Source organism: Planomonospora corallina (assembly GCF_042650625.1).
GTDB classification, from domain to species: Bacteria; Actinomycetota; Actinomycetes; order Streptosporangiales; family Streptosporangiaceae; genus Planomonospora_B; species Planomonospora_B corallina.
In genome coordinates this window covers 634,960-688,986 of record NZ_JBHSBM010000017.1, presented here as the reverse complement: position 1 = coordinate 688,986, position 54,027 = coordinate 634,960, and the positions used below count along the sequence as shown (strand labels likewise).

General features: G+C 73.8%; 49 protein-coding genes, 1 pseudogene and 1 riboswitch. Of the genes and pseudogenes, 11 read left to right on the top strand and 39 right to left on the bottom strand.

Annotated elements, in window-relative coordinates; all coding sequences use genetic code 11:
• Window positions 1-80: 80 nt before the first annotated feature.
• From ACFOWE_RS16310 to ACFOWE_RS16300, 3 genes are all read right to left on the bottom strand, one after another.
• Entirely contained in the window at window positions 81-1,403 is a 1,323-nt protein-coding gene (locus ACFOWE_RS16310; RefSeq protein WP_377288512.1) for a dicarboxylate/amino acid:cation symporter, read from the bottom strand.
• A gap of 75 nt (window positions 1,404-1,478) precedes the next feature.
• Complete coding sequence (locus ACFOWE_RS16305) at window positions 1,479-1,595, bottom strand: putative leader peptide (protein WP_377289161.1); 117 nt, start codon at window positions 1,593-1,595, stop codon at window positions 1,479-1,481.
• 203 nt (window positions 1,596-1,798) lie between these two features.
• Window positions 1,799-2,839: an LLM class F420-dependent oxidoreductase gene (locus ACFOWE_RS16300; protein ID WP_377288510.1), complete on the bottom strand. Its 1,041-nt coding sequence runs from the start codon at window positions 2,837-2,839 to the stop codon at window positions 1,799-1,801.
• Window positions 2,840-3,115: 276 nt separating this feature from the next.
• Here ACFOWE_RS16300 and ACFOWE_RS16295 point away from each other — a divergent pair, with 276 nt between their 5' ends.
• Window positions 3,116-4,009, top strand: a complete 894-nt coding sequence (locus tag ACFOWE_RS16295; RefSeq protein WP_377288508.1) for an endonuclease/exonuclease/phosphatase family protein — start codon at window positions 3,116-3,118, stop codon at window positions 4,007-4,009.
• A 29-nt stretch (window positions 4,010-4,038) separates the two neighbouring features.
• Here ACFOWE_RS16295 and ACFOWE_RS16290 read toward each other — a convergent pair whose 3' ends face one another.
• From ACFOWE_RS16290 to ACFOWE_RS16275, 4 genes are all read right to left on the bottom strand, one after another.
• Window positions 4,039-4,653: a nucleotidyltransferase family protein gene (locus ACFOWE_RS16290; protein ID WP_377288506.1), complete on the bottom strand. Its 615-nt coding sequence runs from the start codon at window positions 4,651-4,653 to the stop codon at window positions 4,039-4,041.
• On the bottom strand, window positions 4,650-5,750 hold the full coding sequence (locus ACFOWE_RS16285; RefSeq protein ID WP_377288504.1) for an XdhC family protein: 1,101 nt from the start codon (window positions 5,748-5,750) through the stop codon (window positions 4,650-4,652). Before ACFOWE_RS16285 ends, ACFOWE_RS16290 begins: the two co-directional genes overlap by 4 nt.
• Window positions 5,743-6,804, bottom strand: a complete 1,062-nt coding sequence (locus ACFOWE_RS16280) for a vWA domain-containing protein (protein ID WP_377288502.1) — start codon at window positions 6,802-6,804, stop codon at window positions 5,743-5,745. Before ACFOWE_RS16280 ends, ACFOWE_RS16285 begins: the two co-directional genes overlap by 8 nt.
• A 124-nt stretch (window positions 6,805-6,928) precedes the next feature.
• Window positions 6,929-7,816, bottom strand: coding sequence for an AAA family ATPase (locus ACFOWE_RS16275; protein WP_377288500.1), 888 nt, complete (start codon window positions 7,814-7,816; stop codon window positions 6,929-6,931).
• Window positions 7,817-7,935: 119 nt separating this feature from the next.
• On the opposite strand from ACFOWE_RS16275, the gene ACFOWE_RS16270 reads away from it, so the two are divergent.
• Together ACFOWE_RS16270 and ACFOWE_RS16265 are read left to right on the top strand one after the other, a co-directional pair.
• Complete coding sequence (locus tag ACFOWE_RS16270; RefSeq protein ID WP_377288498.1) at window positions 7,936-9,276, top strand: TrkH family potassium uptake protein; 1,341 nt, start codon at window positions 7,936-7,938, stop codon at window positions 9,274-9,276.
• Window positions 9,269-9,946, top strand: a complete 678-nt coding sequence (locus ACFOWE_RS16265; protein WP_377288496.1) for a potassium channel family protein — start codon at window positions 9,269-9,271, stop codon at window positions 9,944-9,946. Before ACFOWE_RS16270 ends, ACFOWE_RS16265 begins: the two co-directional genes overlap by 8 nt.
• 147 nt (window positions 9,947-10,093) lie before the next feature.
• On the opposite strand, the gene ACFOWE_RS16260 is transcribed toward ACFOWE_RS16265, so the two are convergent.
• From ACFOWE_RS16260 to ACFOWE_RS16195, 14 genes are all read right to left on the bottom strand, one after another.
• Window positions 10,094-10,552 carry a PH domain-containing protein gene (locus ACFOWE_RS16260; RefSeq protein WP_377288495.1) on the bottom strand — a complete coding sequence of 153 codons (459 nt, stop codon included), beginning with the start codon at window positions 10,550-10,552 and terminating at the stop codon, window positions 10,094-10,096.
• 197 nt (window positions 10,553-10,749) lie between these two features.
• Complete coding sequence (ribH, locus tag ACFOWE_RS16255) at window positions 10,750-11,220, bottom strand: 6,7-dimethyl-8-ribityllumazine synthase (RefSeq protein ID WP_377288494.1); 471 nt, start codon at window positions 11,218-11,220, stop codon at window positions 10,750-10,752.
• A gap of 33 nt (window positions 11,221-11,253) precedes the next feature.
• Window positions 11,254-12,468, bottom strand: coding sequence for a bifunctional 3,4-dihydroxy-2-butanone-4-phosphate synthase/GTP cyclohydrolase II (locus ACFOWE_RS16250; protein ID WP_377289159.1), 1,215 nt, complete (start codon window positions 12,466-12,468; stop codon window positions 11,254-11,256).
• A gap of 2 nt (window positions 12,469-12,470) precedes the next feature.
• Window positions 12,471-13,133: a nicotinamide mononucleotide transporter family protein gene (locus ACFOWE_RS16245; RefSeq protein WP_377288492.1), complete on the bottom strand. Its 663-nt coding sequence runs from the start codon at window positions 13,131-13,133 to the stop codon at window positions 12,471-12,473.
• Window positions 13,130-13,738 (bottom strand): riboflavin synthase, encoded by a 609-nt coding sequence (locus ACFOWE_RS16240; RefSeq protein WP_377288490.1) that lies wholly within the window; start codon window positions 13,736-13,738, stop codon window positions 13,130-13,132. Before ACFOWE_RS16240 ends, ACFOWE_RS16245 begins: the two co-directional genes overlap by 4 nt.
• 104 nt (window positions 13,739-13,842) lie before the next feature.
• A riboswitch (FMN riboswitch) is annotated at window positions 13,843-13,973 on the bottom strand.
• A 187-nt stretch (window positions 13,974-14,160) separates the two neighbouring features.
• Window positions 14,161-14,967 (bottom strand): oxygenase MpaB family protein, encoded by an 807-nt coding sequence (locus ACFOWE_RS16235; protein ID WP_377288488.1) that lies wholly within the window; start codon window positions 14,965-14,967, stop codon window positions 14,161-14,163.
• Window positions 14,968-15,107: 140 nt separating this feature from the next.
• Window positions 15,108-15,764, bottom strand: a complete 657-nt coding sequence (gene rpe / locus ACFOWE_RS16230) for a ribulose-phosphate 3-epimerase (protein ID WP_377288486.1) — start codon at window positions 15,762-15,764, stop codon at window positions 15,108-15,110.
• 224 nt (window positions 15,765-15,988) lie between these two features.
• Window positions 15,989-17,575, bottom strand: a complete 1,587-nt coding sequence (locus ACFOWE_RS16225) for an RsmB/NOP family class I SAM-dependent RNA methyltransferase (RefSeq protein ID WP_377288485.1) — start codon at window positions 17,573-17,575, stop codon at window positions 15,989-15,991.
• Between the two features lie 5 nt (window positions 17,576-17,580).
• Entirely contained in the window at window positions 17,581-18,510 is a 930-nt protein-coding gene (fmt, locus tag ACFOWE_RS16220) for a methionyl-tRNA formyltransferase (protein WP_377288483.1), read from the bottom strand.
• A 5-nt stretch (window positions 18,511-18,515) separates the two neighbouring features.
• Window positions 18,516-19,064 carry a peptide deformylase gene (gene def, locus ACFOWE_RS16215; protein WP_377288481.1) on the bottom strand — a complete coding sequence of 183 codons (549 nt, stop codon included), beginning with the start codon at window positions 19,062-19,064 and terminating at the stop codon, window positions 18,516-18,518.
• 212 nt (window positions 19,065-19,276) lie between these two features.
• The gene (locus ACFOWE_RS16210) at window positions 19,277-20,686 is read right to left on the bottom strand and encodes a hypothetical protein (RefSeq protein WP_377288480.1); all 1,410 of its coding nucleotides are present in this window, start codon (window positions 20,684-20,686) and stop codon (window positions 19,277-19,279) included.
• Between the two features lie 40 nt (window positions 20,687-20,726).
• Window positions 20,727-22,430 carry a hypothetical protein gene (locus ACFOWE_RS16205; protein WP_377288478.1) on the bottom strand — a complete coding sequence of 568 codons (1,704 nt, stop codon included), beginning with the start codon at window positions 22,428-22,430 and terminating at the stop codon, window positions 20,727-20,729.
• A 49-nt stretch (window positions 22,431-22,479) separates the two neighbouring features.
• On the bottom strand, window positions 22,480-24,810 hold the full coding sequence (locus ACFOWE_RS16200) for a primosomal protein N' (protein ID WP_377288476.1): 2,331 nt from the start codon (window positions 24,808-24,810) through the stop codon (window positions 22,480-22,482).
• Window positions 24,811-25,028: 218 nt separating this feature from the next.
• Window positions 25,029-26,471 (bottom strand): amidohydrolase, encoded by a 1,443-nt coding sequence (locus ACFOWE_RS16195; protein WP_377288475.1) that lies wholly within the window; start codon window positions 26,469-26,471, stop codon window positions 25,029-25,031.
• A 98-nt stretch (window positions 26,472-26,569) separates the two neighbouring features.
• Here ACFOWE_RS16195 and ACFOWE_RS16190 point away from each other — a divergent pair, with 98 nt between their 5' ends.
• Window positions 26,570-27,919, top strand: coding sequence for a M14 family zinc carboxypeptidase (locus ACFOWE_RS16190; protein ID WP_377288474.1), 1,350 nt, complete (start codon window positions 26,570-26,572; stop codon window positions 27,917-27,919).
• 88 nt (window positions 27,920-28,007) lie between these two features.
• Here ACFOWE_RS16190 and metK read toward each other — a convergent pair whose 3' ends face one another.
• From metK to pyrR, 14 genes are all read right to left on the bottom strand, one after another.
• Complete coding sequence (gene metK, locus ACFOWE_RS16185) at window positions 28,008-29,195, bottom strand: methionine adenosyltransferase (RefSeq protein WP_377288473.1); 1,188 nt, start codon at window positions 29,193-29,195, stop codon at window positions 28,008-28,010.
• Window positions 29,196-29,444: 249 nt separating this feature from the next.
• Entirely contained in the window at window positions 29,445-29,813 is a 369-nt protein-coding gene (locus ACFOWE_RS16180) for a hypothetical protein (protein WP_377288471.1), read from the bottom strand.
• A gap of 77 nt (window positions 29,814-29,890) precedes the next feature.
• Window positions 29,891-31,123, bottom strand: a complete 1,233-nt coding sequence (gene coaBC / locus ACFOWE_RS16175; RefSeq protein WP_377288469.1) for a bifunctional phosphopantothenoylcysteine decarboxylase/phosphopantothenate--cysteine ligase CoaBC — start codon at window positions 31,121-31,123, stop codon at window positions 29,891-29,893.
• Between the two features lie 8 nt (window positions 31,124-31,131).
• A complete protein-coding gene (gene rpoZ, locus ACFOWE_RS16170; RefSeq protein ID WP_377288467.1) occupies window positions 31,132-31,395 on the bottom strand; it encodes a DNA-directed RNA polymerase subunit omega in 264 nt (87 codons plus the stop codon).
• A 19-nt stretch (window positions 31,396-31,414) separates the two neighbouring features.
• On the bottom strand, window positions 31,415-31,987 hold the full coding sequence (gmk, locus tag ACFOWE_RS16165) for a guanylate kinase (RefSeq protein WP_377289156.1): 573 nt from the start codon (window positions 31,985-31,987) through the stop codon (window positions 31,415-31,417).
• A 216-nt stretch (window positions 31,988-32,203) separates the two neighbouring features.
• Entirely contained in the window at window positions 32,204-32,527 is a 324-nt protein-coding gene (gene mihF, locus ACFOWE_RS16160) for an integration host factor, actinobacterial type (protein ID WP_377288466.1), read from the bottom strand.
• 187 nt (window positions 32,528-32,714) lie between these two features.
• On the bottom strand, window positions 32,715-33,437 hold the full coding sequence (gene pyrF, locus ACFOWE_RS16155; protein WP_377288464.1) for an orotidine-5'-phosphate decarboxylase: 723 nt from the start codon (window positions 33,435-33,437) through the stop codon (window positions 32,715-32,717).
• The gene (locus ACFOWE_RS16150; protein WP_377288462.1) at window positions 33,434-34,408 is read right to left on the bottom strand and encodes a dihydroorotate dehydrogenase; all 975 of its coding nucleotides are present in this window, start codon (window positions 34,406-34,408) and stop codon (window positions 33,434-33,436) included. The genes pyrF and ACFOWE_RS16150 overlap by 4 nt, the downstream gene beginning before the upstream one ends.
• On the bottom strand, window positions 34,398-35,273 hold the full coding sequence (locus ACFOWE_RS16145) for a dihydroorotate dehydrogenase electron transfer subunit (RefSeq protein ID WP_377288460.1): 876 nt from the start codon (window positions 35,271-35,273) through the stop codon (window positions 34,398-34,400). The genes ACFOWE_RS16150 and ACFOWE_RS16145 overlap by 11 nt, the downstream gene beginning before the upstream one ends.
• A gap of 15 nt (window positions 35,274-35,288) precedes the next feature.
• A complete protein-coding gene (gene carB / locus ACFOWE_RS16140) occupies window positions 35,289-38,597 on the bottom strand; it encodes a carbamoyl-phosphate synthase large subunit (RefSeq protein ID WP_377288458.1) in 3,309 nt (1,102 codons plus the stop codon).
• A complete protein-coding gene (carA, locus tag ACFOWE_RS16135) occupies window positions 38,590-39,786 on the bottom strand; it encodes a glutamine-hydrolyzing carbamoyl-phosphate synthase small subunit (RefSeq protein WP_377289154.1) in 1,197 nt (398 codons plus the stop codon). The genes carB and carA overlap by 8 nt, the downstream gene beginning before the upstream one ends.
• A gap of 132 nt (window positions 39,787-39,918) precedes the next feature.
• The gene (locus tag ACFOWE_RS16130) at window positions 39,919-41,211 is read right to left on the bottom strand and encodes a dihydroorotase (RefSeq protein WP_377288456.1); all 1,293 of its coding nucleotides are present in this window, start codon (window positions 41,209-41,211) and stop codon (window positions 39,919-39,921) included.
• On the bottom strand, window positions 41,208-42,140 hold the full coding sequence (locus tag ACFOWE_RS16125) for an aspartate carbamoyltransferase catalytic subunit (protein WP_377288455.1): 933 nt from the start codon (window positions 42,138-42,140) through the stop codon (window positions 41,208-41,210). Before ACFOWE_RS16125 ends, ACFOWE_RS16130 begins: the two co-directional genes overlap by 4 nt.
• Complete coding sequence (pyrR, locus tag ACFOWE_RS16120; RefSeq protein ID WP_377288453.1) at window positions 42,137-42,724, bottom strand: bifunctional pyr operon transcriptional regulator/uracil phosphoribosyltransferase PyrR; 588 nt, start codon at window positions 42,722-42,724, stop codon at window positions 42,137-42,139. The genes ACFOWE_RS16125 and pyrR overlap by 4 nt, the downstream gene beginning before the upstream one ends.
• Window positions 42,725-42,981: 257 nt before the next feature.
• On the opposite strand from pyrR, the gene ACFOWE_RS16115 reads away from it, so the two are divergent.
• The 7 genes and pseudogenes from ACFOWE_RS16115 (at window position 42,982) to ACFOWE_RS16085 (ending at window position 50,230) form a co-directional block, all read left to right on the top strand.
• A complete protein-coding gene (locus ACFOWE_RS16115) occupies window positions 42,982-43,887 on the top strand; it encodes a F0F1 ATP synthase subunit gamma (protein ID WP_377288451.1) in 906 nt (301 codons plus the stop codon).
• 289 nt (window positions 43,888-44,176) lie between these two features.
• A complete protein-coding gene (locus ACFOWE_RS16110; RefSeq protein ID WP_377288449.1) occupies window positions 44,177-45,520 on the top strand; it encodes an amino acid permease in 1,344 nt (447 codons plus the stop codon).
• A 31-nt stretch (window positions 45,521-45,551) separates the two neighbouring features.
• Window positions 45,552-46,799: an arginine deiminase gene (locus ACFOWE_RS16105; RefSeq protein WP_377288448.1), complete on the top strand. Its 1,248-nt coding sequence runs from the start codon at window positions 45,552-45,554 to the stop codon at window positions 46,797-46,799.
• Window positions 46,800-46,876: 77 nt separating this feature from the next.
• Window positions 46,877-47,788, top strand: a pseudogene (gene argF, locus ACFOWE_RS16100) (ornithine carbamoyltransferase); the annotation flags it as partial.
• A gap of 159 nt (window positions 47,789-47,947) precedes the next feature.
• Window positions 47,948-48,103: a hypothetical protein gene (locus ACFOWE_RS16095; RefSeq protein ID WP_377288446.1), complete on the top strand. Its 156-nt coding sequence runs from the start codon at window positions 47,948-47,950 to the stop codon at window positions 48,101-48,103.
• A 303-nt stretch (window positions 48,104-48,406) separates the two neighbouring features.
• Window positions 48,407-48,901, top strand: a complete 495-nt coding sequence (gene bldD / locus ACFOWE_RS16090; protein WP_068894204.1) for a transcriptional regulator BldD — start codon at window positions 48,407-48,409, stop codon at window positions 48,899-48,901.
• 267 nt (window positions 48,902-49,168) lie between these two features.
• Window positions 49,169-50,230 carry a PP2C family protein-serine/threonine phosphatase gene (locus ACFOWE_RS16085; RefSeq protein WP_377288444.1) on the top strand — a complete coding sequence of 354 codons (1,062 nt, stop codon included), beginning with the start codon at window positions 49,169-49,171 and terminating at the stop codon, window positions 50,228-50,230.
• Window positions 50,231-50,517: 287 nt separating this feature from the next.
• Here the strand turns inward: ACFOWE_RS16085 and ACFOWE_RS16080 are convergent, their stop codons facing one another.
• The 4 genes from ACFOWE_RS16080 to ACFOWE_RS16065 all read right to left on the bottom strand — a co-directional run bounded on the left by ACFOWE_RS16080 (window position 50,518) and on the right by ACFOWE_RS16065 (window position 53,803).
• The gene (locus ACFOWE_RS16080; RefSeq protein WP_377288442.1) at window positions 50,518-51,201 is read right to left on the bottom strand and encodes a pentapeptide repeat-containing protein; all 684 of its coding nucleotides are present in this window, start codon (window positions 51,199-51,201) and stop codon (window positions 50,518-50,520) included.
• Window positions 51,202-51,458: 257 nt separating this feature from the next.
• The gene (locus ACFOWE_RS16075) at window positions 51,459-52,430 is read right to left on the bottom strand and encodes a MerR family transcriptional regulator (protein WP_377288440.1); all 972 of its coding nucleotides are present in this window, start codon (window positions 52,428-52,430) and stop codon (window positions 51,459-51,461) included.
• 466 nt (window positions 52,431-52,896) lie between these two features.
• Window positions 52,897-53,250 (bottom strand): arsenate reductase family protein, encoded by a 354-nt coding sequence (locus ACFOWE_RS16070; protein ID WP_377288438.1) that lies wholly within the window; start codon window positions 53,248-53,250, stop codon window positions 52,897-52,899.
• Between the two features lie 76 nt (window positions 53,251-53,326).
• On the bottom strand, window positions 53,327-53,803 hold the full coding sequence (locus ACFOWE_RS16065) for a YbaK/EbsC family protein (RefSeq protein ID WP_377288436.1): 477 nt from the start codon (window positions 53,801-53,803) through the stop codon (window positions 53,327-53,329).
• Window positions 53,804-54,027: the final 224 nt, after the last annotated feature.

Genomic DNA, 54,027 nt, shown 5'->3' with positions numbered 1-54,027 from the left:
ACCTACTACGCCGAGGTCGGATGGAGTATGGACAGGCTGAGGAACCGGATCCGGGCCGTGGGCCGTGCCGCGGCGGAGCGTCAGACCAGCGCGGGCTCGGGAGCCGCACCGGCGGTCCCGTCCCGCGGGCCCGCCGGGGAGGCGGGGGCGGGAGCGGCGTCGAGGTCCTGCGGCGGGGCGTTCAGCACGCCCTCGTCCAGCCGCCCCTCCGAGCGCGCCACCAGGACCGGGACGACCATCTGCCCCGCGACGTTGGTGGCGGTGCGGATCATGTCCAGGATCGGGTCGATGGCCAGCAGCAGGCCGACGCCCTCCAGCGGGAGGCCGAGCGTGCTCAGGGTCAGGGTGAGCATCACGATCGCGCCGGTCAGGCCCGCGGTGGCGGCGGAGCCGACCACGGAGACGAAGGCGATCAGCAGGTAGTCGCCGAGGCCGAGCTGGACGCCGAAGACCTGGGCCACGAAGATCGCCGCGAGCGCCGGGTAGACCGCGGCGCAGCCGTCCATCTTCGTGGTGGCGCCGAACGGCACCGCGAAGGAGGCGTAGTCGCGGTCGACGCCGAGGCGCTCGACGGTGACGCGCTGGGTCAGCGGCATGGTGCCGACCGAGGAGCGGGAGACGAAGGCCAGCTCGATGGCGGGCCAGGCGTTGCGGTAGAAGGTGAGCGGGCTCACCCGGCCGGCGAGGGAGAGCAGCAGGGGGTAGATCACCAGCAGGACCGCGAGGCAGCCGATGTAGACCCCCGCGCTGAGCTTGGCCAGCGGGGCCAGCAGGTCCCAGCCGTAGGTGGCCACGGCCTTGCCGATCAGGCCCGCGGTGCCGATCGGGGCCAGCCGGATGACCCACCACAGGGCCTTCTGGACCAGTTCCAGGACGGAACGGCTGAACGCGAGGAACGGCTCGGCCTTCTCGCCGGCCGCCATCGCGGCGGCGCCGAGCACGACCCCCAGGAAGACGATCTGCAGGACCTTGACCTCGGCGAACGCGGTCACGATGTTGGTGGGGACGATGCCGGTCAGGAAGTCGGTCCAGGTGCCGGCGCCCTCCAGGTCCACGGCCTTGGCGCCCTCCAGGGCGATGGTGACGCCCCGGCCCGGGTCGATCAGCAGGCCGAGGCCGATCGCGGCGGCCACCGCGGCCAGCGAGGTCGCCATGAACCAGCCGAGCGTCTTGCCCGCGAGCCGGGCGGCGCCGTTGACGTTGCGCAGGTTGGCCACGCTGACCACGACGGCGGTGAAGACCAGCGGCGGGACGGCGAGCTTGAGGAGCTGGACGAAGGTCGAGCCGACCTGGGTCAGCGTGGTGGTGAGCCAGGCGGCCTCGGTGGACCGGGCGACCAGGCCGAGCGCGACGCCGGCGGCCAGGCCCAGCAGCAGCTGCAGGGAGAAGGAGAATCTCTTCACGAACGTGACTTTCGAGAAAGGGCATGCCGGAGCGGACACGGCACGCGGGGCAGGGAAAAGGACTCGAAGGCGCGTTCAGCGACAGAGGGCGCCGTTGAGACGGCACAGGTCGACGTGCAGTCGCTCGACCAGCCGTACGGGCACCACGGAGAACCTCACGGGGAATGGGAACACCCCCGTCGCCGGGGACATTCCGGACCCGGCGGTGAACCGGGTCACACGGACGCGGTAAGGCCCGCCCCGGCCCCGCGAGGGGGACGGCGGGCGGGCCCTCCCGCGGCCCGGACGGCCCGCCCCGGACGACCCGCCCCGGAGGGACGGGGGCGGGCCGGAGACGCGTACGGCCAGGAGAGGCGTACGGCCAGGAGAGGCGTACGGCCAGGAGAGGCGTACGGTCAGGAGGCCAGCTCGCGGACCTTCTCGATGAGCCGGATGCGCTCCTCGTGCGTGCGGGCGAGCGGGGTGACGTTGATGGTCGTCACGCCGGACTCCCGCATCGCCTGGATCCGGTCGCGGACGAAGCCCTCCGAGCCGATCAGCGACATCGACTCCAGCAGCTCCTGCGGGACGAGCGCGGCGGCCTCGTCCTTCTTGCCCGACAGGTAGAGCTCCTGGATCTGCTCGGCCTCCTCCTCGTAGCCGTAGCGGCGGGCCAGGTCGTTGTAGAAGTTCTTGCCCTTGGCGCCCATGCCGCCGATGTAGAGGGCGGCCATGGGGCGGCCGAGCTCCAGCCAGCCCGAGACGTCGTCGCCGATGGCCAGGCTCGCCTGGGCGATGACGTCCAGCTCGCCGAGCTCGGGGGCGCGCTTGGCCCTGCCCGCGGCCAGGGACGCGCCCCAGACGTCGGCGGCCTTCTCCGGCATGTAGAAGATCGGCTCCCAGCCCTCGGCGATCTCCGCGGCGAGCTCGACGTTCTTGGGGCCGATGGCGGCGATCACGACGGGGATGCGCTCGCGGACCGGGTGGTTGATGAGCTTCAGCGGCTTGCCGAGGCCGGTGCCCTGGTCGGCGGGGAGCGGGACCGTGTAGTGCTTGCCCTCGTAGGTGACGCGCTCGCGCTTCCAGACCTGCCGGCAGATCTCGATGACCTCGCGGGTGCGGCCGAGCGGCGCGGTGTACGGCACGCCGTGGAAGCCCTCGATGACCTGCGGGCCGGAGGCGCCGAGGCCGAGGGTGAAGCGGCCGTCGGAGACGTAGTCCATGCCGGCGGCGGTCATCGCCAGCAGGGTCGGGGTCCGGGAGTAGACCGGCAGGATGCCCGAGGCGATCTGCAGCCGCTCGGTCTTGGCCGCGATGTAGCCCATCTGGCTGACCGCGTCGAAGCTGTAGGCCTCGGCGACGAAGACGATGTCGAGACCGGCCTTCTCGTAGTCGGCCAGTTCGGCCACCGTCTCCTTGAAGCCCCCCGAGTAGTTCAGGGCCATACCGATGCGCATCGTGTGGTCGTCCTTCCGTACGCGCCGACGAAACCGAATGTTGTTCCGTTGTGTCCGCAACAAAGGCTATCGACTCCGGCCCCGCTCACCAACCGTTCCCGCGCGGGAACCCGGAGTCCTCCGCGGGGGACCGCGCGGGTCCCGCTCCCCGTACGCCTCCCGGACGGCCCCGGACACCCCGGGTTCCGGCGGTTGGAACCCCCGCGCGCGGGACGAGTACCCTACGCGTTCCGGGGCATGGGGACGCCGGCCGGGCGACGGACGACGAGGAGCGGTGTGCTGGGACGGGTGATCGTCGCGGTGGCGGTGCTGCTGGCCCTCGTGCTCGGCGGGCACCGGCTGCTGCCGGAGCTCGGCGGGTTCACGCCCGTGCTGGAGAGCCTGCTGCCCTGGCTGGGGGCCGCCGTCCCCGTGCTGCTGCTCGGCGCCCTGCTGGCCCGGTCCCGGGCCGCGGCGGTCTCGGTGCTGGCGCCGGCCGCGGTGTGGGGGGCCATGTTCGGCCCCGCCCTGCTCCGCACCCCTCCGGGCGGCCCGAGCGACCTGTCGGTCGCCACCCTCAACGTGGGCGTGACCAACGACGCCTCCGGGCTGGCCGTGCGGGACGTCGCCCGGGGCCGCGACCTGTTCGCCGCCCAGGAGCTGACCCCGGGCGGGCCGGCCGCCAGGGAGCTCGGCGCCCTCTTCCCGCACAGGGTGCAGATCAGCACGGTCGGGTTGTGGAGCCGCTTCCCCATCGTCGAGCACGGCAAGGCCGACATCGGCCTGGACTGGGTGCGGGCGCTGCGGGCCGTGGTGGAGACCCCCGGCGGGCGGGTCACCGTCTACGTCGTGCACCTCGCCTCCGCCCGGCCCGGCGAGACCGCCCAGCGCGACCGGACCCTCGTCCACGCCCGGAGGCTCGTCGACGCCGACGACAGCGAGCGCCTGCTGCTCCTCGGCGACCTCAACACCGCCACCACCGACCGCAAGCGCGACCACCTGGTGCCGCCGCTCACCGACGCCCAGCAGGAGGCGGGGAGCGGGTTCGGCTTCACCTGGCCGGCGTCGTTCCCCGTCACCCGGCCCGACCACATCCTCTACCGGGGCCTGACCGCGACCGAGGCGGGCGTCGAACCCGCCGTCGGCAGCGACCACCGCGCCGCCGTCGCGTCGCTGCGCCTGCTGCGCTGACCGCGGCGCCGGCGGTCGCGGCCCGGGGCCTACGGCGACCGCCCCGACAGCCGCGCCAGGTCGGCGGGGGTGTCGATGTCGGCCGGGTCGCCCAGGCCGTCGCAGGGCACCTCGGTGACCAGCCCGGGATGGGCCCGCAGGAACGGCCGGGCGCCGACGTCGCCCACCGCGAGCCGCGCGACCTCGGCGAAGTGCTCCCGGCCGATCAGCACCGGGTTGCGCCGCGCGCCGCCGTAGGTGGCCACCGCGACCCGCGCGCCCTCCCGCCCCGCCCGCACCAGCCGCCCGACCGCCTCCGGCCCCACGAACGGCTGGTCCACCAGCGCCACCACCACCTGGCCGGCCTCCGGCGGGAGCGCGTCCAGACCGGCCCGGAGCGAGGAGCCCATCCCGGAGCTCCAGCCGGGATTGTGCACGGTCACCGCCCCGCGCACCTGGACGGCCGCGGCGCCGAGCACCACCACCACCGGGTGGCAGCCGCCGTCGCGCAGTGCCCGGACCCCCCGGTCCACCAGCCGCTCCCCGCCGAACTCCAGCACCGCCTTCGGCCCGCCGAGGCGCGTGCCCGCCCCCGCCGCCAGCAGCAGCCCCGCGCATCCCCGGTCCGCCGCCGGACCCCGCCGCCGCGTGCCCGGCCCGCTCACGGGCCCTCGCCGTGGATGCGGCCCGTCCCACCGGTGAGCGGCCGCCCGGAGCCGCCCCAGCGCAGCTGGACCAGCTCGGCGGCGATGGAGACCGCGGTCTCCTCCGGGGTCCGGGCGCCCAGGTCCAGGCCGATCGGCGAGCGCAGCCGCGCCAGTTCCTCCTGCGTCAGCCCCGCCCGGCGCAGCCGCTCCATCCGGTCGGCGTGCGTGCGGCGCGAGCCCATCGCGCCGACGTAGCCCGCCCGGGTGCGCAGCGCCACCTCCAGCAGCGGCACGTCGAACTTGGGGTCGTGGGTGAGCACGCAGATGACGGTCCGCTCGTCCACGGCGGCCGAGGTCAGGTAGTCGTGCGGCCACCTGACCACCACCTCGTCGGCCCCGGGGAAGCGCCTGGCGGTGGCGAAGACCGGCCGGGCGTCGCAGACCACCACGTGGTAGCCGAGGAACTTGCCGATCCGCGCCACCGCGGCGGCGAAGTCGATCGCGCCGAAGACCAGCATGCGGGGCGGCGGGGCGAAGGAGTGCACGAAGACGGCCAGCTCGTCCAGGCGCCGCTCGCCGTGCGCGCCGTACCTGCGGACGCCGGTGAGCCCTTGCGCGAGCATGCCCCGCACGTCGTCGTCGACCGCCTCGTCGAGCCGGGCGGGGCCGAGCGAGCCCGACGAGCGGTCGGCCCAGACGACCCGGCGGGCCCCGGCGCGCCCCGGCCCGGACAGCACGGTCGCCACCGCCACCGGCTCGTGCCCGCGCACGGAGGCGGCGACCTCCCCCAGCTCGGGGAAGGTCTCCCTCGAGACCCGCTCGACGAACACGTCCAGGACGCCGCCGCAGGTCAGGCCGACGGCGAAGGCGTCGTCGTCGCTCACGCCGTACCGCTGCAGGACCGGCGCGCCGGAGGCGACCACCTCGCCCGCCAGCTCGTAGACGGCCCCCTCCACGCAGCCGCCCGAGACGCTGCCCTCGACCTGGCCGTCGAGCACGGCCATCGACGCGCCCGGCGCGCGGGGCGCGCTGCGGAAGGTCTCCACCACCGTGGCCAGGCCGAAGGCCCGGCCGGACTCCCACCACGGCAGGATCTGCGACAGCACGTCACGCACGGGCGCCTCCCAGCAGCCGGGCCAGCTCCTCGTAGGCGGCCAGGCTGTGCCCGGCCACGAAGTCGTCGATGTACGGCCAGGCCGCGCGCATCCCGGCGGTGAGCGGCCGGTAGCCCGCCCGGCCCTTGTGCGGGTTGACCCAGATCACCCGGTGCGCGGTCCGGGAGAGCCTGGCCATCTGCGCGGCCAGCAGTGAGGCGTCGCCGCGCTCCCAGCCGTCGGAGGCGATCACCACGGTCGCGCCCCGGGCGTCGCCGCCGCGCAGCAGCTCCCGCAGCTCCTCACCGAGCCGGGTCCCGCCGCGCCAGTCGGGGACGGCACGCGAGACGGCCGCCATCGCCGCCTCCGGGTCGCGGTGGCGCAGCTCGGCGGTGAGCCGGGTGAGCCGGGTGCCGACGCTGAACGCCTCGGTGGCGTGCGGCGAGGAGGCGACCAGCGCGTGGGCCAGGCGGAGCAGCGTGTCGGCGTAGGGGCTCATGGAGCCGCTGACGTCCACCAGCAGCACGACCCGGCGGGGCCTGGTGCGGCGGGCGCGGCGGTGCAGCCGGGCGGTCTCCCCTCCCCTGCGCAGCGCCTCGCGGACCGTCCGCCGGACGTCGAGCCGGCCCCGCCGGGCCGGGCGCAGGCGCCGCGACGCGCGCCGCTCGCGCCCGGCCCGGAGCAGGGCGAGCAGCCGGTGCGCCTCGGCCAGCTCGGCCGCGCTCATCCGCGCCACGTCGCGGGTGCGCAGCACCTCCGCCGCGCTCGCCCCGGCCGCCTGCGGCGGCTCCTCGCCCGCCGCGCCGCCGGAGCCGGCCAGCGGGGCCGCGTACCGGGTGACGGTGGCCGTCGCCGGCCGCCCGCGGCCCGCGCGCAGCCCCCCGAAGTAGGCGCGGAAGACCCGGTCGTAGCGGGGCAGGTCGTCGGCGCGGGCGCACAGGGTGGCGCGGCCCGCCCAGTAGACGTCGCCGGGGCGGGCGGCGTCCAGGTGGGCCAGGGCCCGCAGCAGGCTCCGGGTGCGCTCGTGGTCGGCGGGGACCCCGGCGGCCCGCAGCGCCCGGGCGAACCCCGTCATGACCCCGACGATCTCCCGCTCCGTCCGCCCTCCACCCCCCGGGCCCGTGCTCGCCGGCTCCGGCTCCGTCCGGCCCGTGCCCGGGCGGGCGGGCCCCCGCCCGCCCGGGCGTGGGCCGGGCACGTCAGCCGCCCAGGCCATCGAGGAACCCGTTCCCGAGCACCGCCTCGTGGTCCTCGCGGTGTTTGAGCAGCGCGCCCAGCGCGGCCGCGGCCGGGCCGGGGTCCAGCTCCCGGGCGCCCAGGGCGAGCAGGGCCTCGGTCCAGTCGAGGGTCTCGGCGATCCCGGGCGGTTTGACGAGTCCCACCCCGCGCAGCCGCCCGGCCGCGGCGGCGACCTGCTCGGCGAGGGCGCGGGAGCACCCGGGCAGCCGGCGTGTCAGGATCTCCACCTCCCGTTCGAACGAGGGGTGCTCCAGCCAGTGGTAGAGGCAGCGGCGTTTGAGCGCGTCGTGCACCTCGCGGGTGCGGTTGGAGGTCAGCACCACCACCGGCGGCGTGCGGGCGCGGACCGTGCCGAGCTCCGGGATCGTGATCGCGAAGTCGGACAGGACCTCCAGCAGCATCGCCTCGAACTCCACGTCCGCCCGGTCGATCTCGTCGACGAGCAGCACGCTGGGCTGGGTCTCGACCGCCCGCAGCAGCGGCCGGGCGACCAGGAAGCGCCGGTCGTGGACCTCGTCCTCCAGCCGGGCCGCGTCGGCGGTCCCGCTCGCCTCGGCGGCCTTCAGGTGGAGCAGCTGGCGGGCGAAGTCCCAGTCGTAGAGGGCCTGGGAGCCCTCCAGCCCCTCGTAGCACTGCAGGCGGATCAGCGGCGCCTCCAGCACGGCGGCGAGGGCCTTCGCCAGCTCGGTCTTGCCGACGCCCGCCTCGCCCTCCAGGAACAGCGGCCGGCCCATCCGCAGCGCGAGGAACGCGACCGTGGCCAGTCCCTCGTCCGCCAGGTAGTCCCGCCGGTCGAGCAGCTCGGCGAGCCGCCCGGGCGAGGCGAGGCCGGACGCTGCGTCTGTCATGCCGTGTCCGTCCACCGCCCCATCGGCTCAGCGTACGCGCCGGGGAAGGGAGGAATCCAGGGGCGCGTCACGGGTCCGCCGGGCGGACCGCCGCCGCGGCGCGCCGATATCCTCTCCCGGTGAGCTATCCGGCACGGCAGGTCAACTCGCCGTCGAGAGTGGTCGTCTTCGCGTTCCTCGCGGCGGTCCTGACGGGTACGGCGCTGCTCTCCCTGCCCGTCGCGGTCGCCGAGGGCGAGGAGACGTCGTGGACCTCGGCGCTGTTCACCGCGACCTCGGCGGTGTGCGTCACCGGTCTCGCCGCGGTGGACACGGCCGGGCACTGGACGGTCTTCGGCGAGACCGTGATCCTGGTGCTGATGCAGATCGGCGGCTTCGGGATCATGTCGCTCGCCTCGATCCTGGCGCTGCTCGTCTCCGGCAAGCTGGGGCTGCGCGCGCGACTCTCCACCCAGGCCGAGACCCAGAGCCTGGGCCCGGGCGAGATCCGCCGGGTGCTCGTCGGCGTCGCCAAGGTCACGCTGGTGGTGGAGGCGGTCACGGCCGCGATCCTCACCACCCGCTTCGTGACCGCGTACGGCGAGCCGCTCGGCCGCGCCGCCTACCACGGGGTCTTCCACGCGGTCTCGGCGTTCACCAACGCCGGGTTCGCGCTCTGGCCGGACAGCGTGACGCGGTTCGTGCGCGACGTGTGGGTCTGCCTGCCGCTGGCGCTGACCGTGGTCATCGGCGGCCTGGGCTTCCCCGTCTACATCGCCCTGCGGCGGCACTGGCGGCACCCCTCCCGATGGTCGCTGCACGCCAAGCTGACGCTGGGCATGACCGCGATCCTGCTGTTCGGCGGCGCGGTGGCCATCACGGTCTCGGAGTGGACCAATCCCGCGACCTTCGGCCCGCTCCCGCCGGGCCTGCGGATCCTGGCCGGGTTCTTCCACAGTGCGATGACCCGCAGCGGCGGCCTGAACTCGGTCGACACCTCCCAGATGCACGAGAACTCCTGGCTGATCAGCGACGTGCTGATGTTCATCGGGGCGGGCAGCGCCAGCACCGGCGGCGGCATCAAGGTGACGACCTTCGCGCTGCTCGGCTACGTCATCCTGGCCGAGCTCCGCGGCGAGCCCGACGTCACGGCGGGCCGCCGCCGTATCCCCGAGCACCTGCAGCGCCAGGCCCTCGCCATCGCGCTGGTCAGCGTCGCCGCCGTGGTCGCCGGCACGCTCACCATGATGATGATCACACCGTTCCCGCTCGACCGCGTACTCTTCGAAGTGGTCTCCGCGTTCGGCACCGTCGGGCTCTCCACAGGGATCACCGCCGATGTCGGCGCCGGGGGGCACCTGGTCCTGACCGTCCTGATGTTCATCGGGCGGCTCGGCCCGGCCACCCTCGGCACCGCGCTCGCGCTGCGCGTGCAGACCCGCAGGTTCCGCTATCCGGAGGAGCGTCCCCTCGTTGGCTGACAAGAAGAACCGCGGCGACCGCGGCGACGCCGTGGCGGTCATCGGCCTCGGCCGGTTCGGCGGAGCGCTCGCCGACGAGCTCATCCGGCGCGACGTCGAGGTGCTCGGCGTGGACAGCGACGCCCGGAACGTGCAGGAGTTCTCCGCCAGGCTCACCCACGTCGTCTGCGCCGACTCCACCGACCCCGAGGCGCTGCGGCAGCTGGGCCTGGCCGAGTTCGGCCGGGTGGTGGTCGGCATCGGCACCAACATCGAGTCGAGCATCCTGACCACCTCGATCCTGACCGACCTCGCCGTGCCCGACATCTGGGCCAAGGCGATCAGCCGCCAGCACGCCCGGATCCTGGAGCGGGTGGGCGCCCACCACGTGGTCCAGCCCGAGGCCGACATGGGTGAGCGGGTCGCGCACCTGGTCACCGGGCGGATGCTCGACTACATCGAGGTCGAGGAGGATTACGCGCTGGTCAAGACCAAGGCCCCCGGCTGGGCCGCCGGGCGGACGCTGGGCGGCCTGCGCATCCGCACGGAGTACGGCGTCACCGTGGTGGCGGTCAAGAAGCCCGGGGCGAAGTTCACCTACGCCACATCCGAGACCGTCATCGGCTCCGGCGACACCCTGCTCGTCGCGGGCGACACCGACGGCACGGAGCGCTTCTCCGAGGAGACCTGAGCCGGCCCGCGTCCGGGTCGCCGGCCGCGCGTCCCTCCGGAGGCGCGGGACACAGGGTTCGGGGCACGGGACACAGGGTTCGGGGCACGTGCCGCGGGAGCGCGGGCCCCGGCCACGGCGGGCGCGGCGGATCCGGCCCGCCGCGGGTCAGTCGTTCTCCCTGGCCTCCGCCCGCTCACGGATGAGCGCGGCCAGCTCGCGGACCTGGCGCACGGTGCGGTCCTTCTCCGAGCCCTGCAGCCCCATGGCCCCGACGGTCGTCCCGTCGGCGAAGTCGATCTTCGCCCAGGGCTCGCCCTCCACCAGCGTGACCGCCAGCACCTCGGGCCATTCGTGGCGGTGCACCCGCAGCGCGTTGACCAGGGTGATCCCCCGCTCGTCCGCCTCCACCCGGCACCGGCCCAGCAGGTGCAGCACCCAGGCGACCAGCCCGGCCAGCGCGACCACCGCGATCCGGTCGGCGATCTGGAACGGCTCCGGCAGGAAGACCGCCATCAGCACCGCTCCCAGCATGATCAGAGCGGCGAAGCCGTAGGCCACGATCCGTCCCTTCTGCGGCCGCCACACGACGGGCAGATCGGGCGGCGGGACGTTCTCGGGGCTCAATCGACGATCACTTTCCCTGTGCGGAGTCCGGTCGGGGCGACGGCGGCGGGCGCGCCGGGCGGGGCGGGCGCCCGCGGTCGCAACCTACCGCACGCCCCGCCCGCCCCCGCGCGCGGCTCGGCCCCGGTGAGGGCGGTGGGGGCGGTGGGGGCGGTGGGGGCCCGTGGCCGGCCGCACCGCCCGCCCCGGCGTGCGGCTCAGCCCCGCAGGTCGCGCAGGAGCACCGCCGTCTCCAGCGCGGCGACGGTGGCCTCGTACCCCTTGTCCTCGTGGCTGCCCGGCAGGCCCGCCCGGTCCAGCGCCTGGTCCAGCGAGTCGCAGGTCAGCACCCCGTTCCCGACGGGGGTCCCCTCGTCGAGGGAGACCCGGGTCAGGCCCGAGGTCACCGAGTCGCAGACGTAGTCGAAGTGGGCGGTCTCACCGCGGATCACCGCGCCCAGCGCCACCACCGCGTCGCAGCGCCGGGCCAGGGCCTGGGCGACCACGGGGATCTCCAGGGACCCGGCCACCCGGACCACGGTCGCGGCCGCGCCGCTGTCCCGGGCGGCCCGCACGGCCCGCTCCACCAGCCGATCGGTGATCTTCTCGTGCCAGCGGGCGGCCACGATCCCGACCGTCAGTCCTCCGGCGTCGACCGCCTCCGCCGCCGGACGTCCCTCACCACTCATCGGTGCCCCTCCTGCCGTCGATGACCGGGCGGCTCATGCGACCTCGGTCTCCTCGTGGATGTCGTGCCCGAGGCGGTCGCGCTTGGCCGCCAGGTACCGCTCGTTGTACGGGTTCACCGCCGCCGGCATCGGCGCGCGGCCGAGCACCTTGACGCCGTAGCCGTCCATGCCCCGCAGCTTGGCGGGGTTGTTGGTCAGCAGCCGCACCGACTTCACGCCCAGGTCGGCGAGGATCTGCCCGGCGTTGGAGAACTCCCGGGCGTCCACCGGCAGCCCGAGCTCCAGGTTGGCGTCGACGGTGTCGCTGCCGTTGTCCTGCAGGCCGTACGCCCGCAGCTTGGCCAGCAGCCCGATGCCTCGCCCCTCGTGCCCGCGCAGGTAGACCACCACCCCGCGCCCCTCCGCGGCGATCTCGGCCATCGCGTGGTCGAGCTGCACCCCGCAGTCGCAGCGCAGCGAGCCGAGCACGTCCCCGGTCAGGCACTCGGAGTGCGCCCGGACCAGGATGTTCTCGCCGTCGCCGAGGTCGCCGTAGACCAGGGCGAGGTGCTCGCCGCCGTCCAGCGCGCTGGCGTAGCCGTAGGCGCGCCAGACCCCGTAGGCGTTCGGGATGCGGGTCTCGGCGACCCGGGTCACCATGCGCTCGGTCCTGCGCCGGAACTCCGCCAGCTGCTCGATGGAGACCAGCGCCAGGTCGTGCTCGTCGCAGAACTCCCGCAGCTCCGGCAGGCGCTTCATCGTCCCGTCGTCGTTGACGACTTCGGCCAGGGCGCCCGCCGGGGCCAGCCCGGCCAGCCGGGCCAGGTCCACGGCCGCCTCGGTGTGGCCGCGCCGGACCAGCACGCCGCCCTCCCGGTAGCGGAGCGGGAAGACGTGGCCGGGACGGACCAGCTCGAACGGCTCGGTCGCCGAGTCGCACAGGGTGCGGATGGTCCGGGCCCGGTCCGCGGACGAGATGCCGGTGGTCACCCCGTCGCGGGCGTCCACGCTGATCGTGTAGGCCGTGCGCATGCGCTCGCGGTTCTCGTGGACCATCAGCGGCAGGCCGAGCCGGTCGAGGTCCTCGCCGGTCATCGAGACGCAGATGACGCCGCTGGTGTGCCGGATGGTGAAGGCGAGCAGCTCCGGCGTGGCCCTGGCCGCGGCGAAGATGATGTCGCCCTCGTTCTCGCGGTTCTCGTCGTCCACGACGACGACGGGCTTGCCGTCGCGGATGTCGGCGATCGCCCGCTCGATGGGGTCCAGCATGCTCACATGGCCTCCTTGGGGACGAGCACGGCCCGCAGGCGGTACTCCTTGAGCCAGTTGGCGAATCCGACGAGGACCAGCACGAAGAAGATCCCGTAGACGGCTCCGGACACGACCAGGCCGGAGCTGAAGGCCAGCGGCACGCCGACCAGGTCCACCGCGACCCAGATGAGCCAGAAGTCGACCAGCGCCCGGCCCTGCGCCCAGGTGGCCACGGCGCTGCCGACGAAGATGTAGGCGTCGGCGGCGACCAGCAGGTAGCCCTTGGTGCCCGGGGTGTGCACGCCCCACGACAGCTTGAACACGTAGAACAGCACGGCCACCACGGCGGTGCCCGCGATCATGGCCGCGACCAGCGCGAGCCGCTCGCGCCCGGTCGCGGGCCGCACGGCCAGCTCCTGGCCGCCGGAGGTGCCGCGCGACCACTTCCACCAGCCGTACAGGGCCAGCCCGCCGAACATCACCTGCTTGAGGGCGTTGCCGGTGATGTGCGCGCTGATCGAGGCGATCAGCAGCAGCACCGCGCCGGTGAGCTGCACCGGCCAGGTCCAGATCGACTTGCGGATGGCCAGCAGCACGGTGGCCAGCGCGGCCACGTTGCCCACCAGGTCGGTCCAGAGGACCTTGACCCCGAACAGCTCGAATCCCGCCTGCGCCCAGTTCATGCCCGGCCTCCCGGAGCGTAGGCGCCGGCGAGCCGCTCCACGTACTTGGCGATCACGTCGACCTCGAGGTTCACCGGGTCTCCGGGCCGCTTGCCGCCGAGGGTGGTGAGGTCCAGGGTGGTGGGGATCAGGCTGACCGAGAACGCGTCGCCGTCGACCCCCACCACGGTCAGGCTGACGCCGTCCACCGCGATGGAGCCCTTCTCCACCACGTAGCGGCCCAGCTCCGCCGGGAGCGAGATCCGCACGATCTCCCAGTGCTCGCCGGGCTCCCGCGACAGCAGCACGCCGGTGCCGTCCACGTGGCCCTGCACGATGTGCCCGCCCAGGCGCGCGTCGGCGCGGACGGCGCGCTCCAGGTTGACCGGGGAGCCGGGGCGCAGCACGCCCAGGCTGCTGCGGTCCAGGGTCTCCTTCATGACGTCGGCGGTGAACACCTCGCCGTCGACGCCGACCACGGTCAGGCAGACGCCGTTGACCGCTATCGAGTCACCGTGGCGGGCGTCCGCGGTGACGGTCCTGCCGCGGATCGCGATCCGCGCGGCGTCTTTGAGCGGCTCGATCGCCGCCACCTCGCCGAGTTCCTCGACGATTCCGGTGAACATCCGGGGGGCCTCCTACTCGCCAGTAGCTTCCTGCCACGGCGGGCCCCGGGGGCGACGGACTCCACGGGTCCGTCAGCGGAGGGTGCCTGGACGGCACTGTCCGCTCGCGCGCTTCCTCCCATCCGGACTTTAACCGTCGGTCCCGGAATTCCACCGGGTCAACCGGCCGATGGATTCGGCCGGGTCGCGGACTGTAACCGCCGGTTCGGAGTTTCACCGACCCCGGAGCACGCTGCTCTCTTCTCGGGTACGCCGCCTCACGACGAGACGGGTCCCGTACATCAGTGTGCCATGCCCCGCAAAGCGGGCGGGACCCCCCTCCACTCAGTGAGACGGCGGGGCTCCCGGCACGCACCCGAGGGCGGCGCCGGGACGTGCCGGGTCCCGGTCCGCACCGAGCCGGGCCTGCGGCGGGCGCGAGGTCAGGCCGCGCTGAGCCTGCGGGCCCGGCGGGCGTCCGGGGCGTACCGGACGGGCGCGGGCACCAGGCCGATCCCCGCCTGCAGGGTCCGGAGCGCGGCGGTCGTCCACAGGTCCTCGAGCGGCGTGGCGGGCAGGCCGTACAGCCTGCGGGCCCAGCGGGGCAGCGTGCCGAAGGCGAACAGGACGAACCCCGGGAAGACCGGCTTGAGCGGGAACAGGAACCGCGGCAGGGGGGCGTTGAGCGCCTGGCGGAGCGGGTGCGGGGCCTCCGGGACGAAGCGCAGGCCCGGGCGGCGGCTGCGGATGTAGTCGCGCATCTCACCGACCGAGCCCGGCACGTCGCCGGGCTCGAGCCCGACGACCTCGGCCGCGCGGCGCCACTCGGCCACGAACCGGTCGGCCTCGGCGTCGGTCAGGGGCACGCCGGCACGGCGGGCCACCGACAGGTAGGAGTCGACCTCGCCGACGTGGACCCAGCGCAGCGCCTCGGGGTCGTCCAGGTGGAAGCGCTCCCCGGTGTCCGGGTCGACGGCGCTGAGGGTGGCGTGGATCTTCCTGACCCGGGCGCCGGCCCGCTCGACCTCCGCCAGCGTGCCGTACGTGCGCACCCGGACGAACTCGGTGGTCCGCTGGAAGCGGCCCCACGCCTCGCCGGGATCCATCAGCGCGGAGTTCTGCACGACCCCGCGCATCGCCTTCGGGTGCAGTCCTTGCATGAGCAGCGCCCGGAATCCGCCGACCAGCAGGATCGGCTCCCCCATCACCCGCCAGGTCACCGAGCCCGGTCCGAAGAGTCCGTGGTCCATGGCCCACCTCCCTCGTAAGTGATTGGTTACCCTACCCGCCGCGGGCGATGCGTACCAGAACCGCCAGATTCCCGGCACCGGCCGGGCGAGGAGAGGGAGGCGGCGGCCGGGGCGCCCCGGAGCCGGGACGCGCGGGCCCGTCAGACCTTGGCGGCCAGCGCCCGCAGCTCGTCCACCGCGCGGGCCGGGTCGTCGGCGCCGTAGACGGCGTTGCCCGCCACGAAGACGTCGGCTCCCGCCTCCGCGCACCGCTCGATGGTCTCCGCCGAGACACCGCCGTCCACCTGGAGCCAGATCTCGCCGCCGTGCCGCTCGACGAGCGCACGGGTCCGGCGGATCTTCGGCAGCACCACGTCGAGGAACTTCTGTCCCCCGAAGCCGGGCTCGACGGTCATCAGCAGCAGCATGTCGATCTCGCCGAGCAGGTCCTCGTACGGCTCGACCGGCGTGGCCGGGTTCAGCGCGAACCCCGAGCGGGCCCCGGCCGCGCGGATCTGGCGCAGCGTGCGGACCGGCGCTCTGGCGGCCTCGGCGTGCACGGTCACGCTGCCCGCCCCGGCCTCGGCGTAGGCGGGGGCCCAGCGGTCCGGGTCCTCGATCATCAGGTGGCAGTCCAGCGGCGTGGACGTGGCCTTGAGCAGGGACTCGACGACCGGCAGGCCGAGCGTCAGGTTGGGCACGAAGTGGTTGTCCATGACGTCGACGTGGATCCAGTCGGCGTTGGACACCGCCGCGACCGCCTCGGCGAGGCGGGCGAAGTCGGCGGACAGGATGCTGGGTGAGATCTGTACGGCCATGATTCCCCGAGTCTATTGGCGGCCGCTCCTCCCCCTCCCTCCGCCCTCCGTACCAGACCACCCCTTTCCGAAAGGAAGGCCGTGTCACCCGGGACGCCCTCGGAGGCGTCCCGGGCGGCGGGGCCGGCCACGGCACCCGCGGACGGGGATCCCCTGCTCCCGCGCCCCTGGAGCGCCCGCTCGCGGAGCGGAGACGCTCCGCGAGCAGGCCGCCCCCGGGACGGTCAGCGGCGGCGGAGCAGGGCCAGGAACATGGCGTCGGTGCCGTGCCGGTGCGGCCAGAACTGGGCGTACGGCCCCTCGCCCAGGCCCTTGACCTCGGGCAGGTACGCGCGGGCGTCCAGGACCTCGGCGTCGTCGCGGCGGCTCAGCACGTCGCCGACCACGACGGCCGTCTCCGCCAGGTGCGGTGAACAGGTCACGTAGGCCACCACCCCGCCGGGGCGGGCCGCGTCGAGAGCGGAGCCGAGCAGGGCGCGCTGGATGGCGCCCAGCTCCGGCAGGCTCCCCGGGTCGCGGCGCCAGCGCGCCTCCGGGCGGCGGCGCAGCGCGCCCAGCCCGGTGCAGGGGGCGTCGAGCATGACCCGGTCGAAGGCGCCGGGCCGCCAGGCGGGCGCCCGGCCGTCGGCGGTGACCACCACGGCATCCCGGACGGCCTGCCGGACCAGGCGGGCCCGGTGGTGCTGGAGCTCGGCGGCGAGCAGCCGGGCACCGCCCGGGAAGGGAACCGGCCCGCCCGCGGACCCGGTCGGCGCCGGACCGGGTACGGCGCGCCCCGCCTCGTCGCCGTGGACGGCGAGCGCGTCGAGCAGGCCCGCCTTGCCGCCGGGTCCCGCGCACACGTCGAGCCAGCGGGAGTCGCCGCCCTCGACCGGGACGCGGGTCAGGGCGAGCGCCACCAGCTGGCTCGCCTCGTCCTGTACGGCGGCGCGCCCCTGCGCCACGGCGGGGATCGCCCCCGGGTCTCCCTCGGGCAGATACGCCGCGTACGGGGAGAAGTCGGCCGGCAGCGCGCCCCCGCCGAGCAGCTCCGTCACCGAGCAGCGGCCCGGGCGGGCCACCAGCGTGACCCGCGGCCGCTCGTTGTCGGCGGCCAGCAGGGCCGCCGTCTCGTCGAAGTCCCCGCCGACGGCGTCGCGCAGGGCGGTGACGATCCACCGGGGATGGCTGTGCGCCACGGCCAGGTGCCCGGCCGGGTCGTCCGCCGGATCCGGGGCGACGATCGGCAGCCACTGCTCCAGGGAGCGGGTGGCGACCTTGCGGAGCACCGCGTTGGCGTACTTGGCCGGGCCCGCGCCGACTCGGAGCCGGACCAGGTCGACGGTCGTGCCGACCGCGGCGTGCGGGGGCACCCGGGTCTTGAGCAGCTGGTGCGCGCCCAGCCGGAGGGCGTCCAGCAGCGGCGGGTCGAGGTCCTCCGGGGCCCGGTCGCTGCAGGCGGCGATGACCTCGTCGTAGGTGCCCAGGCCGCGCAGGGTGCCGTAGGCCAGCTCGGTCGCCAGCCCCGCGTCGCGCCCCGACAGCCCGCGCTCGCGCAGCAGCGCGGGCATCAGCAGGTTGGCGTAGGCGTCCCGCTCGTCCACCGCGCGCAGCAGGTCGTAGGCGGTGTTGCGGGCCTCGTCGCGGACCGGGCGGGACGGACGACCGCTCCGGCTCCCGCCCGCGCCGCCGCGCCCACTGCGCCCGCCGTGCCCGCCCCGCCCACCGTGCCCACCGTGCCGGCTGTGTCCGCCCCGGCCTCCGCCGGAAGCACCGGAACCCCCGGCGCGGCCTCCGCCGCGCGGCGCACCGCCGTTTCCCTGCTCACCCATGCGCCTCAGACCAGCCGATCGCTGTCGGAGGGCCGCACGCCGCGCGCCCACTCGCCCGCGGTCATCAGGCGCTTGCCCTGGGGGCGCACCTCGCCCAGCTCCACCGGGTGCGTGGCCGTGCCGACCAGAACGGAGTTCTTGCCCGCCGCGATCTGCCCGGGGGCGAGCGCGGGGGCTTCGGGCGCGAGCCGTACGGGGCCGAGCTTGACCCGCTGGCCGCGGAACTCGGTCCACGCGCCCGGGGCGGGCGTGCAGGCCCGCACCAGGCGGTCCACCCGCATCGCGGGGGCGGTCCAGTCGACCCGGGCGTCCTCGACGCCGATCTTCGGGGCGAGGCTCACCCCCTCCGCGGGCTGCGGCCTGGCCTCCAGACCGCCGTCCTCGACCCCGTCGAGGGTCGCCAGCAGCAGCTCGGCGCCGGACTCGGCCAGCCGGGCCAGCAGCTCGCCGCTGGTGTCGGTGGCGCGGATCTTCTCGGTGAGCACGCCGTAGACCGGTCCCGCGTCCAGCTCCTTGACGATCTGGAAGGTGCTCGCGCCGGTGATCTCGTCGCCGTGCAGCACGGCGTGCTGCACCGGCGCCGCCCCCCGCCACGCGGGCAGGACCGAGAAGTGGAGGTTGATCCAGCCGTGGCGCGGGATGTCCAGCGCCGCCTGCGGCAGCAGGGCGCCGTAGGCGACCACGGGGCAGGCGTCCGGGCCGATCCGGCGCAGCCGCTCCAGGAACGCGGGATCACCCGCCTTGGCGGGCTTGAGGACCTCGATGCCCACCTCCTCGGCCAGTTCGGCGACGGGGCTCGGGTGGACCTTGCGGCCCCGGCCCGACGGGGCGTCCGGGCGGGTCACGACGGCGGCGACCTCGTGGCGCGGCGAGTCGAGCAGGGCCCGCAGCGAGGGCAGGGCGGTGTCCGGGGTTCCGGCGAAGACCAGGCGCAAGGTTCCTACAGAGCCTTCCCGTGGGTGGCGTGCGGGGAGAGCTTGAACGTGGGCGCCTGCGCCCCGAACCACTCGGCCTCGCGGATCGCCTTCTTGGCGAGCTTGCGCTGCTCGGGGTCCATCCGGTCGATGAACAGGATGCCGTCCAGGTGGTCGGTCTCGTGCTGGAAGCAGCGGGCCATGAGGTCCGTGCCCTCCAGGGTGACGGGCTCGCCGTGCATGTTGAAGCCCTTGGCGACCGCGCGGATCGCCCGGGGCGTCGGGTAGGACAGGCCGGGGAAGGACAGGCAGCCCTCCTCGCCCTCCTCGTCCATCTCGTCGGACAGGTCGAGGTCCGGGTTGATCAGGTGCCCGAGCTGGTCGTCCACGTAGTAGGTGAAGACCCGCAGCCCGACCCCGATCTGCGGCGCGGCGAGACCCGCTCCGGGCGCGTCCAGCATGGTGTCGGTGAGGTCCTTGACGAGCTTGCGCAGCTCCTTGTCGAAGTCCGTCACCGGCTCCGCCGGGGTGCGCAGCACCGGGTCGCCGAACAGGCGGATTGACTGAATGGCCAACAGGGCTCCTTCCACGGAATCCCCTCAGTTTAGAGGCCCCCGGCGGCGCGGGCGGTCCTGGCGGCCCGTGAGCGGGTCACCGCCCGTCTGTCACCGGGCCTCGGAACCTCCGGGCCTCGGAACCTCCGGGCCTCGGAACCTCCGGGCCTCGGAACCTCCGGGCCCGCCGATGGAGTCCCGGGCCTCCCTCCGGCGCAGGCCCTCCGCCGGGTCTACCGGGAGCGGACCTTCATCGCCGCCTTGCGGGCGGCCTTCGCCACGGCGGCGTCGGCGTGGTGCGCGCCGAGCATGTCCAGCACCGCCACCGCGTCGGGATGGTCGACGAGGGCCATCTCCTCGACCATGCGCATCAGGTCCTCGCCCGGCTGGAGTGCGGCGAACTCCCCCAGGCCCTCCGGGGCCTTCCCCCGGCGGATCAGCGAGGCGAGCGTGTCGACCGCGATCCAGGTGTTGTCGGCGGGCGTCAGGGCGGGGGCGGGCAGGTCGCGGATGTGCAGCCAGGAGGCGGCGTAGCGCCACAGGGAGGGCTCGGCGAGCGCCTCCCGGACGGGGGCCTCGGCCTCGGGGCCGAGCTCCTCCAGGATCGTGTTGACGACGCCGCGCCGGCCCGCGTCGCCGCCGGCGGCCGCGGCGACCAGCGCGCGGGCGGCGGCCTCGGGGGTGCGGGACTCCAGCCAGACCGTGACGGCGCTGGGCGCGGCGGAGCCCTCCGTGACCGCCTCGACGAGCTCGCCCGCCTCCAGGCCGGCGAAGACCGCGACCTCCGCGCCGGTGGGCGCGTCGTGGCCCTCTCGGATCAGGTCCTGGCGGACCGCCCACACCCCGAGCGGGGTCAGCCGGGGCCGGCCCGCGGGCGACCACTCGATCAGGCCGCAGTAGCCGAGGAGGTCGAGCGCGGCCGCCAGTTCCCCCGGCAGCGACGCCGCGAGCAGGCGCATCTGCGCCGGACGGGCCTCGCAGGCCACCTCGTGCGACTGGAGGATGCCCTTGACCAGGGTGGCCGGGGCCAGGCCGTCGCTCATGGCGTACAGCGTCGCGAGCATCTCGGCGAGGTGCTCGTCGATCACGGCGGAGCCGGTCAGGCTCTCGTCGGCGCGGTCGAGGACGTCCATCACCACGCCGTCCCAGAACTCCAGCAGCGCCTGCGGCGGCAGGCTCCCGTCCGGGGTGAACGGCCCCGGCGCGGCCGTGCCCCGGCTGATCCGCAGCATGCCGGTGTTGACCGCGACGACCCAGAGCAGGTGGAGCCGGCCGGGGCCGGGCAGACCGAGCTCGGCGGCCGCGCCGGCGGGGTCGGGCAGCAGGTGCTCGGAGGTGACCGCGCGGGTCCCGGTCCAGGCCGCGAGCCGGGCGGCGTCGCGCACCAGCGGGACGGCGAGCACGGCCCGGGCGAGCTCGTCCGCGGGGGCGAGGTCGACCGGGGGGAAGCTCAGCGCCTCGGCGCCGCAGCCGGGGCAGTCGCACTCCCCGGCCTCCCCGGCTCCGGTGGCCCCGGCGTCGCCCGCGACGGCCTCGTCGAGGAGGGCCGCCCGGACCTCCCTGGGCGCGGCGCCCAGCTCGTCGACCAGCCTGCGCAGTTCGCCGAGATCGAAGACGTTGCCCGTGTTCCCGCTCTTTGCCACCCGTGAAACTTACTCCACACCGGCCCCACGGATGTACGGCTCAGCCGATCGCGCGGGAACGCGCCTTGAAGGCCGCCTTGCGCGCGGCCTTGGCGGTGTTCGGGTCCGGCAGGGAGCGGCCGAGCAGTTCCAGCACGTCGACGACGTCGGGGTGGTCCACCCGCCACATCTCCTCGATCACGTGCGAGGGGGGGCCTGAGGCCGCCATGTTCTCGGCGAACGTCTCCGGGTCCTCCTCGGCCGCCGGCAGGGCCAGGGCGAGCATGTCCACGCTCATCCACAGCACCTCGTCCGGCGTGAGCGCGGGGGCGGTCAGCCCGCGCGCGGTCAGCCAGTGCGCGGCGTGCGGGCGCAGCTCCTGGTCGTCCAGGAAGGCGCGCACGGCCGCCTCCGCCTCCGCGCCGAGCCGGTCCACGATCGTGACCGCGATCCCCCGGGCGACGGCGGGGACGCCCGTGGCCGCCCCGAGCAGCTCGGCGGCGGCCTGGGCGGGGGTCCTGTGCTCCAGCCAGCCGGTGATGCCGGTCTCGGCCACGTCGGGGAGCACTCCGGCCAGCAGCCCGTCGATCAAGCCGGCCGCGTCGGCTCCGGCCAGGTCGGGCGGCTCCGGCGTCTCGATCTCGAAGTCCTCGTAGATCTCGTGCAGGCCCCAGACCGCCAGCGGGGTCAGCTCCAGCGTGCCCTCGCCCGCCTGCAGCAGGCCGCAGTAGGCCAGCCGCCGCGCGAGCGCCTCCAGGTCCGCCCCGCCCTCGGCGGCCATGTCCAGCTCGTCGTCGAGGTACTCCTGCACGACGGGGAGCGGGAGCGGCGCCTGTACCCGGTAGAACAGGTCCAGCAGGTCGTAGAGCTCCTCGTCGAGGAGCGGCTCGCCGGTGAGGCCCCCGCCGGTGCGGTCCTCCACGGCGAAGCGCACCGCGGCGGCCCACACCTCCAGCGGGTCGGGGTCGTCGGCGTCGAAGACGGCCGTGCCCGAGACCTCGACCAGGCCGGTGCGCACGGCCACCTCCCACAGGAAAGCCGGGTCCGCCACGGCGAGCTGGGCGGCGGCCTCGGCCGCGTCGTCGGCCCGCAGGGCGCCCTCGGGAGCCAGGGTGCGCCCGCCGGCCAGCATCCACTGGACCAGGCGGCGGGCGTCGGTCAGCAGCGGGACCCGGAGCGCGGCCTCGGCCAGCGTCTCGCGGGGGGCCAGCCGGACCGGCGGCAGCGGGGAGCAGCCCGGACAGCCGCAAGGCTCGCCCCCACGCTCCTCCGCGGCCGTCAGGGCGGCGGGCGCGGACCGCGGCGGCGGCCCCGGCAGGACCCCGGACGACGCCCCGGGCGGGGACGTGTCCTGCTCCAGCGCGTCGGCCCCCATCGCGCTGAACAGGCTCTTGGCCATGCCGAACCGGGAGGTGTCGGCCAGGGCGACCGGCATCTCGGGCTCGATCCGGTCCAGGGCCGCGCGCATGCGCGCGGCCATCTTCCCGCCGATCTCCTCGGTCTCGAGGAGGAAGTCGACCAGGGTCCGGGCGGCCGCGACCGTCTCGGACGCGCTTTCCGGCGGAGCGATGACCTTGCGGGGATAGATGTCGAGCAGCAGTTCCTCGAAGGTGACCTGGGTGAAATCACCCAGGTCGTTCACATCGAGGTAATCACTCGCGTAGTCGCAGAGCAGGCGCACCTCGTCCGCGTCCACGTCCCGGCCGTGCGCCCGCCCCCAGGCACGCAGCTCGTCGATGGCCCGATTCACCCATTCGATCGACACAGGGAGAAATTAACGGCTCAATGTCAGCACCGCGAATCGGGGAAACTGCTCAAATGGCGTCCATAGGGTCAATGCATACCCTGACCACCTCGGGCGCCTTACGCGCCGAACGTGCTCCGCAGGCCCTCTTCAGGGCGGCGGCGAGCGCCGGTCCCGACCCCCACGGCACCCGCACGATGGCGCGTTCCCGCACCTCGCCGCCCCGGGGAGCCTCGACCGGCACGGGCCCGAGCACCTGAGCCCGGGCCGGCAGCTCCGCCTCGCCGAGCATTTCCCGCACCGCCGCCGGGGATCCCGTCAGAGACGCCATTCTCACCGCCGGGGGGAAAGCGAGTTCTGTCCTGTCGGCCAGTTCCCGCTCCGCGTGCGTGACCGGGTCCCAGCGGACCAGCGCCTGCACGACGGGGAGCGCGGAGTCGGCGAGCACGACGAGCTCGGCGCCGGGACGGAGCAGGGCGGCGGCGTTCATCCACCGGCGCAGCGTCTCCTCCGCCACCCGCAGGTCCGGCCGGCCGAGCATGGCCCAGCCGTCCAGCAGCACCGCGGCCGCGTAACCGCCCGCAGGAACCGGTTCGGCCCCCGGGGTGGCCACCACGAGCGCCCGGGCCGCCCCCACCGAGGCCAGCACGCCGTCCCGGCCCGACGTCCTGACCGGGACCGCGGGGAAGGCCCGCCCGAGCTCCTCCGCCGTCCGGCGGGCGCCGACGACCCGGGCCCGGACCCGGACCCCGCCGCAGGCCGCGCAGCGCCAGTCCCCCGCGATCCGGCCGCACCAGCGGCAGTACGGCGCCGCGTGGCCGCCGCGCAGCGCCAGCGGCCCCGCGCAGTGCCGGCAACGCGCCGGGCCGCGGCAGCCCTGGCAGGCAAGTGCGGGCAGGTAGCCCCGCCGGGGGACCTGCACCAGCACCGGGCCGTGCTCCAGCCCGGCCCGCAGCGTCCGCCAGGCGAGGCTGGGCAGCCGGGCGGCCCGCGCCGCCTCGTCCCGGGCCAGCTCCGCGTCGTCACCGGCCGCCCGTACCCGGGGCGCACAGGACCGGGTCTCCCGCCGGGTCGCGGCCAGCGCCCCGGCCCAGCCCGTCGCCACCAGCCGGGTGGCCTCCGCCGTCCGGGCGTGCCCGCCCACGAGCAGGCCCGCGCGGGCCTGGTGGGCGCGCAGGGCCAGCACCTCCCGGGTGTGCGGGTACGGCGCCAGCCGCTCGGCGTGCAGGTCGTCGCCGTCGTCCCAGACCACCGCCAGCCCCAGGTCCCGCACCGGGGCGAAGGCCGCCCCCCGGGTGCCGAGCACGACCCGGACCTGTCCCCGCCGGACCCGCAGCCAGCGCCGGTAGCGCTCGGCGGGCCCCAGGTCGGCGGTGAGCGCCACGTGCCGGTCCGGCCCCAGGGCCGCCTCCAGGGCCGAGGCGGCCAGCGCCACGTCCTTGCCGTCGGGGACCACGACGAGCGCGCCCCGGCCGCCGCGCAGCGTCTCGCGCACCGCCACCGCCACCGCCGCCGGCCAGTGCGGCCCCTCCGGCCCGATGCCGGGCAGCGCGGTCCACACCGCCCGCGGTGCGCGCCCGGCCGCCAGCTCCGCCAGGAACGCCTCCCCGCCGGGGTAGCGCGCCCACGGGCCCGGTCCGGGCTCCTCCGGGGGGCCCCCGGGTCCGGCGGCCCCCCCGGCTTCTCCGGCCCTTCCGATCTCCGCGGCCGCGGCGTCCATGGTGGCCGTCGCGTCAGCCACCGTGCCCTTCGTCACCGCCGTGGTCTCTGTGGCCTCTGTGGCCGTCGCGTCAGCCACCGTGCCCTTCGTCACCGCCGTGGTCTCTGTGACTTCTGTGGCCTCTGTGGCCGCCGTGTCAGCCACCGTGTCCTGCGAGCCCGCCTCCACGGGCTCGGCCTCGGCCCTGGCGTGGCGGGGCGGGACCGCCAGGCGCAGCACGTCGGCCAGGGTGCCGGCGTAGCGGTCGGCGACGGCGCGGGCCAGCGCGGCGATCTCGGGGGCCAGCACCGGCTCGGCGGAGACGACCCGCTCCAGCCTGGCCAGCTTCCCGGTGTGCTCGCTGGCCTCGGCCCGCTCCAGCAGGAACCCGTCGACGAGCTTGCCGGCGAAGCGGACCCGGACCCGGCAGCCCGGCACGGCCGCGGCGTCCATGGTGGCCGGCACGAGGTAGTCGAACGGCCTGTCCAGGTGGGGCAGGGGGATGTCCACGGCGACCCGCGCCACCGGCAGCTCCGCCGCAGGCTCCGGCACTCCCCTGACCGCCCCCGTGACCCTCCCCGCGGCGGCCGCCCGCGCCGTTACGGCGCCCCCTCCCGCCGCGATGGCGGGTGCCGGGCTCCGGCGGACGGCGTCGAGCGGGAGCAGGGCACCGTCGTCGGGCGGGAGGCTGGTCTGGGGCACCCCCATGTCCTACCAGACGCCGCGGGGCCCTCTTACCGGATCGGAGCCATCCCCGGCGGCGGACGGGCCACCATCGCGATCGGGGGAGCCCGTCCGGCCGGCCGGTTCCCCGCCGGACATCGCGACCGCAGCCGGACCACGCAGCCGGGGCCGGACCACGCGACCGGGGGACCGGGGTCCGAGGAGGACCGGACCCGTCACCGGCCGGCCCCGCCCCCTCAGATGTCCCTGCGGTGGGTCCAGCGGCCGCCGAGCAGGGTGCCGAGGATCGGCATGCCGCGCAGCCCGTCCCCGTCCAGCCCGGCCGGATCGCGCTCGGTGACCACCAGGTCGGCGGGGTCTCCCGGCCGCAGGCCGCTCCGGCCCCGGGCCGCCGCCGCCAGCGCCGCCTCGAGCGTGAGGCCCTGCTCGGGGTGCCACGGCGGACGCTCGTCGTCGGTGCGCGCCACGGCGGAGGCGATCGCGTCCCACGGGTCCAGCGGCGCCACCGGGGCGTCGGAGCCCAGCTCCAGCCTCGCCCCGGCCGCGAGCAGGCCCGCGTAGGCGTAGGCGCGGCCGGTCCGGCCGTGCCAGAGCCGGTCGGCCAGGTCCCGGTCGTCGGGCGCGTGCGCGGGCTGCACCCCCGCGACCAGGCCCGGCAGGGCGAACCTGGCGAAGTCCTCCGGGCGGACCAGCTGGGCGTGCTCGATCCGGCCCGGGCAGCCGATCTTCTCGAAGGCGTCCAGCACGATGCCCACCGCCAGGTCTCCGATGGCGTGCACCGCCGGATGCACGCCGTGCGCGGCGGCCAGGGACATCACGGCGTGCAGCTCCTCGGGGGGAGTCTCCAGCGACCCGTGGGAGCCGGTGCCCGGGTAGGGGTCCGCGCAGTAGGCGGTCCTGGTGTTCAGCGAGCCGTCCGTGAAGATCTTCACCGGGCCGACCTCCAGCAGGCCGCCGCCGGCCACCGGCTCCCCGGTGCGCAGGCCTCTGCCGATCGCCTCCTCCAGCCGGTTCCTGGGGATCGAGCAGCTGACCCGGATGTCGATCCGCTCCCGCCGCAGGCGGCGGGCCCAGTCGGTGACGTTGTCGGCGAACTCGAAGTCGATCACACCGACCACGCCCCGAGCCGCCGCGGCGGTGGCCGCCTCGGCCACCTGGCGGTCCAACTCCTCCTCCGGCGGCAGCGGGAGCGCGGCCACCGCGTCGTAGCAGTCCTGCTCCTTCAGCACCCCGGTGGGATGGTCCCCCCGGCCGACCGCCGCCAGCGCCGCGGGGCTGAGCCAGGCGGTGTGCAGGTCGTTGCTGACCAGCACGACCTGCCGGCCGGGAAGCACCGCCTCCAGCAGCGACTTGTCCGGCACGTCGGGCCACAGGGCGTCGCGGAAGCCGAAGCCGACCGTGACCCCGGGCCGGCCGGCGTGCGGGACGACCAGGCCGGCCGCCTCGCGCGCCGAGCGGGCGGCGCCCAGGTCGATCCTGCGCCGGGCCTGCGCCCACTGCACGGAGTGCACGTGGGCGTCCCACAGGCCGGGCAGGACGGTCCCGCCCCCGACGTCGACCGACTCGTCGCAGGGCGGCGGCTCGTCGCTCACCCCGGCGATCCGGCCGTCGGCGATCAGGACGTGGCGGAGCGGCCCGCCGGGACCGATACGCGCGTTGCGCAGCAGCAGAGAAGCCATGGGGCAGACCCTAGATGAACGACCCCGAAGTCCTGCGGGCCGAGGACACGCCCGGCCCGCCGCGCCGCGCCGCGGACGGCCTCGGCAGACTATGAGGGGTGATCGATCCCATGCTCGCCGCCGAGCTCGACTCCGTCCCCGGCCACGACCGGTTCGCCACCGTCGACGAGATCACGGCCGCCCTGTCCCGGCTGGCCGCCTCCCATCCCGGGACCGCCTCGCTGCGGCGGGTGGGCAGCTCCACCCTGGGCGAGCCGATCTGGTGCCTGACCGTCGGCGACGGGCCGCGCCACGCGCTGGTCGGCGCGCTGCCGCACCCGAACGAGCCGATCGGCGGCCTGACCGCGATTCACCTGGCGACCCGGCTCTGCGCCGACGCCTCCCTGCGCCGGGCCACCGGCTGCACCTGGCACATCGTGGGCTGCCTGGACCCGGACGGGACCCGGCTCAACGAGGGGTGGTTCGCCGGGCCGTTCACCAAGGCGCACTACGGGCGGCACTTCTACCGCCCCGCCGGGGACGAGCAGGTCGAGTGGACCTTCCCGTTCGCCTACAAGCGCGCCTACTTCGACCGGGTGATGCCCGAGACCCTGGCGCTGATGCGGCTGATCGACACCACGCGCCCGGCGTTCATGACCACCCTGCACAACAGCGAGATGGGCGGGGCGTACTTCTACATCAGCCGCCCGGTGCCCGAGCTGCACGCCGTACTGCGGGCCCTGCCCGGCCGGTACGGCGTGCCGCTGCACGCCGGCGACCCCGAGCACCCCTCGGTGCGCTCGCTGGACGAGGCCGTCTTCCTGACCCCGCGCATGGAGGACCTCTACGACTACATCGAGGCGCTCGGGCACGACCCGGCCGACCAGATCGGGGGCGGGGCCAGCGACTCCTACGCCGCCCGGTACGGCACGCTCTCCCTGACCGCCGAGCTGCCCTACTGGCGCGACCCGGCGGCCGGGGACCGCTCCCCCGTCCAGACCGCCCGGGGCGAGCTGCTCCAGGCCCAGGCCGAGGAACTGCGGGAGACGTTCACCGTGCTCGACACCGCGCTGACCGCCGTGGCGGGCGACCTGACGGCCCGTTCCCCGTTCATCCGGGCGAGCCGGTTCTTCCTCCCCCTGGTGGCCGAGGCGGCCGCCCTGGCCGAGCAGCGGGCGCAGGAGGCGGAGGCGCGCCGGCCCGCCACCACGGCCGAGCGGCAGTCCTGCCGGGAGACGGTGCACAGCTCCCGCCTCCGGTTCGGCGGCATGCTGCTGCGCGCGCTGGAGGGCGAGCTGGCCATCGGCAACGGCACCCCGGCCATCCGGGCGCACACCGGCGCGCTGCGTGAGACCTACGCGGCCTGGTGCGCCGAGGCCGAGGCCGGCACCCCCGACGAGACGATCCCGATCCGCGACCTGGTCGCCATCCAGTACGGCTCCGTCCTCGCCGGGGCCGCGCACGCCTGAGGCCGGGCGCGCGGGGCCGTCCCCGGACACGCCGGAGCCCCCGGTGAGACTGCGCTCACCGGGGGCTCCGGCCGATGTCCCGCGGGGCTTACAGACCGGCGGCGGCGCGCAGCGCCTCGGCGCGGTCGGTGGCCTCCCAGGAGAACTCCGGACGGCCGAAGTGGCCGTAGGCGGAGGTCTCCGAGTAGATCGGGCGGAGCAGGTCGAGGTCCCGGATGATCGCGGCGGGGCGCAGGTCGAAGACCTGGAGCACGGCCTCCTGGATCTTGGCGATGTCGGTCTTCTCGGTGCCGAAGGTCTCGACGAACACGCCGACCGGCTTGGCCTTGCCGATGGCGTAGGCGACCTGGACCTCGGCGCGGTCCGCGAGGCCGGCCGCCACGATGTTCTTGGCGACCCAGCGCATGGCGTAGGCGGCCGAGCGGTCGACCTTGGACGGGTCCTTGCCGGAGAAGGCGCCGCCGCCGTGGCGGGCCATGCCGCCGTAGGTGTCGACGATGATCTTGCGGCCGGTCAGGCCGGCGTCGCCCATCGGGCCGCCGATCTCGAAGCGGCCGGTCGGGTTGACCAGCAGCCGGTAGCCCTCGGTCTCGATCTCCAGGCCCGCCAGGACCGGGTCGACCACGTGCTCCTTGATGTCCGGAGTGAGCATCTCCTTGAGGTCGATCTCCGCGGCGTGCTGGGTGGAGACGACCACCGTGTCGAGGCGGACCGGCCTGTCGCCGTCGTACTCGATCGTGACCTGGGTCTTGCCGTCGGGGCGCAGGTAGGGGACCGTGCCGTCCTTGCGGACCTGCGACAGCCGCTGGGCCAGCCGGTGCGCCAGCTGGATCGGGAGCGGCATCAGCTCCGGGGTCTCCCGGCAGGCGTAGCCGAACATCAGGCCCTGGTCGCCGGCGCCCTGCCGGTCGAACTCGTCGCCGGCCTCGCCCTCGCGGGCCTCGTAGGCGGCGTCGACGCCCTGGGCGATGTCCGGGGACTGCGCGCCGATGGACACCGACACACCGCAGGAGGCGCCGTCGAACCCCTTGTGCGAGGCGTCGTAGCCGATCTCCAGGATCTTCTCGCGGATGAGACCCGGGATGTCGACGTAGGTCTCCGTCGTCACCTCCCCGGCGACATGGACCTGACCGGTGGTGATCAGCGTCTCGACCGCGACCCGGCTCTTGGGGTCGCCCTTGAGCATGGCGTCGAGAATCGCGTCGCTGATCTGGTCTGCGATCTTGTCCGGGTGGCCCTCGGTGACCGACTCGGAGGTGAACAGGCGACGGGACAAGTCAGTGGCTCCTCATGCAGCGGCTGCTGGCGGCAAAGCTTCCGGCACCAGGGTGCCGGGAGCGCTTCGCCGAAGTCTAGCGCTCGCGGGCCGCCCGCGATTCCCCTACTCATCCCCTGATTTCGGCGAAGGCCGTGCCCACCGGGGATCGCCCCACCCCGGCGGCGCCCGCCGCACCCGAACCGCTCCCGGCGGCGGGGCGCCGGGGTCACAGTCCGGGCGCCGGGGCCACAGGTCCGGGAGCCGGGGTCACAGGTCCGGGAGCGGGTCGGGCGGGAGCGTCTCGGGGGCGAAGACCTCGGCGTCGGCGGCGTGGACCACCGCGGCGTACTCCTCGTCGATCCGGAAGACCGTGCCGCCGAGCTCGATGGCCGCGCCCGCGGCGAACTCCACCGGGCCGATCCGGGTCCGCCGGTCGTGGGTGGAGTGGATCGCGGTCGGAACGTTCCGGTCGAAGAAGGTGGTCGACAGCACGTGGACCGCCCGGTCGGTGACGACGATCAGGAAGGCCGCCGTGCCCGGCGGGCCCACCGAGAGCGCGGGCAGGACGTAGCGGATGTCCTGCCCTTCAGGGAGCAGCGCGCGGCAGCGCGCCCTGACGGCGGCCGGCACGGGCATGTCGGATCCTCCCTGGCACGGCGTTCCGGGTCGCTTCCGACGCAGTATCCGCCGCCGGACGATCTCCGGCAAGCGGATCAGGGAAGCCGTGCGGCCACGAGGTCCCAGACCACGTCGGCCAGGTCCTCCTTGGGCCCGCGCGGGATCTCCACCGGCTCGCCGTCCGCGGCCAGGACCACCGCGGCGTTGTCGGGGGTGCCGAAGGCGAGGTTCTCGCCCACCTGGTTGACGACCAGCAGGTCGCAGCCCTTGCGGGCGAGCTTGGCCCGCCCGTTGGCCAGCACGTCGTCGGTCTCCGCGGCGAACCCCACGATCACCGCCGGGCACGGCTTGCCGCCCTCGCGGCGGCGCTCGCCCAGCTCCGCGAGGATGTCGGGGTTCTTCACCAGGTGGATCGCGTCGGGCTCGGCCGAGGTCTTCTTGATCTTCGAGTCGCTCCGCGCCGCGGGCCGGAAGTCGGCCACGGCCGCGGCCATGACCACGGCGTCGGCGTCGGCGGCCGCCTCCAGCACGGCCTCGCGCAACTGGAGGGCGGACTCGACGCCGACCACCGTGACCCCGGCGGGGCCGGGCAGCGCGACGTTGGCGGCGACCAGCGTGACGCGGGCGCCCCGGGCGGCGGCCGTACGGGCCAGGGCGTGGCCCTGCAGGCCCGAGGAGCGGTTGCCGATGAAGCGGACCGGGTCGATGGCCTCGCGGGTGCCTCCGGCGGAGACGACCACGTGGCGGCCGGCCAGGTCGAGGGCGCGGCCGGCCAGGACCCGGCGGCAGACCTCGAAGATCTGCACGGGGTCGGGCAGGCGCCCGCGGCCGGTGTCGGCTCCGGTGAGGCGGCCCACGGCCGGGTCGAGGACGAGCGCGCCGCGCTCGCGCAGGGTCGCCACGTTCGCCCGGGTCGCCGGGTGCTCCCACATCTCGGTGTGCATGGCGGGAGCGAAGACCACCGGGCAGCGCGCGGTGAGCAGGGTGTTGGTCAGCAGGTCGCCGGCCAGTCCGTGCGCGGCCTTCGCCAGCACGTCGGCGGTGGCGGGGGCCACCACCACCAGATCGGCGCCCTGGCCGATCCGGACGTGCGGCACCTCGTGCACGGAGTCCCAGACGTCGACGGTCACCGGGTTCCCGGAGAGGGCGGCCCAGGTGGGCTCGCCGACGAAGCGGAGCGCCTCACGGGTCGGGACCACGCGGACGTCGTGGCCGGACTCGGTGAACAGGCGGAGCAGCTCGCACGCCTTGTAGGCGGCGATGCCGGCGCTCACCCCGAGGACGACGCTCGGCCGGGTACGCGGGTGGTCGCCGGGCCCTGCCATCATCGGGGGTCTCAGCCCTCGATGGGCTCGGCGGTGAGAAGGCCCTCGCTGACCTCGCGGAGCGCGATGGACAGCGGCTTCTCCTGCGCGTGGGTCTCCACCAGCGGGCCGACGTACTCCAGCAGGCCCTCGCCGAGCTGGGAGTAGTAGGCGTTGATCTGGCGGGCGCGCTTGGAGGCGAAGATCACGAGGCTGTACTTGCTGTCGACGACTTCGAGCAGCGAGTCGATCGGCGGGTGGGTGATGCCTTCGGCATGGGTGGCGTTGGTCGGCACGTCGGTGTCTTCCCCTGGCTCAGCTCGGTGGGCATCCGGGGCTGCGACCCCCGGAAGCATCAGCCATCAAGGTTATCAGCCGACGGCACACATCCTGGACGGACGTGTTCACCAGCGTGATGTCGAACTCCTTCTCCGCCGCCATCTCCACCCGGCCGGCGGCCAGGCGGCGGGCGATGACGTCCTCCGGCTCGGTGCCCCGGCCGCGCAGGCGCTTCTCCAGCTCCTCCCAGGTCGGCGGGGCGAGGAAGACCAGCAGCGCCTCCGGCATGGTCGCGCGGACCTGCCGGGCGCCCTGGAGGTCGATCTCCAGGAGCGCGGGGACGCCGGCGGCGAGCTTCTCCTCGAGGGGCGCGCGCGGAGTCCCGTACCGGTTGCCGGCGAACTCCGCCCACTCCAGCAGGCCTCCGGAGGCGACGAGGCGGTCGAACTCCGCCTCGTCGGCGAAGAAGTACTCCACCCCGTGGGTCTCCCCGGGGCGGGGCTTCCTGGTGGTCACCGAGACCGACAGCCACACCTCGGGGTGTGCCCGCCGGAGCTCGGCGACGACCGTGGACTTGCCGACGCCCGAGGGTCCGGACAGGACCGTCAGGCGGTTGCCGGTCCGCCCGGCGGGGGCGTGCGCCCCCGACGGGTCCCCGGCCGGGGGCGTGGAGCCGCCGGATCCGCTCGCCGCGGTCTCATCCGGGGCCCGGCCTTCGCCGGGCCACGGTGCTCCGGTCGACGTTCCGACCACTCCAGACCCCCCGTGATGCCGTCTCCCCGCCTGGGCGGGGTGAGCGTGTTGTGCGTGGAACCGAGACTAGTCCTAGCCCTCGGCTCCGCCGAACTCACGCTCCAGGGCGGCGCGCTGGTTGGCGCCGAGACCCCGCACGCGGCGGGACTCCGCGATGCCCAGCTTCTCCATGAGCTGCTTGGCGCGGACCTTGCCCACGCCGGGGAGCGACTCCAGGAGAGCGGAGACCTTCATCTTGCCGATGACGTCATCGGCCTGCCCGTCCTTGAGAACCTCAGCCAGAGAGACTTCACCGCGCTTGAGGCGGTTCTTGACCTCGGCACGCTCTCGACGGGCCTTGGCAGCCTTCTCCAGGGCTGCGGCGCGCTGCTCAGGGGTAAGGGGAGGAAGAGCCACGCCGGGTCACCTCGAATTTCCTGTCGATGTACTCGGACGGGAAGGGAAACTAGCTGGTCATCGCGATCCAAGCAACGTCAACCCCGGTTTCTCCGTCCAGAAAACGCTCTTCTTCACCCTCTGTAGTCGGAATATCGCTCATCGTCGGTCAAATGACGTCCTGCCCGGTGTTTTTTGGCGACGAAGATCACACGCTTCTTCCGGCGGTCCCGACGGTTCCGGCGATCCGGCGGAGCGCCGCGGCGATGCCCGCGGCCGCGGCGCCGGGGTCCGCCGCCCCCGTGATCGGCCGCCCGATCACCAACAGGTCGGCCCCGTCGGCGAGCGCCCGCTCGGGCGTCGCCACCCGCGCCTGGTCCTGGGTGTCGGCGCCCGCGGGGCGCACCCCGGGGGTGATGAGGGTGATGTCCGGCCCGACCTCCGAGCGCACCGCGGCCACCTCCTGGGGCGAGCAGACCAGGGCCCGGGCACCGGCCTCGACGGCCAGGAGCGCCAGACGGCGCACGGCGTCGCCGGGGGGACCGGCGATCCCGGCCCGCTCGAGATCGGCCTCCGACAGCGACGTGAGCACCGTCACGGCCGCGATCCGCGTCGCGGGCGCGGCCTCCACCGCCGCCCGGACCATCGCGGGCCCGCCGGCCGCGTGGACCGTCAGGATGGCGGGCTTGAGCCGCGCCACCGACCGCGCCGCGCCCGCCACGGTGTTCGGGATGTCGTGCAGCTTCAGGTCGAGGAAGACCTGCACCCCGCTCGCCCCCCGCACCGAGGCGACGACGTCCGGGCCGTAGCGCAGGTAGAGCTCCAGCCCGATCTTGACGGTGCTGACGTGCGGAGTCACCAGGCTCGCCCAGCGGGCCGCGGTCTCCAGGTCGGGCGCGTCCAGGGCGACGGCGATGGGTGCGGGGATCACAGCGGGCTCTCCTCGAAGTCCGTACGGTGCCGGGTGGTCGCCCCCGGCGGGCGGTGGGCCAGGCCGACGGCGTCGGCCAGCCGGTTGAACCCCCGCGCGGCCAGCAGTTCCTCCAGTTCGCGCAGGACGCGCAGGCCGGCGAAGGGGTCGTTGAACAGCGCGGTGCCCACGGCGACGACGCAGGCGCCGGCCAGGACGAACTCGAAGGCGTCCCTGCCGGTCAGCACGCCGCCCATGCCGATGATGGGCACGCTGGGCAGCGCCGCGTGGACCTGCCAGACGCAGCGTACGGCCAGCGGCCGGATCGCCGGCCCCGACAGGCCGCCGGTGACCGCGGCGAGCGAGGGACGCATGGTCTCGGTGTCGATGCTCATGCCCAGCGGATTGTTGATCATCGACAGGGCGTCGGCGCCGCCGTCCACGCACGCGCGGGCGACGCTCACCACGTCCAGCGCGTCCGGCGAGAGCTTGGCGACCACCGGCACGTCGTAGCGCATCACCGAGCGCACCGAGGCGATCACCTCCGCCGCGGCGGCGCCGTCCCGGGCGAAGATCCGCCCCCGGTCCTCGATGTTGGGGCACGAGAGGTTGACCTCCACCGCGGTCACCCCGGGCGCGTCGGTGAGCCTGCGGGCCAGCGCGGTGTACTCGGCCACGGTGCCGCCGCCGATGGAGACCACGGCCGGGATGTTGCGCTGGGCCAGCCAGGGCAGCTCCCGCGCCAGGAACGCGTCCACGCCGGGCCCCTGCAGGCCGACGGCCGACAGCAGCCCCGACGGCGTCTCCGCCATCCGGGGCGTCGGCCGGCCCGCCCTCGGGGCCATCGTGATCGACCGGGTGGTCACCGCCCCGAGCCGGCCCGGATCGAAGAACTGGGCGAGCTCCGCGCCGGAGGCCGCGCACCCGGCGGCGGTGGTGATCGGGTTGGCCAGCTCCACGTGCCCGAGGTAGGTGCGCATGTCAACCGGCATGCCGCGTTCCTCCGCCGGGCGCCCCGAGCGCGTCGAAGGGGATCGTGCCCACGTCGTCGAAGCGCACCCGCTCCCCCCGGAAGACCGGCCCCTCGACGCAGGCCCGCACCATCCGGGTGACGCCGTCGTCGCCGATCACCGGGAGCACGCACGTCATGCACACCCCGATCCCGCAGGCCATGCGCTCCTCCACGGCCACCTGGACCGGGATGTCGAACTCGACCGCCACCGCGGTGACCCCGCGCAGCGTCTCCATCGGGCCGCAGGCGTAGACCACGTCGGCCCGGACGTCGGCGATCACACCGGGCAGCACGTCGGTCACCCGGCCCCGCATGCCGAGCGAGCCGTCCTCGGTGGTGAGCGTGGTCGTCTCCCCCATCCGGCGGGCGCGCAGCGCGCCGAAGACCCGGTCGGCCGAGGCCGCGCCGAGCACGAAGTCGACCCGGCAGCCGCGCCGCTGCAGGGCGTCGGCCACCGCGAAGAGCGTCGCGGAGCCGTACTCGGCGCCGACCAGGACGCACGTCACCGGGTCCCTCGGCAGCGGGAACGGGCGGCCGAGCGGGCCGACCAGGTCCAGCGTGTCGCGGGCGCGGCGCTCGGCCAGCCAGGCCGTGCCGGGGCCGCGCACGGTGAAGACGAGCTCCACCGTGCCGCCGTAGTCGGGTTTGACGTCGTGGACGGAGAGGGCGCGCCGGGTCAGCAGCGACGTGTCCGGCCCGCCGACGGCCACTCCCACGAAGTGGCCGGGGCGGAACCGCTCGACGATGCCGGGCGCGACCACGGTCAGCGCGTGATAGGCGTCGACCCGGCGCGTCGTCAGCACCGTTCCTGTGACCTGTACCGGAGTGACAGGCGTCTCCCTCACCTCCCGCTCAGGGCATCATCCCCGCAGTCTCTGGGCGTGCTCCTGGAGGGACCGTACGCCGATGTCGCCGCGGACGATGGCCTGAATGCCCTGAACGGCCGCGGCGAGTCCCTGGACGGTCGTGATGCAGGGGATGCCCCGCAGCACGGCCGCGGTGCGGATCTCGTAGCCGTCCAGCCGCGGCCCGGACTGCCCGGGGCTGCCGAAGGGCGTGTTCACGATGAGATCCACCTCGCCGTCCAGGATCCGCCGGCCGATCGTCGGCTCGCCGCCGGGCCCCGTCCCGTCGCTCTGCTTTCGCACGATCTTGGCATGGACGCCGTTGCGGCGCAGCACCTCCGCGGTTCCCTCGGTGGCCAGGATCTCGAAGCCGAGGTCCGCCAGCGCCTTCACCGGGAAGATCATGGCCCGCTTGTCCCGGTTCGCGACGGAGACGAAGGCCCGGCCCTTGGTCGGCAGCGAGCCGTAGGCCGCCGCCTGCGACTTGGCGTAGGCGGTGCCGAAGAACGCGTCGACGCCCATGACCTCGCCGGTGGAGCGCATCTCCGGCCCCAGCACGGTGTCGACGGAGTCGTCCACGCTGCGGATGAAGCGGTTGAACGGCAGCACCGCCTCCTTGACCGCGATCGGCGCGTCCAGCGGCATGGTGCCGCCGTCGCCCTCGGCCGGGAGCGTGCCCTCGGCGCGCAGCTGCGCGACGGTCGCGCCCATCATCACCCGGGCCGCCGCCTTGGCCAGCGGGACCGCCGTGGCCTTGGAGACGAACGGCACGGTACGGCTGGCCCGCGGGTTGGCCTCCAGCACGTAGAGGATGCCGGCGGACATGGCGTACTGGACGTTGAGCAGGCCGCGCACGCCCACCCCGCGCGCGATGGCCTCGGTGGCCGCGCGGATGCGCTTGATGTCGTAGCTGCCGAGCGTCATCGGGGGCAGCGAGCACGCCGAGTCGCCGGAGTGGATGCCGGCCTCCTCGATGTGCTCCATCACGCCGCCGAGGTACAGCTCCTCGCCGTCGAAGAGCGCGTCCACGTCGATCTCGACGGCCTCGTCGAGGAACTTGTCCACCAGCACCGGGTGGTCGCTCGCCGCGCCCGCCTTGGCCATGTAGGTGGTCAGGGTGTCGTCGTCGTAGACGATGGCCATGCCGGCGCCGCCCAGCACGTAGCTCGGGCGGACCAGCACCGGGTAGCCGATCTCCGCGGCGATCTCCAGCGCCTCGGCCTCGGTCGTCGCGGTGCCGTGCTTGGGCGCGGGGAGCCCGGCCTCGGCGAGCACGCGGCCGAACGCGCCGCGCTCCTCGGCCAGGTGGATCGACTCCGGCGAGGTGCCGACGATCGGCACGCCCGCGTCCTTGAGCGCCTGCGCCAGGCCGAGCGGGGTCTGCCCGCCGAGCTGGACGATGACGCCCGCGACCGGGCCGGTCTGCTGCTCGGCGTGGACGACCTCCAGCACGTCCTCCAGGGTGAGCGGCTCGAAGTAGAGCCGGTCGGAGGTGTCGTAGTCGGTGGAGACGGTCTCGGGGTTGCAGTTGACCATGACGGTCTCGTAGCCGGCCGCCGACAGCTCGAAGGAGGCGTGCACGCACGCGTAGTCGAACTCGATGCCCTGGCCGATCCGGTTGGGGCCGGAGCCGAGGATGATGACCTTCTGCCGGTCGCCGTACGGGACCTCGGTCTCCTCGTCGTAGGTGGAGTACAGGTACGGCGTGCGGGCGGCGAACTCGGCGGCGCAGGTGTCGACGGTGTTGTAGACCGGGCGGACCCCCAGCGCGTGGCGCAGGTCGCGCACGCGCGCCTCGTCCATGCCCCGGAGCTCGCCGATCTGCGCGTCGGAGAAGCCGTACCGCTTGGCCCGCTCCAGCACGGCGGCGTCGAGCTGGGCCGCCTCGCGCACCTCGGCCGCGATCTCGTCGATCGCCATGAGCTGGTCCAGGAACCACGGGTCGACGGAGGTGGCCTCGTACAGCTCCTCGGCGGTGGCGCCGGCCCGGATCGCCTGCTGCATGGTGCGCAGCCGGCCGTCGTGCGGGGCGCGGCAGGCGGCCAGCAGCTCGTCCTTGCCGCCCGGCTCGCCCGCCCAGGAGAAGGAGGCGCCCTTCTTCTCCAGCGAGCGCAGCGCCTTCTGCAGCGCCTCGGGGAAGGACCGGCCGATGGCCATGGCCTCGCCGACCGACTTCATGTGGGTGGTCAGCGTCGTGTCGGCGCCGGCAAACTTCTCGAAGGCGAAGCGCGGCACCTTGACCACGATGTAGTCGAGCGTGGGCTCGAACGACGCCGGGGTCTCCTTGGTGATGTCGTTGGGGATCTCGTCGAGCGTGTAGCCGATGGCGAGCTTGGCGGCGATCTTGGCGATCGGGAAGCCGGTGGCCTTGGACGCCAGCGCCGACGAGCGCGACACCCGCGGGTTCATCTCGATGACGATCATGCGGCCGGTCCGCGGGTTCACCGCGAACTGGATGTTGCAGCCGCCGGTGTCCACGCCGACCTCGCGGATGACCGCGATGGCGACGTCGCGCATGTTCTGGTACTCGCGGTCGGTGAGGGTCAGCGCGGGGGCCACGGTGACGCTGTCGCCGGTGTGCACGCCCATCGGGTCGATGTTCTCGATGGAGCAGACGATGACGACGTTGTCGGCCCTGTCGCGCATGACCTCCAGCTCGTACTCCTTCCAGCCGAGGATCGACTCCTCCAGGAGCACCTCGGTGGTCGGCGAGGCGTCGAGGCCCGCGCCGGCGATGCGGCGCAGGTCGTCCTCGTCGTGGGCGAAGCCGGAGCCGACGCCGCCCATGGTGAAGGAGGGCCGCACGACCAGCGGGTAGCCGAGCTGCCCGGCCGCGGCCAGGCACTCGTCCATGGTGTGGCAGACGACCGAGCGGGCCGACTCGGCGTTGAGGCCGTGCTCGGCGGCGACCTTGGCGACGATCTCCTTGAAGCGCTCGCGGTTCTCGCCCGCCTGGATGGCGTCCACGTCGGCGCCGATCAGCTCGACGCCGTACTTGTCGAGCACGCCCGCCTCGTGCAGGGCGATGGCGGTGTTGAGCGCCGTCTGGCCGCCCAGGGTGGGCAGCAGCGCGTCGGGGCGCTCCTTGGCGATGATCTTCTCGACGTACTCGGGGGTGATCGGCTCGACGTAGGTGGCGTCGGCGAACTCCGGGTCCGTCATGATCGTCGCGGGGTTGCTGTTGACGAGGATCACGCGGAAGCCCTCGGCGCGCAGCACGCGGCACGCCTGGGTGCCGGAGTAGTCGAACTCGCAGGCCTGCCCGATCACGATCGGCCCGGAGCCGATCACCATGACCGACCGGATGTCCGTGCGCTTAGGCATTCTTGTTCGCCTCCATGCTCATGGTCGCGCTCGGCTCCTCACTCGACCGCTCCATCAGTTCGCAGAACCGGTCGAAGAGCCCCGCGGAGTCGTGCGGGCCGGCCGCGGCCTCGGGGTGGTACTGGACGCTGAAGGCGGGCCGGTCGATCAGCCGCAGCCCCTCGACGCAGTCGTCGTTGAGGTTGACGTGAGTGACCTCCGCCCGGCCGTACGGCGTGTCGAACGGCCCGTCCAGCGGGGCCTGCACGGCGAAGCCGTGGTTGTGCGCGGAGATCTCGACCCGGCCGGTCCGCCGGTCCTGGACCGGCTGGTTGACCCCCCGGTGCCCGTAGCGCAGCTTGTAGGTTCCCAGGCCCAGGGCCCGGCCGAAGATCTGGTTGCCGAAGCAGATGCCGAAGAACGGCTTGCCGGCCTCCAGAACGCCGCGCAGCGCCTCGACGGGGCCGGCGGCGGTGGCCGGGTCGCCGGGGCCGTTGGAGAAGAACACCCCGTCGGGGCCGAGGGCGAGGATGTCGGCGGCGGTGGCGGTGGCGGGCAGGACGTGCACCTCGCAGCCCCTCTCGGCCATCCGGTGCGGGGTCATGGCCTTGATGCCCAGGTCCACCGCGACGACGGTGTACTTCTTGGGCCCGATCGCCGGCACCGTGTACGGCTCGGCGCAGGAGACCTGCTCGGCCAGGTCGGCGCCCTCCATCGCGGGGCTGCGCCGGACCCGCTCCAGGAGCTCCTCCACCGGGGCCAGGGCCCGCCCGGAGAAGATCCCGGCGCGCATGGCACCGCGCTCGCGCAGGTGGCGGGTGAGCGCGCGGGTGCCGGGGACGGCGATCCCGACGACGCCCTGGTCGGCGAGGTAGTCGTCCAGGGACCGGGTGGCGCGCCAGTTGGAGTGCAGCCGGGCGGGCTCGCGGACCACGTAGCCGGCGACCCAGACGCGCCCGGACTCGGGGTCATCGTCGTTGACTCCCGTGTTGCCGATGTGCGGGGCGGTCATCGCGACGATCTGGCGGTGGTAGGAGGGGTCGGTGAGGGTCTCCTGGTAGCCGGTCATCCCGGTGTTGAAGACCATCTCGCCGAAGGTCTCGCCCTCGGCGCCGTACGGGGTTCCGTGGAAGACGCGCCCGTCCTCCAGCACGAGGACCGCGGCCCGCGCGCCGTCTGCTTCCGCCCGGGCGCCGGTCCGCTCGTTCAGCTCAGTCACAGAGCATCCCACTCATCTCAGTCATTGGTGATGAAAGTATGAAATATCCGACGCAGGGATGCGGAGCGTCTCCACGATGTGGGACGCCCCGCGGACCCCGCGCGGGCGGACGGAGCGCGACCGTCACGCGAGCTTGCCGTCGAGGACGGTCGGGCGGCCCCGCAGGAAGGTGGCGACGACCCGGCCGGGCAGCGTGCGCCCCTCGTAGGGGGTGTTGCGGCTCCTGGAGGCGTAGCCGGACGGGTCCACCGGCGTGCGCACCGAGGGGTCGTAGAGGGTGATGTTGGCCGGGGAGCCGGCCTCCAGCGGCCGGCCGTGGCCGGGCAGCCGCCCGATCCGGGCCGGGGCGTACGACATGCGCTCGGCCACGCCCGCCCAGTCGAGCAGGCCGGTCTCCACCATCGCCTCCTGGACCACCGACAGGGCCGTCTCCAGGCCGATCATGCCCATCGCCGCGGCGGCCCACTCGGTCTCCTTGTCCTCGACCGGGTGGGGGGCGTGGTCGGTGGCGACCACGTCGATCGTGCCGTCGGCCAGGGCCTCGCGCAGCGCCTCGACGTCGGCGCGGGTGCGCAGCGGCGGGTTGACCTTGTAGATCGGGTTGTAGGCCCCGAGCGGGGAGTCCTCGACGAGGTCGTCGGTGAGCAGCAGGTGGTGCGGGGTCACCTCGGCGGTGACGTTCCAGCCCTTGGACTTGGCCCAGCGGATGATCTCCACCGAGCCCGCCGTGGAGACGTGGCAGACGTGCAGGCGGGAGCCCACGTGCGCGGCGAGCAGGCAGTCGCGGGCGATGATCGCCTCCTCGGCGACCGCGGGCCAGCCGGTCAGGCCGAGCCTGCCGGAGACCGCGCCCTCGTTCATCTGCGCGCCGTCGGTCAGGCGCGGCTCCTGGGCGTGCTGGGCGACGACGCCGTCGAAGGCCTTGACGTACTCCAGGGCGCGGCGCATGAGCACCGCGTCGGAGACGCACTTGCCGTCGTCGGAGAAGACCCTGACCCGGGCCGCGGAGTCCGCCATCGCGCCGAGCTCGGCCAGGCGCTCGCCGCCGAGCCCCTCGGTGACCGCGCCGACCGGCTGCACGTCGCAGTGGCCTGCCGCCAGGCCCAGCCGCCAGACCTGCTCGACGACGCCGGCGGTGTCGGCGACCGGGGAGGTGTTGGCCATGGCGTGCACGGCGGTGAAGCCGCCCAGGGCCGCGGCGCGGGTGCCGGTCTCGACGGTCTCGGCGTCCTCGCGGCCGGGCTCGCGCAGATGGGTGTGGAGGTCGACCAGGCCGGGCAGGGCGACCAGGCCGTCGGCGTCCACGGTCTCGTCGCCGGTCAGCCCGTGGCCGACCTCGGCGATGGCGCCGCCGTCGATGAGGATGTCGGCGGGCTCGCCGCCGAGGATCCGCGCGCCCTTGATGACGATGCTCACTGGTCTTCTCCCCCGAGGTTGGCGCCGCCGAGCAGCAGGTACAGAACGGCCATGCGAGTGGTCACCCCGTTGGCGACCTGCTCGACGATCGTCGAGCGCGGCGAGTCGGCCACCTCCGCCGCGATCTCCATGCCCCGGTTCATCGGCCCGGGGTGCATCACGAGGGCGTCGTCGTGCATCTTGGCGACGCGGTCGCGGTCGAGTCCGTAGCGGCGGCTGTACTCCCGCTCGGTGGGGAAGAACGCGGCGTTCATCCGCTCGCGCTGCACGCGCAGCATCATCACCACGTCGGACTTGGGCAGCACCGCGTCGAGGTCGTAGGAGACCGCGCACGGCCAGGAGCCGACGCTCACCGGGAGCAGGGTCGGCGGGGCGACCAGCGTCACCTCGGCGCCGAGGGTGGACAGCAGCAGCACGTTCGAGCGGGCCACCCGGCTGTGCAGCACGTCGCCGACGATGGTGATCCTCCGGCCGTCCAGCGAGCCGAGGCGGCGGCGCATCGTGAAGGCGTCGAGCAGCGCCTGGGTGGGGTGCTCGTGCGTGCCGTCGCCGGCGTTGACGACGCTGCCGCGCACCCAGCCGGCCAGCCGGTGCGGCGCGCCGGAGGCGCCGTGCCGGATGACCACGGCGTCGGCGCCCATGGCCTGGAGGGTCAGCGCGGTGTCCTTGAGCGACTCCCCCTTGGAGACGCTGGAGCCCTTGGCGGAGAAGTTGATCACGTCGGCCGACAGGCGCTTGGCCGCGGCCTCGAACGAGATCCGGGTCCGGGTGGAGTCCTCGAAGAAGAGGTTGACCACCGTGCGGCCGCGCAGGGTCGGCAGCTTCTTGATGGACCGCTCCGAGATCTTCGCCAGCTCGTCGGCGGTGTCCAGGACGAGGAGGGCGTCGTCGCGGCTCAGGTCGGCCGCCGAGATGAGGTGCCGGTTCACTTCTCCCCCTCCTTCAGGAGCACGACCGCGTCGCGGCCGTCGGTCTCCTCCACGTAGACCTTGACGATCTCGGTCTTGGCGGTGGGGAGGTTCTTGCCGACGTAGTCGGCGCGGATGGGCAGCTCGCGGTGGCCCCGGTCCACCAGGGCGGCGAGCTGGACGGCGCGCGGGCGGCCCAGGTCGCCCAGGGCGTCGAGCGCGGCGCGGACGGTGCGGCCGGAGTAGAGCACGTCGTCGACCAGGACGACCGTCCGGTCGTCGACCCCCTCGGCCGGCAGCTCGGTGCGCCCGAGCGGACGGGCGGGCTTGGTGCGCAGGTCGTCGCGGTACATCGTGATGTCGAGGGAGCCGACCGGGACGGTGCGGCCCTCGAACTGCCGGATGTGCTCGGCCAGGCGGCGGGCGAGATGCACCCCGCGGGTCGGGATGCCGAGCAGGACGATGCCCTCGCCACCCTTGGTGCGTTCGAGGATCTCGTGGGAGATGCGGATCAGCGCCCGGTTGATGTCGGGGCCTTCGAGGACGGCGTGCGCCACACCCGGGCCGGGGACCTGACCGCGGGCATGCGAAACGGCGTCGGCCAAAGAGAACACCACCTTTCCCGCCTCACGGGACGGGTCTTAAAGGAAGTCGACGCCCTCACGGTATCAGCCGCGGGACGCCCGCCCAGAACCGGGCGGTTATCGCACCAATCACGACAAAACCCGACTAAAACGACGATACTCGCGCCATCCGGATGCCGTAGCCCGGTAAAACCTTCCCCGGACCACCGCGTGCCCCAGGGCCGCTCCGGGGCCGCCGTGGCACGATCACGGGCCGGGACAGGCCGGAGGAGGTCACCATGGGCGCACAGCTCCGCGCCATCCGCGCGCGCATCCGCTCCGTCAGGTCGACAGCCAAGATCACTCGGGCCCAGGAGCTCATCGCCTCCTCCCGGGTCCCCAGGGCACGCCAGCGCATGGAGGCCGCCCGGCCGTACGCCCGGGAGATCACCCGGGCCGCCTCCACCGTGATCGAGCACCGCACCCACCTGGACCACGCCCTGCTCAACCGCAGGCCCGACACCTCCCGCGTGGCCGTCCTGCTGATGACCAGCGACCGCGGCTTCTGCGGCGCCTTCAACCACAACGTGCTGCGCCAGGGCGACGCGCTGGCCGCGCTCCTGCGCGAGCAGGGCAAGGAGCCGGTCTTCTACCTGGCGGGGCGCAAGGCCGTGGACTTCTACCGCTTCCGGCACCGGCCGGTGGAGCGGGCGTGGACGGGCATGTCCGGCCATCCGGTCTACGACACGGCCGCGGAGATCGGCCAGACGCTGGTGGAGGCCTTCGACCGGCCCACCCGCGCCGGCGGCGTGGGCGAGGTGCACGTCGTCTACACCGAGTTCGTCTCCATGCTCACCCAGCGCACCGCCGTCCACCGGATCCTCCCCCTCGCGGTGGAGGAGTCCGCGGACGGCGGCCCGGCGGCCGCCCCGGCGCCGTACGAGTTCGAACCGTCGGCGGAGGCCGTGCTCGACCGCCTGCTCCGGCAGTACGTGCGGGCCGTGGTCTGGCGGATGCTGCTGGAGTCGAGCGCCTCCGAGCACGCCTCCCGCCGCCAGGCGATGATGTCGGCCACCGAGAACGCCCAGGCCCTCGTGGCCGCGCTCACCCGCCAGGCCAACTCCGCCCGGCAGGCGGAGATCACCACGGAGCTGACCGAGATCGTCGGCGGCGCCGCCGCCCTCGCCCGGTCGCGCGAGGACTGAGGCGACCCTCGCCCGCCGCCCGCCGACGGGTGACGGGCGACGGGCCAGGGGCGAGGGGGACGGGCGACGCCGGTCCCGCCTTTCGCCGGGAACCGGGCGTTTCACCCCGCACCCCCCGGGAATGCCAGCGGGCATTGCCCGCGAAGGCGGGCGGCAGAGGGACTATGCGTCGGGGGGCGCGATGGAGGAAGCGTCTGGTTCGCACCGGCGAGAACCGGTCACCTCCGGCCAGGCCCCGGCCGGCCAAGGCCCCGGCGGCCCCGGCGGCCCCGGCGGCCCGGGAGGCGCCGTGGTGGCCGGGCCCGGCAAACTGGGACTGCCTGCGGCCGTCGCCCTCGTCGTGGGCAACATCGTCGGCACCGGGGTCTTCCTGCTCCCCGCCTCGCTGGCGGCCTACGGCACGGTCAGCATCCTGGCGATGGGCGTCGTCACGGTCGGCGCCATCGCGCTGGCCATGGTCTTCGGCAGGCTGGGCGCCCGCATCCCGGCCGGCGGCGGTCCCTACGCCTACGCCAAGGACGCCTTCGGCGAGTTCCCGGGCTTCTGGAACGCCTGGTCGTTCTGGCTGACCGCCTGGATCGGCAACGCCGCCATGGCGGTGGTCTGGGTCAACTACGTCAACTACTTCCTCGGCTGGACGTCCCTGGGCGGCCAGCTCGCGCTCGCGCTGGCCGCCCTCTGGATCCCGGCGCTGATCAACCTCGGCGGCGTCAGGAACATCGGCTGGTTCGCGCTGGTCACCGCGGTGCTGAAGTTCATCCCGCTGGTCTTCGTCGCCGTGGTCGGCCTGTTCTTCGTCGACGGCGCCGACTTCGGCGCCTTCAACGTCACCGGGGGCGACTGGCCGGCCGCCCTGTCCACCGCGGGCGCGCTGACGCTGTTCATCTACTCCGGCGTGGAGAGCGCGACCGTCGTGGCCGGGAAGGTCGCCGACCCCGCCCGCAACGTCGGCCGGGCCAGTGTGTACGGCGTGCTGATCTGCGCCGCGATGTACATGCTCAGCACGTTCGCCGTCTTCGGCACCGTCCCGCACGAGCGGCTGGTGAACTCCACCGCCCCGTTCGCCGACGCCATCAACGGCATGTTCGGCGGCACGGTCGGCGGCGGCGTCATGGCGGCCTGCGCGATCGTCTCCGGTCTCGGCGCCATCAACGGCTGGACCATGCTGGTCGCGGAGATGCCGCTGGCCGCAGCCCGGGACGGCATGTTCCCGAAGGCCTTCGCCGGCGAGAACCGCCGCGGCGCGCCCGCCTTCGGCATCCTCCTCGGCGCCGCGCTGACCTCGCTGGTGGCCGTCTACAACTACTTCGGCACCGAGGGCGGCTTCAACCAGATCCTGCTCGTCGCCACCTTCACCACCGTCATCCCGTACTTCTTCTCCGCCTGCGCCCAGCTGTTCTGGCTCGTCACCGGGGCCCGCGGGGTCAGCGGCGCCCGGCTGGGCCGCGACCTCGTCATCACCGTCCTCGCCATCCTGTTCGCCTTCTGGATGACGTACGGCGCCGGCATGGAGGCGGTCTTCGCCGGCTTCCTGATGATGCTCGCCGGCATCCCGGTCTACATCTGGGTCAAGGCCAGGCGCGGGGAGTACGGCCCGCGGGGCGGCCCCCCGGCCCCGCCGTCGCCCGCCTGAACCCGCCCCCATCGACCCAGGGAGACCTGACATGGCGTTTCACGTCGACTCCGAGGTGGGCAAGCTCCGCCAGGTGCTGCTGCACCGTCCCGCGCTGGCGCTGAAGCGGCTCACCCCGACCAACAAGGACGACCTGCTCTTCGACGACGTGCTGTGGGTCCAGCGCGCCATGGAGGAGCACGAGGAGTTCCAGCGGGTGCTGCGAGAGCGCGGCATCACGGTCCACCTGCTCTCCGACATCATGCGCACGATCACCGAGATGCCCGAGGCCCGCAAGCACATCCTCGACGGCAGCGTCGACTCGCGCCGGCTCGGGCCGCTGGCCACCGACGCCGTCCGCAACACGCTCGACGCGATGGACGCGACGACGCTCCAGCCCTTCCTCACCGGCGGCCTGACCAAGCGCGAGTTCCTGGAGTTCTCGCCCGAGCCCAAGAGCCTGACCTTCCACACGATGGCCATGGACGACTTCATCCTGCCGCCGCTGCCCAACCACCTGTTCACCCGCGACACCTCGTGCTGGATCTACGACGGCGTCTCCATCAACGCCATGCGCAAGAAGGCCCGCCAGCGCGAGACCGTCAACTACGAGGCCGTCTACCGCTACCACCCGATGTTCGCCGGCGGCTACGACCGGCCCGGCGCCGGGAACGGCTACCACGTCTGGATGCACGGCACCGCGGCGGCCCCGGCCACCATCGAGGGCGGTGACGTCCTAGTCATCGGCCGCGGCGCCGTACTGGTCGGGATGAGCGAGCGCACCCAGCCGCAGGCCGTGGAGATGCTCGCCTGCAGCCTGTTCGGCAGGGGCGGGGCGAAGAAGATCGTCGCACTGGACATGCCGAAGGCGCGCGCGTTCATGCACCTGGACACCGTCATGACCCAGGTGGACGCCGACACCTTCACCAAGTACGCCGGGCTGGGCATGCTGCCGGCCCACACGATCGAGCCGGGCGACAACCCCAAGGAACTGAAGATCACCGACCACGCGCCGGAGGACATGCACCGGGCCATCGCGGACGCGCTGGACCTGGACGACATCAGGGTGCTGACCGCCGTCCAGGACGTGCACGCCGCCGAGCGCGAGCAGTGGGACGACGGCTGCAACGTGCTGGCCGTCGAACCGGGCGTGGTCGTCGCCTACGAGCGCAACACCACCACCAACAACCACCTGCGCGCGAACGGCGTCGAGGTCATCACCATCCGCGGCAGCGAGCTGGGCCGCGGCCGCGGCGGACCGCGCTGCATGAGCTGCCCGATCGAACGCGACGGCGTCTGACCGCCGCGGCGGACCGCCCTCTCCTCCCCCACCACGGCCCGTCGCGGCGGACCGCTCTCCTCTTCCCACCGCCACGTAAGGCCGCCAAGTACGCCGGCGTCGAGCAGCAGCGGCTCAAGGGCAGGAACATCGCGCTGATCTTCGAGAAGACCTCCACCCGGACCCGGTGCGCCTTCGAGGTCGGCGCCCACGACCAGGGGGCGAACGTCACCTGCCTCGGCCCGGGCGGCTCGCAGATGGGCCACAAGGAGTCGGTCAAGGACACCGCGCGGGTGCTCGGGCGGATGTACGACGGCATCGAGTTCCGCGGCCGCAGGCAGGCCCACGCCGAGGAGCTGGCGGCCTACTCCGGGGTGCCCGTCTGGAACGGCCTCACCGACGAGTGGCACCCCACCCAGATGCTCGCCGACATGCTGACCATGGCCGAGCACGGCGGCAAGCCGCTGCACGGCATCTCCTACGCCTACCTCGGCGACGCCCGCAACAACGTGGGCAACTCGCTGCTCGTCACCGGGGCGCTGCTCGGCATGGACGTGCGGATCGCCGCGCCCAGGGCGCTCTGGCCGGAGGAGGGCATGGTCGTCGGCCCCGCCGAGGCACTCGCCGCCGAGACGGGCGCCTCGATCACCCTCACCGACGATCCGGCCGAGGGCGTGAAGGGGGTCGACTTCCTCTACACCGACGTGTGGGTCTCCATGGGGGAGCCCGCGGAGGTCTGGGACGAGCGCATCGGGCTGCTCATGCCGTACCAGGTCAACGCCGAGCTGGTGGAGGCCACCGGGAACCCCGGGGTGAAGTTCCTGCACTGCCTGCCGGCCTTCCACAACCGGGAGACCTCGGTCGGCGAGGACCTGTTCCAGAAGACCGGCCACGCGTCGCTGGAGGTGACCGAGGAGGTCTTCGAGTCGCCCCGGTCCATCGTGTTCGACCAGGCCGAGAACCGCCTGCACACCGTCAAGGCCGTCATGGTCGCCACCCTGGGGGGCTGACATGCGCGTCCTGGTCGCACTCGGGGGCAACGCGCCGCTGCGGCGGGGCCAGAGGCCCGACGCCGGGACCCAGCAGGACAACGTCCGCACCGCGGTGGCCTCCCTGGCCGGCCGGCCACCGGGCACGAGCTGCGCGCGGAGGACTTCCCCGCCGGCTCGATGGGGCCGAAGGCCGAGGCCGCCCGCTCCGTCGTGGAGAAGACCGGCGACATGGCCGCCATCGGCAGGCCGGACGGGGCCGGGCGGATCATGGACGGCCACGCGGGCACCATCATCACGCCCGACGCCACCCGGCCCCTGGCCAGCACTCTGTGATCCCTGCCCGGCCGTACCGGCGCGCGGGAGGGGAGGCGGCTCCCGGAAGGGACAAGCGCGACGTTCACGGAGGACCACACCGGACCGGATTCGACCTCTTTTTTCCAATCAGCTTGACCTTCTGCGCCCACCCCTTTACCGTCACTGTCCGTAACCACACGCCGTGACGTTAGCGGGTGAACCCTCACTCTCCGGTCACCACGGGCACCTACCCTGGGTGCCCACCCGGTGACCGGAGCATACGGCGCGAGGTAGCACAATCAAGTGAAAGCACTACATTGGAGAAGACCGGGGGGCCACACCATGCCGTCTGAATACGCCAAGTCGCTGGGTGCACGACTCCGCGCCATCCGCACCCAGCAGGGCCTGTCCCTGCACGGAGTCGAAGAGAAGTCCCGTGGACGGTGGAAGGCGGTTGTCGTCGGCTCCTACGAGCGTGGCGACCGTGCTGTCACGGTGCAGAAGCTTGCCGAGCTCGCGGATTTCTACGGGGTCCCGGTCTCGGAGTTGCTGCCCGGCGGTGCGGCCCCGAGCCCGCTCGGCCCCACGCCGAAGCTTGTGATCGACCTTGAGCGCCTCTCCCAGCTCCCCAAGGAGAAGGCCGGCGCGCTCGCCCGCTACGCGGCCACGATCCAGAGCCAGCGCGGCGACTACAACGGCAAGGTGCTGTCCATCCGCCAGGAGGACCTGCGCTCCCTGGCCGTGATCTACGACAAGTCGCCGAGCGAGCTCACCGAGGAGCTCATCAACTGGGGGGTCCTGGACCCGGAGGCCCGCCGGGCCGTCGACTCCTTCTGACGTCCCCACCCGGTCACGGGCGCGCCGGGCCCCGGCGCGCCCGCCCATGTCGTGTGCCGTCTCTGTTAAACATCACGTGTAGCGCGACGCCGATGCCTATCACTGTGGTAGGAAAAAACAAACGGCTGTTCAACGAGACGTGGTGAGATGCTCAGGAGAGAGGATCGTCGGACTCTCTCCTCGCCGCGCCCGCAGAAGCGGTTCTCCGCCCTCCTGACGTCGCTGGCCTCGTTGCGGGGCCGCGCCTTCACGCGGCTTCTCACCTCGGTGGAGACCGGGAAGACCCAGGCCGTCCTGAAGCTCCTGCCGTTCGCCGTGATGGCCGTGGTGGCCCTCATCGACTTCGGCACCGGCCCGACCGCCGGCCTCCTCCCCCTGCTCGCCCTCGGCCCCGCCTTCGCCAGCGTGGCGTGCGGCCTGGCCCGCACCACCGTCGTCGGCGTCATCGCCCTCCTGCTCGGCGTCGCCCTCGGCCTCTACAACGAGCTCGGGGCCTCCCGTACCACCACCACCGTCGCCGCCATCCTCGGAGTGACCGTGGCCAGCGTCCTGGCCAGCGCCGGCCGGCTCCGCCACGAGCGGCAGCTCGCCGACGTCCGCTCGGTGGCCGAGGCCGCCCAGCGGGTGCTGCTCCGGCCGGTGCCGCGCCGGGCCGGACCGGGGATCGGCGTCGCCGTCTCCTACACCTCCGCCACGGCCGAGGCCCGGATCGGCGGCGACCTGTACGAGGTCGCCACCACCCCGCACGGGGTCAGGATCATCGTGGGCGATGTCCAGGGCAAGGGGCTGGAGGCCGTGGAGACCGCCGCGGTGGTGCTCGGCGCCTTCCGGGAGGCCGCCTACGACGAGGCCAAGCTGCAGGGCGTGGTCTCCCGCCTGGAGAACGCGCTCACCCGGGAGCTCTCCGGTGAGCAGTTCGTCACCGCCGTGCTCGCGGAGATCACCGGCGGCGACTCCGTCACGGTCCTCAACTGCGGCCACCCGCCGCCCATGGTGCTCACCGCCGACGGCGAGCCGTGGTTCGCCGAGCCTCCCGAGGAGGCCCTCCCGCTGGGCATGACCACGCTCAAGGCCGTCGAGCCCGTGCCGTACCAGCTCCCGTTCGAGCCGGGCCACCAGATCCTGTTCTACACCGACGGGGTCGTCGAGGCCCGGGACGGCAAGGGGGAGTTCTACCCGCTGGCCTCCCACGCCGGACTGCTGGCCGACCCCGACCCCCAGCTCGCCCTCGACGCGCTCCGTGCCGACCTGCTCCGCCACGTGGGACGGCCGCTGGCCGACGACGCGGCCATGCTCCTCCTCCGCCGCCGCGCCGCCCACCCCTCCTGACTCTCGTACGGTCCCCTGCCGGGTCTTTTTCCGCCGTTCTTGGGACGGCTCCCGCGTTCCCGCGCCGGGCTGGTCGCCGTGGGCGCGGGGGCGGGCCTCGTGCGCACCGTACCCATGCGGACCGTAGCGTCTCGCTCTCCGTCCGCCCAGTGCGCTCGCCGACGCTGAAGCAATCCGTACGGGTCCGGCTGACGGCTGCTCGCCGTCGCCTTGCGGCCACACTGGCGGGAAGGAGCTCATGGCCGCTCGCCGCAGGGAGCCCCTGCCGGGGGCTCGGAGTGTGCCGCTCAGTCCTCGATGGTGATGCCCATCGCGCCCGCCAGGCTATAGACCAGCCCCTGGGCGTCCCTGCTCGTGATGGTCGCTCCTCTGAGGCCGGTGACGCCGTTGATCCTCAGCAAGGTGCAGTCGGTGAACCGCGCGCCTTCCATCCGGGCGTTGGAGAACTGCGCTCCCGTGAGTTCGCACCGTTCGAAGCGCGTCCCCCGAAGGCCCGCGTTCTGGAAGCTGGCCTCCACCATGGTGCAGTCGCGGAAGACGACGTTCTTGAAGGTGGAGAAGCGGAAACCCGCCAGGTCCACGCGGCAGGCGTCGAACACCACGTCCCGAAACACGCACTCGGACCAGGACATGCCGGTCAGTCTGCTCGCCGAGACCCGGGTCCGCTGCATCATCGAACTTCCGGCCGCCGAGTTGGACAGGTCGCACCGCTCCATCTCCACGTTGGAGAAACCGGCCTGGCGCATCTCCATGCCGGAGAGCCGCACATCGGTGAAACGGCACCCCTCGAAGTCGACCGCGTCCGCGCGGTGAGACGCCATGTCCGTGCCCGTGAACTCCAGGGACCGGTACATGCCGTCGTCCTCCAGTCCGTGATCGGGAAGTCCGGCGGGATGGAGCGGCGCGGGCAACTGGGGCGCGAGCGGTTCTTTCAGCCGGGGAGGACGGGCGGAGGAGGCTCGGGAGGACATGCGCAGAGCGTAGTCCCGGTGACGGGAACCACATGCCGCGGGACGATCCCTCATGGGGGTTCCCCTGGTCCGGATCAATCCGCGCAGGCGGACGAGCCCGGCTCCCACCGTGAGCGGCGAGCAGGTCGCGCGGACGCCGGGAACCGGGCCGGAGAACGCCGTCCGCCGTGGTACCCCTGCGATCGGAAAGCGGCTACCGGGGCATCCGCATTTCCACCTCGGGACACCAGGAGTCGAGAGCACGATGGCGGCCGGGCTCAGACGGTCATCGACGTGTCCGTTCCCGGATCCTTCGCCCGAAGCCGGATGCGCAAGGCCTGGGCGAACCAGTCGAGCACCGGCGTCAGGCTCACCGGAGCAGGCCAGCCGTTGATCACGGCGAGCAGTCGGAGGTACCGCTCCCTGCGGGGGTCACCGGCGGTCTCCAGCCGGGCCAGCAACCGGTGCCGGAAACCGGCGTCATCAGGCAGGCCGACGATGTCCGCGCATCGTGCCATGACCGCGGAGACGATCGGATCGGCCTGGGACGAGGCGGGGTCGATGTCGGCCGCCAGGGCCGGCCCCGCCTCGTCGCGGACGACCGCGACCGCGTCGCGCCGCAGGCCCGCGGCTCCGCCCAGGGCACGCTCGGCGGTGTACTGCTCGGCCGTACGCCGCATGAGAGCGCGGAAGTCCGGGTCCTGAGACAGCTCGGCCAGCTCCACCCACGCCTCGACCTGGCCGGGTTCGGGGTCATCGGGCGGTTCCGGGGTCATCGAGCGCATGACCCCCGCGATCCCCGGATCGGTGTCCAGGCCGCCGAAGACGCTGTCGAGGAAATCGTCGATCAGACGTCGGCGCTCGTTCTCGGAGAGCTTGGCCAGCTTGTGCATGAGACTCATCTCCTCAGGGGTGGAGCCGCGCTCGGCCACGGCCATGAGCACCGCACGCCGCAGGCGCAGGACTCGGATCTGCACCGACAGGGCCGCGGCGTGCGCTTCGGCGACCTCGGGGAGCGTGACCTCCCGCTCCAGAACCCTCCGGATCGTGGGAAGGTCCACCCCCAGGTCGCGGAGCGTGCGCACCAGGTCCAGGCGTGCGACGGCGTCGATGCCGTAGCGGCGGTAACCGGCCGGGCTGCGGCCGGCGGGCGGCACGATCCCGCAATCGGAGTAGAACCGGATGGCCTTGACCGTCAGTCCGGTCCGCCGGGCCAGGTCGCCGATCGAGTAGAGCGTGTCGCCGTCCATGCCCCCACCCTCTCGTCTCCCCCTGCTGGAGACTCAACCCCGCGCATCGGTTCGCCGCCGGCCGGAACAGCACCCTCACGGACGGACCTCCGCTCCCGGCAGGGGCTCCCTGCGGCGAGCGGCCATGAGCTCCTTCCCGACAGTGTGGCCGCAAGGCGACGGCGGGCGACCCTGAGCCGGTCCCGCGCGGATCGCTTCAGCGTCGGCGAGAGCACTGGGCGGCCCAGGAGCGAGACGCTACGGCCCGCATGGGCACGCACCCACGCTCACGGACACCGACCCGGCCCGGGAACGCGGGAACCACCCAGGAGAGCAACCGGCCGAAACCCGCAGCACCGGCCCGCCCCCACGCCCCGCACCGCCCGGCTCGATACGGCAACGCGGGACCCGCCCCAGGACCCGCAGGAAACCGTACGGCCGGCCCGGCCGGGCGGGACCCGGCGGGCCGCGCGCGGTGTGGCGGGCGTCAGGACTTGAGGAGGTCCTCCAGGGTCTGGTCGTCGCGGGCGACCACGGCGCGGCCGTCGTCGGTCAGGACGATCGGGCGCTGGATCAGGATCGGGTCGGCGACCAGGATCGCGATCCACTCGTCCCGGTCACGGGCCCTGTCCGCCAGCCCGAGCTCGCGGGCCCGCGCCTCCCCCATCCGGGTGATGTCCCACGGCTCCAGGCCGAGCCGGTCGAGCACCTCGGAGAGCTCGGCGGCCGTGGGCGGGTCGTCCAGGTAGCGGCGGACGACCACGTCCTGTCCGGCCCCGGTGAGCGTGTCGAGGGCGCAGCGGCTCTTGGAGCAGCGCGGGTTGTGCCAGACCGTGGTCATCGATCGCCTCCGGCGGGGAGACCCCGGCGCCCCGGCCGGGGAAGGGACGTGGAGCGGTTCGGAGCATAACCGCCGATCACTCGACCTCCGCGGGAACACCGCCGGTGATGCGGACCAGTTCCCCGAAGGAGGTGGGGAAGACGCTGTGCGGGTGGCCCGCCGCGGCCCAGACCACCTCGTGCCGTGCCAGCCAGGTGTCGACCAGCGTCCGGATCGGGGCCGGGTGACCGACCGGGGCGACACCGCCGATGGGCTGGCCGGTGGCCGCCCGGACGAATTCGGGGGCGGCACGCCGCACCCGGGCCGCGCCGATCTTCCCGGCGACCAGGCCGGTGTCGACCCGGTGGGCTCCGCTGGTGAGCACCAGGAGCGGCTCGCCGTCGGCGTCGAAGACCAGGCTGTTGGCGATGGCGCCGACCTCGCAGCCGAGCTGCGCGGCGGCGGTGGCCGCCGTGGGGGTGGCCTCGGAGAACACGACGATCTCACCGGAGACGCCGTGCTCGCTCAGGATCGCGGCGACCTTCTCGATGTTCGGATGCGTTTTTTCTGGCACCCGACCACTTTAAACAGACCGGCCGCTGGCTATGGCTTTGCAGCCCAGCGCGGAAGCATCCAGACAGCACGGTATGGCCCGTTGATCCAATAAGCAGTGCTATGAGGGGATGAGGTTCCATGAAGGCTGGGCGTCGGCTCGGGGTGGCCGTTCTCATGACGGCGGGGGTCGTCCTCCCGCACTCCTTCGGTACGGCGGCCACCGCGGCCGCCGCCCCTGGGGCG

What these genes read in the sequence shown, in the direction of transcription:
- ACFOWE_RS16105 (WP_377288448.1), top strand. Translation starts at nt 45,552, where the DNA reads ATGGCGTTTCACGTCGACTCCGAGGTGGGCAAGCTCCGCCAGGTGCTG.
- ribH (WP_377288494.1), bottom strand. Translation starts at nt 11,220, where the DNA reads ATGAGTGGTGAGGGACGTCCGGCGGCGGAGGCGGTCGACGCCGGAGGA.
- coaBC (WP_377288469.1), bottom strand. Translation starts at nt 31,123, where the DNA reads ATGATGGCAGGGCCCGGCGACCACCCGCGTACCCGGCCGAGCGTCGTC.
- ACFOWE_RS16305 (WP_377289161.1), bottom strand. Translation starts at nt 1,595, where the DNA reads ATGTCCCCGGCGACGGGGGTGTTCCCATTCCCCGTGAGGTTCTCCGTG.
- carB (WP_377288458.1), bottom strand. Translation starts at nt 38,597, where the DNA reads ATGCCTAAGCGCACGGACATCCGGTCGGTCATGGTGATCGGCTCCGGG.
- rpe (WP_377288486.1), bottom strand. Translation starts at nt 15,764, where the DNA reads ATGGCCGTACAGATCTCACCCAGCATCCTGTCCGCCGACTTCGCCCGC.
- ACFOWE_RS16150 (WP_377288462.1), bottom strand. Translation starts at nt 34,408, where the DNA reads ATGCCGGTTGACATGCGCACCTACCTCGGGCACGTGGAGCTGGCCAAC.
- ACFOWE_RS16080 (WP_377288442.1), bottom strand. Translation starts at nt 51,201, where the DNA reads ATGTCCTCCCGAGCCTCCTCCGCCCGTCCTCCCCGGCTGAAAGAACCG.
- ACFOWE_RS16275 (WP_377288500.1), bottom strand. Translation starts at nt 7,816, where the DNA reads ATGACAGACGCAGCGTCCGGCCTCGCCTCGCCCGGGCGGCTCGCCGAG.
- bldD (WP_068894204.1), top strand. Translation starts at nt 48,407, where the DNA reads ATGCCGTCTGAATACGCCAAGTCGCTGGGTGCACGACTCCGCGCCATC.
- ACFOWE_RS16240 (WP_377288490.1), bottom strand. Translation starts at nt 13,738, where the DNA reads ATGTTCACCGGAATCGTCGAGGAACTCGGCGAGGTGGCGGCGATCGAG.
- ACFOWE_RS16245 (WP_377288492.1), bottom strand. Translation starts at nt 13,133, where the DNA reads ATGAACTGGGCGCAGGCGGGATTCGAGCTGTTCGGGGTCAAGGTCCTC.
- ACFOWE_RS16280 (WP_377288502.1), bottom strand. Translation starts at nt 6,804, where the DNA reads ATGACGGGGTTCGCCCGGGCGCTGCGGGCCGCCGGGGTCCCCGCCGAC.
- ACFOWE_RS16195 (WP_377288475.1), bottom strand. Translation starts at nt 26,471, where the DNA reads ATGGCTTCTCTGCTGCTGCGCAACGCGCGTATCGGTCCCGGCGGGCCG.
- ACFOWE_RS16180 (WP_377288471.1), bottom strand. Translation starts at nt 29,813, where the DNA reads ATGCCCGTGCCGGCCGCCGTCAGGGCGCGCTGCCGCGCGCTGCTCCCT.
- ACFOWE_RS16235 (WP_377288488.1), bottom strand. Translation starts at nt 14,967, where the DNA reads ATGGACCACGGACTCTTCGGACCGGGCTCGGTGACCTGGCGGGTGATG.
- ACFOWE_RS16250 (WP_377289159.1), bottom strand. Translation starts at nt 12,468, where the DNA reads ATGCTGGACCCCATCGAGCGGGCGATCGCCGACATCCGCGACGGCAAG.
- ACFOWE_RS16075 (WP_377288440.1), bottom strand. Translation starts at nt 52,430, where the DNA reads ATGGACGGCGACACGCTCTACTCGATCGGCGACCTGGCCCGGCGGACC.
- ACFOWE_RS16095 (WP_377288446.1), top strand. Translation starts at nt 47,948, where the DNA reads ATGGGGCCGAAGGCCGAGGCCGCCCGCTCCGTCGTGGAGAAGACCGGC.
- ACFOWE_RS16225 (WP_377288485.1), bottom strand. Translation starts at nt 17,575, where the DNA reads ATGGGTGAGCAGGGAAACGGCGGTGCGCCGCGCGGCGGAGGCCGCGCC.
- ACFOWE_RS16300 (WP_377288510.1), bottom strand. Translation starts at nt 2,839, where the DNA reads ATGCGCATCGGTATGGCCCTGAACTACTCGGGGGGCTTCAAGGAGACG.
- ACFOWE_RS16115 (WP_377288451.1), top strand. Translation starts at nt 42,982, where the DNA reads ATGGGCGCACAGCTCCGCGCCATCCGCGCGCGCATCCGCTCCGTCAGG.
- ACFOWE_RS16070 (WP_377288438.1), bottom strand. Translation starts at nt 53,250, where the DNA reads ATGACCACGGTCTGGCACAACCCGCGCTGCTCCAAGAGCCGCTGCGCC.